General features: G+C 68.3%; 53 protein-coding genes, 1 tRNA gene and 1 riboswitch (2 of these 55 running past the window's edge). Of the genes, 22 read left to right on the forward strand and 32 right to left on the reverse strand.

What is annotated here, in order from left to right; translation table 11 throughout:
- Positions 1-44: the beginning of a guanine deaminase gene (guaD, locus tag MU449_RS03795; RefSeq protein ID WP_244736678.1), read on the reverse strand. The gene continues 1,243 nt to the left of window position 1, outside the view; the window shows 44 of its 1,287 coding nt (coding positions 1-44); it begins with the start codon at positions 42-44; its stop codon lies off the left edge, out of view.
- A gap of 73 nt (positions 45-117) precedes the next feature.
- Here guaD and mgtE point away from each other — a divergent pair, with 73 nt between their 5' ends.
- The 3 genes from mgtE (at position 118) to MU449_RS03810 (ending at position 2,134) form a co-directional block, all read left to right on the forward strand.
- Positions 118-1,491 carry a magnesium transporter gene (mgtE, locus tag MU449_RS03800; protein ID WP_244736679.1) on the forward strand — a complete coding sequence of 458 codons (1,374 nt, stop codon included), beginning with the start codon at positions 118-120 and terminating at the stop codon, positions 1,489-1,491.
- Positions 1,488-2,018 (forward strand): 5-formyltetrahydrofolate cyclo-ligase, encoded by a 531-nt coding sequence (locus MU449_RS03805; protein ID WP_244736680.1) that lies wholly within the window; start codon positions 1,488-1,490, stop codon positions 2,016-2,018. Before mgtE ends, MU449_RS03805 begins: the two co-directional genes overlap by 4 nt.
- Positions 2,019-2,052: 34 nt before the next feature.
- Positions 2,053-2,134, forward strand: a tRNA-Leu gene (locus MU449_RS03810).
- 307 nt (positions 2,135-2,441) lie between these two features.
- Here the strand turns inward: MU449_RS03810 and MU449_RS03815 are convergent.
- The 4 genes from MU449_RS03815 to putA form a co-directional block, all read right to left on the reverse strand.
- Complete coding sequence (locus MU449_RS03815; RefSeq protein ID WP_244736681.1) at positions 2,442-3,809, reverse strand: FAD-binding oxidoreductase; 1,368 nt, start codon at positions 3,807-3,809, stop codon at positions 2,442-2,444.
- The gene (sseA, locus tag MU449_RS03820; protein ID WP_244736682.1) at positions 3,806-4,669 is read right to left on the reverse strand and encodes a 3-mercaptopyruvate sulfurtransferase; all 864 of its coding nucleotides are present in this window, start codon (positions 4,667-4,669) and stop codon (positions 3,806-3,808) included. The genes MU449_RS03815 and sseA overlap by 4 nt, the downstream gene beginning before the upstream one ends.
- Positions 4,670-4,694: 25 nt before the next feature.
- Complete coding sequence (locus MU449_RS03825) at positions 4,695-5,660, reverse strand: ketopantoate reductase family protein (protein WP_244736683.1); 966 nt, start codon at positions 5,658-5,660, stop codon at positions 4,695-4,697.
- Between the two features lie 76 nt (positions 5,661-5,736).
- On the reverse strand, positions 5,737-9,102 hold the full coding sequence (gene putA / locus MU449_RS03830) for a bifunctional proline dehydrogenase/L-glutamate gamma-semialdehyde dehydrogenase PutA (protein WP_244736684.1): 3,366 nt from the start codon (positions 9,100-9,102) through the stop codon (positions 5,737-5,739).
- Positions 9,103-9,212: 110 nt separating this feature from the next.
- On the opposite strand from putA, the gene MU449_RS03835 reads away from it, so the two are divergent.
- Positions 9,213-9,674, forward strand: a complete 462-nt coding sequence (locus tag MU449_RS03835) for an Lrp/AsnC family transcriptional regulator (protein ID WP_244736685.1) — start codon at positions 9,213-9,215, stop codon at positions 9,672-9,674.
- A gap of 9 nt (positions 9,675-9,683) precedes the next feature.
- Here the strand turns inward: MU449_RS03835 and MU449_RS03840 are convergent, their stop codons facing one another.
- Positions 9,684-10,310 (reverse strand): sulfotransferase family 2 domain-containing protein, encoded by a 627-nt coding sequence (locus MU449_RS03840; protein ID WP_244736686.1) that lies wholly within the window; start codon positions 10,308-10,310, stop codon positions 9,684-9,686.
- Between the two features lie 101 nt (positions 10,311-10,411).
- On the opposite strand from MU449_RS03840, the gene MU449_RS03845 reads away from it, so the two are divergent.
- The 11 genes from MU449_RS03845 to MU449_RS03895 all read left to right on the forward strand — a co-directional run bounded on the left by MU449_RS03845 (position 10,412) and on the right by MU449_RS03895 (position 22,322).
- Positions 10,412-11,503 carry a glycosyltransferase family 61 protein gene (locus MU449_RS03845; RefSeq protein ID WP_244736687.1) on the forward strand — a complete coding sequence of 364 codons (1,092 nt, stop codon included), beginning with the start codon at positions 10,412-10,414 and terminating at the stop codon, positions 11,501-11,503.
- A 120-nt stretch (positions 11,504-11,623) separates the two neighbouring features.
- Entirely contained in the window at positions 11,624-12,433 is an 810-nt protein-coding gene (locus MU449_RS03850) for a hypothetical protein (protein WP_244736688.1), read from the forward strand.
- Positions 12,434-12,563: 130 nt separating this feature from the next.
- Positions 12,564-13,646: a hypothetical protein gene (locus tag MU449_RS03855; RefSeq protein ID WP_244736689.1), complete on the forward strand. Its 1,083-nt coding sequence runs from the start codon at positions 12,564-12,566 to the stop codon at positions 13,644-13,646.
- Between the two features lie 43 nt (positions 13,647-13,689).
- Positions 13,690-15,720, forward strand: a complete 2,031-nt coding sequence (locus MU449_RS03860; protein ID WP_244736690.1) for a glycosyltransferase family 2 protein — start codon at positions 13,690-13,692, stop codon at positions 15,718-15,720.
- A gap of 8 nt (positions 15,721-15,728) precedes the next feature.
- Complete coding sequence (locus MU449_RS03865) at positions 15,729-16,880, forward strand: glycosyltransferase family 61 protein (RefSeq protein WP_244736691.1); 1,152 nt, start codon at positions 15,729-15,731, stop codon at positions 16,878-16,880.
- A gap of 38 nt (positions 16,881-16,918) precedes the next feature.
- Complete coding sequence (gene rfbC / locus MU449_RS03870; RefSeq protein WP_244738962.1) at positions 16,919-17,485, forward strand: dTDP-4-dehydrorhamnose 3,5-epimerase; 567 nt, start codon at positions 16,919-16,921, stop codon at positions 17,483-17,485.
- On the forward strand, positions 17,482-18,516 hold the full coding sequence (rfbB, locus tag MU449_RS03875) for a dTDP-glucose 4,6-dehydratase (RefSeq protein ID WP_244736692.1): 1,035 nt from the start codon (positions 17,482-17,484) through the stop codon (positions 18,514-18,516). Before rfbC ends, rfbB begins: the two co-directional genes overlap by 4 nt.
- Complete coding sequence (rfbD, locus tag MU449_RS03880) at positions 18,513-19,352, forward strand: dTDP-4-dehydrorhamnose reductase (protein WP_244736693.1); 840 nt, start codon at positions 18,513-18,515, stop codon at positions 19,350-19,352. The genes rfbB and rfbD overlap by 4 nt, the downstream gene beginning before the upstream one ends.
- Complete coding sequence (gene rfbA, locus MU449_RS03885) at positions 19,349-20,221, forward strand: glucose-1-phosphate thymidylyltransferase RfbA (protein ID WP_244736694.1); 873 nt, start codon at positions 19,349-19,351, stop codon at positions 20,219-20,221. Before rfbD ends, rfbA begins: the two co-directional genes overlap by 4 nt.
- Before the next feature lie 96 nt (positions 20,222-20,317).
- On the forward strand, positions 20,318-20,794 hold the full coding sequence (locus tag MU449_RS03890) for an NUDIX hydrolase (protein ID WP_244736695.1): 477 nt from the start codon (positions 20,318-20,320) through the stop codon (positions 20,792-20,794).
- A gap of 28 nt (positions 20,795-20,822) precedes the next feature.
- Positions 20,823-22,322 (forward strand): inorganic phosphate transporter, encoded by a 1,500-nt coding sequence (locus tag MU449_RS03895; protein WP_244736696.1) that lies wholly within the window; start codon positions 20,823-20,825, stop codon positions 22,320-22,322.
- 47 nt (positions 22,323-22,369) lie between these two features.
- On the opposite strand, the gene MU449_RS03900 is transcribed toward MU449_RS03895, so the two are convergent.
- Positions 22,370-23,623: an Nramp family divalent metal transporter gene (locus MU449_RS03900; RefSeq protein WP_244736697.1), complete on the reverse strand. Its 1,254-nt coding sequence runs from the start codon at positions 23,621-23,623 to the stop codon at positions 22,370-22,372.
- Between the two features lie 279 nt (positions 23,624-23,902).
- On the opposite strand from MU449_RS03900, the gene MU449_RS03905 reads away from it, so the two are divergent.
- Genes MU449_RS03905 through MU449_RS03915 form a run of 3 tightly spaced genes read left to right on the forward strand, consistent with a single transcriptional unit; the run spans position 23,903 to position 27,741 of the window.
- Positions 23,903-24,604, forward strand: a complete 702-nt coding sequence (locus MU449_RS03905; protein WP_244736698.1) for a gluconate 2-dehydrogenase subunit 3 family protein — start codon at positions 23,903-23,905, stop codon at positions 24,602-24,604.
- Positions 24,605-24,607: 3 nt separating this feature from the next.
- Positions 24,608-26,377, forward strand: coding sequence for a GMC family oxidoreductase (locus MU449_RS03910; protein ID WP_244736699.1), 1,770 nt, complete (start codon positions 24,608-24,610; stop codon positions 26,375-26,377).
- A 14-nt stretch (positions 26,378-26,391) separates the two neighbouring features.
- On the forward strand, positions 26,392-27,741 hold the full coding sequence (locus tag MU449_RS03915) for a cytochrome c (protein ID WP_244736700.1): 1,350 nt from the start codon (positions 26,392-26,394) through the stop codon (positions 27,739-27,741).
- 30 nt (positions 27,742-27,771) lie between these two features.
- Here MU449_RS03915 and MU449_RS03920 read toward each other — a convergent pair whose 3' ends face one another.
- Genes MU449_RS03920 through thiD form a run of 9 tightly spaced genes read right to left on the reverse strand, consistent with a single transcriptional unit; the run spans position 27,772 to position 34,215 of the window.
- Positions 27,772-28,485, reverse strand: a complete 714-nt coding sequence (locus MU449_RS03920) for an ABC transporter permease (RefSeq protein ID WP_244736701.1) — start codon at positions 28,483-28,485, stop codon at positions 27,772-27,774.
- Positions 28,482-29,144 (reverse strand): TenA family protein, encoded by a 663-nt coding sequence (locus tag MU449_RS03925; RefSeq protein ID WP_244736702.1) that lies wholly within the window; start codon positions 29,142-29,144, stop codon positions 28,482-28,484. Before MU449_RS03925 ends, MU449_RS03920 begins: the two co-directional genes overlap by 4 nt.
- Positions 29,141-30,064 (reverse strand): ABC transporter substrate-binding protein, encoded by a 924-nt coding sequence (locus MU449_RS03930; RefSeq protein WP_244736703.1) that lies wholly within the window; start codon positions 30,062-30,064, stop codon positions 29,141-29,143. Before MU449_RS03930 ends, MU449_RS03925 begins: the two co-directional genes overlap by 4 nt.
- Positions 30,061-30,948 (reverse strand): HesA/MoeB/ThiF family protein, encoded by an 888-nt coding sequence (locus MU449_RS03935; protein ID WP_244736704.1) that lies wholly within the window; start codon positions 30,946-30,948, stop codon positions 30,061-30,063. The genes MU449_RS03930 and MU449_RS03935 overlap by 4 nt, the downstream gene beginning before the upstream one ends.
- Positions 30,945-31,529, reverse strand: a complete 585-nt coding sequence (locus tag MU449_RS03940; RefSeq protein WP_244736705.1) for a thiamine phosphate synthase — start codon at positions 31,527-31,529, stop codon at positions 30,945-30,947. The genes MU449_RS03935 and MU449_RS03940 overlap by 4 nt, the downstream gene beginning before the upstream one ends.
- Positions 31,526-32,287: a thiazole synthase gene (locus MU449_RS03945; protein WP_244736706.1), complete on the reverse strand. Its 762-nt coding sequence runs from the start codon at positions 32,285-32,287 to the stop codon at positions 31,526-31,528. The genes MU449_RS03940 and MU449_RS03945 overlap by 4 nt, the downstream gene beginning before the upstream one ends.
- A 2-nt stretch (positions 32,288-32,289) precedes the next feature.
- A complete protein-coding gene (thiS, locus tag MU449_RS03950) occupies positions 32,290-32,484 on the reverse strand; it encodes a sulfur carrier protein ThiS (protein WP_244736707.1) in 195 nt (64 codons plus the stop codon).
- Entirely contained in the window at positions 32,468-33,427 is a 960-nt protein-coding gene (locus MU449_RS03955; RefSeq protein ID WP_244736708.1) for an FAD-dependent oxidoreductase, read from the reverse strand. The genes thiS and MU449_RS03955 overlap by 17 nt, the downstream gene beginning before the upstream one ends.
- Positions 33,424-34,215 carry a bifunctional hydroxymethylpyrimidine kinase/phosphomethylpyrimidine kinase gene (thiD, locus tag MU449_RS03960; protein ID WP_244736709.1) on the reverse strand — a complete coding sequence of 264 codons (792 nt, stop codon included), beginning with the start codon at positions 34,213-34,215 and terminating at the stop codon, positions 33,424-33,426. The genes MU449_RS03955 and thiD overlap by 4 nt, the downstream gene beginning before the upstream one ends.
- Before the next feature lie 76 nt (positions 34,216-34,291).
- A riboswitch (TPP riboswitch) is annotated at positions 34,292-34,396 on the reverse strand.
- Between the two features lie 248 nt (positions 34,397-34,644).
- On the opposite strand from thiD, the gene MU449_RS03965 reads away from it, so the two are divergent.
- From MU449_RS03965 to MU449_RS03975, 3 genes are read left to right on the forward strand one after another with little or no spacing between them, the layout of a single operon-like run.
- Positions 34,645-35,565, forward strand: a complete 921-nt coding sequence (locus MU449_RS03965) for a sulfurtransferase (RefSeq protein ID WP_244736710.1) — start codon at positions 34,645-34,647, stop codon at positions 35,563-35,565.
- Positions 35,562-36,683 carry a YeeE/YedE family protein gene (locus MU449_RS03970; RefSeq protein WP_244736711.1) on the forward strand — a complete coding sequence of 374 codons (1,122 nt, stop codon included), beginning with the start codon at positions 35,562-35,564 and terminating at the stop codon, positions 36,681-36,683. The genes MU449_RS03965 and MU449_RS03970 overlap by 4 nt, the downstream gene beginning before the upstream one ends.
- The gene (locus MU449_RS03975) at positions 36,680-36,844 is read left to right on the forward strand and encodes a hypothetical protein (RefSeq protein WP_244736712.1); all 165 of its coding nucleotides are present in this window, start codon (positions 36,680-36,682) and stop codon (positions 36,842-36,844) included. Before MU449_RS03970 ends, MU449_RS03975 begins: the two co-directional genes overlap by 4 nt.
- Here MU449_RS03975 and MU449_RS03980 read toward each other — a convergent pair.
- The 10 genes from MU449_RS03980 to cbiE form a co-directional block, all read right to left on the reverse strand.
- Positions 36,841-38,184 (reverse strand): efflux transporter outer membrane subunit, encoded by a 1,344-nt coding sequence (locus MU449_RS03980; protein WP_244736713.1) that lies wholly within the window; start codon positions 38,182-38,184, stop codon positions 36,841-36,843. The two genes, MU449_RS03975 and MU449_RS03980, sit on opposite strands and share 4 nt — an antisense overlap.
- A complete protein-coding gene (locus tag MU449_RS03985; protein WP_244736714.1) occupies positions 38,181-41,279 on the reverse strand; it encodes a multidrug efflux RND transporter permease subunit in 3,099 nt (1,032 codons plus the stop codon). The genes MU449_RS03980 and MU449_RS03985 overlap by 4 nt, the downstream gene beginning before the upstream one ends.
- A gap of 4 nt (positions 41,280-41,283) precedes the next feature.
- On the reverse strand, positions 41,284-42,450 hold the full coding sequence (locus tag MU449_RS03990; protein WP_244736715.1) for an efflux RND transporter periplasmic adaptor subunit: 1,167 nt from the start codon (positions 42,448-42,450) through the stop codon (positions 41,284-41,286).
- An 80-nt stretch (positions 42,451-42,530) separates the two neighbouring features.
- Positions 42,531-42,995, reverse strand: a complete 465-nt coding sequence (locus tag MU449_RS03995) for a MarR family winged helix-turn-helix transcriptional regulator (protein WP_244736716.1) — start codon at positions 42,993-42,995, stop codon at positions 42,531-42,533.
- Positions 42,988-43,743: a precorrin-6A synthase (deacetylating) gene (cobF, locus tag MU449_RS04000; protein ID WP_244736717.1), complete on the reverse strand. Its 756-nt coding sequence runs from the start codon at positions 43,741-43,743 to the stop codon at positions 42,988-42,990. The genes MU449_RS03995 and cobF overlap by 8 nt, the downstream gene beginning before the upstream one ends.
- 2 nt (positions 43,744-43,745) lie before the next feature.
- Positions 43,746-44,465 carry a uroporphyrinogen-III C-methyltransferase gene (gene cobA / locus MU449_RS04005; protein WP_244736718.1) on the reverse strand — a complete coding sequence of 240 codons (720 nt, stop codon included), beginning with the start codon at positions 44,463-44,465 and terminating at the stop codon, positions 43,746-43,748.
- On the reverse strand, positions 44,462-45,751 hold the full coding sequence (locus tag MU449_RS04010) for a cobyrinic acid a,c-diamide synthase CobB (RefSeq protein WP_244736719.1): 1,290 nt from the start codon (positions 45,749-45,751) through the stop codon (positions 44,462-44,464). Before MU449_RS04010 ends, cobA begins: the two co-directional genes overlap by 4 nt.
- The gene (cobM, locus tag MU449_RS04015) at positions 45,748-46,494 is read right to left on the reverse strand and encodes a precorrin-4 C(11)-methyltransferase (RefSeq protein WP_244736720.1); all 747 of its coding nucleotides are present in this window, start codon (positions 46,492-46,494) and stop codon (positions 45,748-45,750) included. The genes MU449_RS04010 and cobM overlap by 4 nt, the downstream gene beginning before the upstream one ends.
- Positions 46,491-46,826, reverse strand: coding sequence for a cobalamin biosynthesis protein (locus tag MU449_RS04020; RefSeq protein ID WP_244736721.1), 336 nt, complete (start codon positions 46,824-46,826; stop codon positions 46,491-46,493). Before MU449_RS04020 ends, cobM begins: the two co-directional genes overlap by 4 nt.
- Positions 46,823-47,974, reverse strand: coding sequence for a precorrin-6y C5,15-methyltransferase (decarboxylating) subunit CbiE (gene cbiE / locus MU449_RS04025; RefSeq protein WP_244736722.1), 1,152 nt, complete (start codon positions 47,972-47,974; stop codon positions 46,823-46,825). The genes MU449_RS04020 and cbiE overlap by 4 nt, the downstream gene beginning before the upstream one ends.
- On the opposite strand from cbiE, the gene MU449_RS04030 reads away from it, so the two are divergent.
- Positions 47,973-48,692 carry a cobalt-precorrin-6A reductase gene (locus MU449_RS04030; protein ID WP_244736723.1) on the forward strand — a complete coding sequence of 240 codons (720 nt, stop codon included), beginning with the start codon at positions 47,973-47,975 and terminating at the stop codon, positions 48,690-48,692. The two genes, cbiE and MU449_RS04030, sit on opposite strands and share 2 nt — an antisense overlap.
- Here MU449_RS04030 and cobJ read toward each other — a convergent pair.
- The 6 genes in view from cobJ to cobW are tightly spaced (at most 1 nt apart) and all read right to left on the reverse strand, a layout consistent with a single transcriptional unit that may run on beyond the window.
- Entirely contained in the window at positions 48,668-49,402 is a 735-nt protein-coding gene (gene cobJ, locus MU449_RS04035) for a precorrin-3B C(17)-methyltransferase (protein WP_244736724.1), read from the reverse strand. The genes MU449_RS04030 and cobJ overlap by 25 nt on opposite strands.
- Complete coding sequence (locus tag MU449_RS04040) at positions 49,399-50,124, reverse strand: precorrin-2 C(20)-methyltransferase (RefSeq protein WP_244736725.1); 726 nt, start codon at positions 50,122-50,124, stop codon at positions 49,399-49,401. Before MU449_RS04040 ends, cobJ begins: the two co-directional genes overlap by 4 nt.
- Positions 50,121-50,750: a precorrin-8X methylmutase gene (locus MU449_RS04045; RefSeq protein WP_244736726.1), complete on the reverse strand. Its 630-nt coding sequence runs from the start codon at positions 50,748-50,750 to the stop codon at positions 50,121-50,123. Before MU449_RS04045 ends, MU449_RS04040 begins: the two co-directional genes overlap by 4 nt.
- Positions 50,734-51,768 carry a hypothetical protein gene (locus MU449_RS04050; protein ID WP_244736727.1) on the reverse strand — a complete coding sequence of 345 codons (1,035 nt, stop codon included), beginning with the start codon at positions 51,766-51,768 and terminating at the stop codon, positions 50,734-50,736. Before MU449_RS04050 ends, MU449_RS04045 begins: the two co-directional genes overlap by 17 nt.
- Positions 51,765-54,905 carry a cobaltochelatase subunit CobN gene (cobN, locus tag MU449_RS04055; protein WP_244736728.1) on the reverse strand — a complete coding sequence of 1,047 codons (3,141 nt, stop codon included), beginning with the start codon at positions 54,903-54,905 and terminating at the stop codon, positions 51,765-51,767. Before cobN ends, MU449_RS04050 begins: the two co-directional genes overlap by 4 nt.
- Position 54,906: 1 nt before the next feature.
- Positions 54,907-54,920, reverse strand: partial view of a cobalamin biosynthesis protein CobW gene (gene cobW, locus MU449_RS04060; RefSeq protein ID WP_244736729.1) — the final stretch only. It continues 1,018 nt past the right edge of the window; only the last 14 of its 1,032 coding nucleotides appear in the window; its start codon lies off the right edge, out of view; its stop codon occupies positions 54,907-54,909.

The following is a 54,920-nucleotide window of genomic DNA, read 5'->3' on the forward strand; positions in this document are numbered from 1 at the left end:
GGGCTGTCTGTGAAATGCACCACTTGGCCCAGCAGGATATCCATCTCGCCCCTCGCTTTATTTTGCGGTTACACTAAACCCTCCAACTGGCGATGAATACCGGAACGGAGTGGCAGCATGACGGAAACAGACCTTCGGGCACATGAGGACGAGGGTCTGACGGAGCGCCGTGTCGATACGATCCTGGACGCGGTGGAGGCGGGCGACGTGCCACGGCTGACTGCGGAACTGGATGGGCTGCATCCGGCCGACGCGGCCGACCTTCTGGAGCAGATCAGCCCCGAGGAACGGCGCGACCTGTTGAAGTTGTGGCAGAATCTGGATGGGGAGGTCCTGTCGGAGATCAGCGATTCGATCCGGGAGGAGGTGATCGAGACGCTGGCGCCGGAAGTTCTGGCCGAGGCGGTGCGCGAGTTGGACACCGACGACGTGGTGGACATTCTTGAAGACCTTGATCCGCCGCAGCACGCCGTCATTCTGGATGCCCTGGACCGTGTGGACCGCGTCGCGGTGGAGCGGGCACTGACCTATCCCGAATATTCCGCCGGTCGTCTGATGCAGCGGGAGACGGTGATCGCCCCTGAACATTGGTCGGTGGGGGAGACGATCGACTTCCTGCGCGAGGCCGAATGGCTGCCCGAGCAATTCTATCACGTCATCCTTGTCGATCCGCGGATGAAACCGGTGGCCTATGTCACGCTGGGGCGCATTCTGTCGTCGCGCCGGGATGTGGGGCTGCGGACCCTGTCGGAAGAAAGCTTTCGGACATTTCATCCCGAGGATCCAGAGGCCGAGGTCGCTTATCAGTTCAACCAGTATCACCTGATCTCGGCCCCGGTGGTCGACGGGGACGGGCGGTTGGTCGGGGTGATCACCATTGATGACGCGATGAACGTGTTGGATGAGGAGCATCAGGAGGACATCCTGCGCCTCGCCGGTGTGAGCGACGAAAGCGCCATTTCCGACAGTGTGCGAGAAACGCTGCGCGCGCGGACGCCTTGGCTGCTGGTGAACCTATTAACCGCCAACATTTCGGCGTGGGTCATTTCGCAGTTCGAGGCGACGATTTCGGTGATCGTGGTTCTGGCGGCGTTGATGCCGATCATCGCGTCGATGGGCGGGAATGCGGGGACGCAGTCGCTGACCGTGGCGGTTCGGGCGCTGGCCACGCGGGATCTGACCTCTTCGAACGCGCCGCGCGTGGTGCGGCGGGAGGTGATCGTCGGGGTGCTGAACGGCCTGCTGTTTGCGTTGATCATGGGATTGGCGGGGGTGTTTCTTTATGGCGGCAGCGCGCTCTTGGGGGCGGTGATCGCCATGGCGATGATCATCAATCTGGCTGTGGCGGCCTTTGCCGGGGTTCTGGTGCCGATCGGGTTGAACAAGCTGAAGCTGGATCCGGCCTTGGCCTCTGGGACTTTCGTGATGACGTTGACGGATGTCGTGGGGTTCTTCGCCTTTCTGGGGCTGGCGACGGTGATCCTGCTGTGAAGGACGCCGCGCGGCAGGCGGCCCGGGCGACGCGGGCGGCGGCGGCCGGGCGCGAGGCGGCATCCCTGGCGCTGGTTCGGGCGTTGGAGGGGTTTCGCGGGCAGCGGTTGGCCGGATATCTGCCGATCGGACATGAGGCCGACCCCGTGCCGGCGATGACGGCGCATGACGGGCCGGTGGCGGTGCCGGTGATCGATGGACCGGCCCGCCCGCTGCGGTTTCGGGCGTGGCATCCAAACGCGGATCTGGTGAAGGGGCCGCTGGGGACGGTGGCCCCTGCCTCGGGCGACTGGCTTGTGCCGCAGGTGGTGATCGTGCCGCTTCTGGCTTTTGATAGGCGGGGATACCGCCTGGGGTATGGCGGCGGGTTTTACGACCGGACGATTCAGGCCTTGCGGGCGGCGGGGCCGGTGACCGCCTTGGGCTTTGCGTTGGCGGCGCAGGAGGTCGCGGAGGTTCCCACCGACATCCATGATCAGCGTCTGGATATGATCGTAACTGAAGGCGGAGTGCGGTTCTTTCATTGACCGGCGGGGCTGCCCACCCTAGGACTGGCGCGATGCGGGCGTGGTGAAATGGTAGACACTAGGGTCTTAAACACCCTTGCTTCGGCGTACCGGTTCGAGTCCGGTCGCCCGCACCACGGCTTTCCGGCTTTTTCGACAGGGTGGGAATGTAGTTTTTCTGGGTGGGGTTGAACGTTCCGGTCGATATGGGCATCAGGTTCCGCACATGGCTTGCCCGTGTTTTCCGCAGCGTGATCGCGTGGGGTGGGTGATCGCCGGAACATAAAAGCCCCCACTGTGGATAGCCCGAATGGCGAGGCGAACGCGGTGTGCCACATATGTTGCGCCGGGGGTTGGGGGCACGTGTCGTGCGGGGGGGCGCGGTCTGACTGGAAAGAGTGCCGGGTGGGGTGAAACTGGCGTGTCCGGCCGGTTACAGCGTTTTCACGCCAGGATCTTGCCGGGATTCATGATGCCCTTCGGGTCCACCGCGTGCTTCAGCGCTGCCATCAGACGTAAGGCGGCGGGGTCGTATTCCTGGGCGAGATAGCCGATTTTGCCGGTGCCGACCCCATGCTCGCCCGTGCAGGTCCCCCCTACGGCCAAAGCGTGAGCGACCAGAGCGGTGTTGACGGCCTTGACGGCGGCGATCTCGGTGGGGTCGGTCACGTCGAGGGCGAAGACGATGTGAAAGTTGCCATCCCCCACATGACCGAGGATGGCGGCGGGAACGGGGCAGGTGGCCAGAAGATCCCGCGCCTTCCGAACGGCGCCTGCCAGTTCGGACACCGGCACGCATACATCCGAGGACCAGCCTTTCGCGCCCGGACGTGTTCCGACCACGGCATACCAAGCGTTATGCCGCGCTTTCCACAGGCGCGCGCGGGACGGGGCGTCGGTCGCCGCCTCGAACCCCTGTCCGCCGCAATCGGCCACGATGTCCCCCACCTGTTCGGCCTGTTCGGCCACGCCGGCGTCCGAGCCGTGGAACTCGAACGCCAGCGTGTCGGCGATGGGCAGCGACAGGCCCGACGCCTCGTTCACCATGCGGATCAGGTCGCGATCCATCAATTCCATGCGGGCGACGGGAATGCCGAATTGGGTGACCATCGTCGCCGCAGCCACCGCCGCGTCGATGTCGTCGAAATGACAAAGGGCGGCCGAGATGGCCTGCGGAATGCCGAACAGGCGCAGCGTCACTTCGGTGATGATGCCAAGGGTGCCTTCGGACCCGACGAACAGGCGTGTCAGATCATATCCGGCCGCGGATTTGCGCGCGCGGGATGCGGTGGTGATCACCTCGCCATCGGGCAGGACGACCTTCAGTGACAGCACCACCTCGCGCATGGTGCCATAGCGGACGGCGCTGGTGCCCGAGGCGCGGGTGGCCGCCATGCCCCCCAGTGTGGCATTCGCGCCGGGGTCGATGGGAAAGAACAGGCCCTGATCGCGCAGATGGGTGTTCAGCCCCTCCCGCGTGACGCCCGCCTGAACGGTGCAGTCCAGATCCTCGGCGCTGACGCGCAGAACGCGGTCCATCTGCGTCAGATCGACCGAGATGCCGCCCCGCACCGCCGTCAACTGTCCCTCAAGCGAGGTGCCTGCGCCGAAGGGGACGACCGGCACCCCCGCCGCGTGGCACTGGCGCAGGATCGAGGCGACCTCCTCCGTGCTTTGGGCGTGGATCACGGCGTCGGGCGGGGCCACGCTGTGCCAGGCCTCGCCGCCGCCATGCTGATCGCGCAGCGCGGGCGAGGTGGAGAATCGCGGCCCGAAGTCGGCGGCGAGGGCGGTGAACAGCGCGTCCGTCATACGGCGTCCGCCGGGCCGGTGGCCACGGGCGTGTCGGTGCCTTGGCCCCATTCGGACCACGATCCGTCATAGACGGCCACGTCGTCCCGGCCCAGCAGAGCCAGCGCGAAGGCCAGCGCCGCCGCCGTCACCCCCGACCCGCAAGAGGTGATGATGGGCCGGTCCAGATCGACGCCCGCCTGCACGAACCGGTCGCGCAGCGCCTCGGGCGGCAGAACCTTGCCCGTGGCCGGATCGGACAGGGCGTTGAACGGCAGGTTGCGGCTGTGGGGGATGTGCCCCGACCGAAGACCCGCGCGGGGTTCGGGCACGCGCCCTTCGAACCGTTCGGCGCTGCGGGCGTCAACGACCTGCGCCGTGGGATGGTCAAGATTGGCCAGCACCGCCGCGCGGTCGGCGATCAGGTTCGGGTTCAGGTTGGGGGTGAATGTGGCCTCGGCGGGGATGGGCGGTTCGGTCGTGATGGGCCGCCCCTCGGCCCGCCATGCCTTCAGGCCACCATCCAGCACCGCCACATTGGTGTGCCCGAACAGCCGCAATGTCCACCACGCCCGCCCCGCCGACATTAGGCCCGCAGCGTCATAGACGACGACCGGAGCCCCATCCGCGATGCCGAGCCGCCCCGCGACGCGTGTGAAGTCGGCAGGGGCGGGGATCATGTGGGGCAGGGCGGAGGCGGGGTCCGCGATGCCGTCGATGTCGAAGAACCGCGCCCCCGGAATGTGCCCGGCGGCATAGAGCGCCGCTGCGTCGGGGTCCGCCCCCGGCAGGGTGAAGGTCGCGTCCAAGAGGACGACATCGTCCAGATGGCGGGCCAGCCAATCGGTCGACACAAGCGGTCCGGGAAGAACATGGGTCATGGGGGGCACCTTTGGCGTGATGGGATCAGGCGGCGCGCGCGGCGTGCGTCAGTTCGTTCAAATCGAGATCGCCCGGCGCCCCGCCCGAGGCGGCCAACCGCGCCGCCAGCCGTTGCACCGCCCGGTTCCACGGCGTCGGCACGCCGTGCATCATCCCCAGGCGGGCGATTTCGCCGTTCAGGTAATCGACCTCGCTCCGCGCGCCGCGGGTGAAGCTTTGCCAGGTCGATTGGCCGGTGGGTTCGTCATCCGCACCGCGCATTACCTTCCAGCCCGAAATGTCGACCTTTCGCTCGTCCCGCTCTGCCGGGGCCAGGCCTGCGGCTTCCAGGACGGTCCGCGCCTCGTCGGTGATGTGGCGGGCGGCGTCGGTGGGGTCGCCGGAGAAGAGTTCCAGCGCGTTTCGGACATTGTGCAGCAGCTTGGCTGCTTTCCAGCGGGTGATGTCGGGGCGCGCCTCGGCCAGGGAATTGGCGGCGGTCAGGTCCGCCACGATACGGTCGACCGTGGCGTCCGTGCCTTCGGGATACCGCCCCACCACCACCGAGGCCAGTTGCGGACCGGACCGGACCGTGACCTTGCCCGTATCCACGAACACCGCCGGAACGAGGATGCTGGCTGCATAGACCTTCGAGAAGCGCCGCGCGGCGATGCGTTCGGCCTCCAGCCCGTTCTGAAGCGTGACCAGCGGCAGATCGGCGGCAACGCCACCGCCCGCGACCGGCAGGTCGGCCCAATGGGCGGTCGTGCCCTCCACATCCTGCGTCTTGACCGTCAGGATAAGGATGTCGTCCCGGGTCAGGTCGGTGTCGGCGGCCACCTTCAGCGGCACCGTCCGCGTGCCCGAGGGGCGCACATAGGTCAGGCCGTGCGCCCGCAGGTGGTCAAGCTGCGCGCCGCGTCCGATCAGGAGATAGTCGATCCCCGCCAGGTCGTATTCCGCCGCCAGCGCCTGCCCGACAGCCCCCGCCCCGATGATCACATACCGCATTCGCCCGCCCCTCAACCTGCTTTGCGCGACCATAGGCCGAAGGCAATCGGGGTGGCAACACCCCAGCCCAGCGGCGTCAGCTGGCCAGAAGGGCCGCGTTGCCGCCCGCGGCGGTGGTGTCGACGCACAGATGCCGTTCATGCGCGATGTGCCCAAGGTCGGGCAGGGCGGTCAGAAGGGGCAGGATCGCCCCGGCGCGCGCCGCCAGCGCGGTGGCATAGGCGCGCCCCTGGCCGTCATCGCCCCACCACATCGCGGCGGAAAACCCGTCCAGCCGTGTCAGCGCGTCCGGGGCCAGACGCCCCGCCACGCGGATGGCCTGGCCGCCCAAGGCTTCCACCTCGGTCGCCTGCGCCTCGACCGCGGGGCCGAGGCAGAGGATCGGCGGGCGGGTCACACGCGTCAGGCGGTTCAGCTCTCCGGTCGGGCCGGGCAGGATCCGCTCCTCCAACCGGGCCGGGGTGAAGGTGGCCAGTTGGGACCGGATTGCCCCCTCATTCGCCGGTCCGCTGTCCGGGGCAGGGTGCGCGCCGTCGGGGCGGGCCGCCTTCGTGAAGCGGGGGACGTAATCCGGGCCGCCTGCCTTGGGCCCGGTGCCCGACAGCCCCTCGCCGCCGAAGGGCTGGCTGCCGACCACCGCCCCGATCTGGTTGCGGTTGACATAGATATTCCCGACATGGACCGCGTCCGTCACCGACTGAACCCGATCGTCGATGCGGGTGTGCAGGCCGAAGGTCAGGCCATATCCGGCGGCGTTGATCTCGGCCACGACGCGGTCGATCGCGCCGCCCTTAAAGGTGGCGACATGCAGGACCGGGCCGAACACCTCCTGTTCCAGATCCGCGATGCCCGACACGCGCAGGAGGGTGGGGGCGATGAAGGTGCCCTGCTGCGGGGCGGTGCCCTTGTGGATCACGCGCCCGGCGTTGGCGGCAAGATAGGCGGCAATCCCGTCGCGCGCCCGCGCGTCGATGACGGGCCCCACATCGGTGTCCAGCCGCCACGGATCGCCCACGCGCAATTCGTCCATCGCGCCCTTGATCATGTCGACCAGATGCGGGGCGATGTCGTCCTGGACATACAGACAGCGCAGGGCCGAACAGCGTTGCCCGGCCGAACGGAAGGCCCCGTTGACGATGTCGCGCACCGCCTGTTCCGCCAGGGCGGTGGAATCGACGATCATCGCGTTCAGCCCTCCGGTCTCGGCGATCAGGGGGGTGCCGGGGGCCAGATGCGCGGCCATGGTGCGGGCGATGGTCTGCGCCGTGGCGGTCGATCCGGTGAAGACGATCCCGCCGATGCGCGGATCGCTTGCCAGCGCCGTGCCGACGACGGGGCCATGACCGGGCAGCAATTGCAGCGCCGTCTGCGGCACGCCCGCGCGGTGCAGCAGGTCCACGGCGAAGGCGGCGACAAGGGGCGTCGCCTCGGCCGGTTTGGCGATGACGGCGTTGCCCGCCATCAGGGCGGCGGCGATCTGTCCGGTGAAGATGGCCAGCGGAAAGTTCCACGGGCTGATCGCGCCGATGATGCCGCGCGCCGGACCCGTCACCGGCTGATCGGCGTAATAGCGCAGGAAGTCCACCGCTTCGCGCAGTTCGGCCACGGCGTCGGGCAGGGTCTTTCCCGCCTCGCGCGCAAGAAGGCCGAAGATGGGGCCGAAGGCATCCTCGTAAAGATTTGCGGCGCGGCGCAGGACGGCCGCGCGGTCCGGGGCGGGAATGTCCCACGGGCGGGCATCGTCGATGGCGCGGGTGGCGGTGGCGGCATCGGCCATGATCACCTGACCGACGGGCTGGCCCGTGGCGGGGTTGAGGATGTCCTGCGCCGGGCCCGTGCCGGGGCGCACGGTTCGGGGATGGGCGGGGGCGGGATCGGCGTTGCGCGCGGCCATGATGCGGTCCAGCGTCGCCCCTTCGCTCAGATCGAACCCCATGGAATTGCGGCGGGTGCCGAACAGGTCCATCGGGGCGACCAGCGCGGCGGGGGGCTGGCGTGGCGTGGCGAAGGGGTCGCGGGCCACCTCCTCCGGCGGGACGCCTTCATCCACGATCTGGTTGACGAAGCTGCTGTTCGCGCCGTTTTCCAGCAGGCGCCGCACCAGATAGGCCAGAAGGTCGCGGTGCGCGCCGACGGGGGCATAGATGCGGCAGCGGCCCCCGGTGTCGCGCAGGGTGATGTCGTGCAGGCGTTCGCCCATGCCGTGCAGGCGCTGGAATTCGAACCGCCGACCGTTCGCCATGTCCAGAATGGCCGCGACCGTATGGGCGTTGTGCGTGGCAAATTGCGGATAGATGCGGTCGGCATGGTCGAACAGCTTGCGCGCGTTGGCGATGAAGCTGATGTCGGTCGCGGGTTTCGAGGTGAAGAGCGGAAAGTCGGGATGCCCGTCCACCTGCGCGCGCTTGATCTCCGTATCCCAATAGGCGCCCTTGACCAGACGCACCATGATCCGCCGGTCGTGCCGCACCGCCATGGCGTGCAGCGCGTCGATGGTCGCCCCCGCCCGCTTGCCATAGGCCTGCACGACGACGCCGAACCCGTCCCACCCCGCCAGGGACGGGTCGGCTAGCACCGCCTCGATCACCTTCAGCGACAGGACCAGCCGGTCCTGCTCCTCGGCGTCGATGTTCAGGCCCATGTTCGCGGCCCGCGCCTGACGCGCCAGACGCAGGACGACGGGCACGAGTTCGCGCATCACGCGGCCTTCCTGCGCCACCTCATACCGGGGATGCAGGGCCGAAAGCTTGATCGAGATGCCGGGATTGGCCTCCACCGATCCCTTGTCGCAGGCGTGGGCGATGGCGGTGATCGCATCCTGATAGGCGCGGTCGTAGCGGGCGGCATCGGCGCCGGTCATCGCCGCCTCGCCCAGCATGTCGTAGCTGTAGGTGAAGCCCTGCGCTTCGCGCGATCTGGCGCGGGACAGGGCGGCGTCGATGGTCTGGCCCAGAACGAACTGGCGCCCCATTTCCTTCATCGCGCGGCCGACGGCGGTGCGGATCACCGGTTCGCCCAGACGGCGCACCATGCGGCGCAGGGTGCCGCCCTGATCGTCGTCCAGCACCTTGCCCGTCAGCATCAGCGCCCAGGTGGAGGCGTTGACCAGCGGCGAGGTCGCCTCGCCCAGATGCCGCCCCCAGTCGGAGGGGGTGATCTTGTCTTCGATCAGCGCGTCGATGGTGACGCGATCGGGCACGCGCAGCATGGCTTCGGCCAGACACATCAGGGCCACGCCTTCGCGGGTGGACAGCCCGTATTCGGACAGGAAATGCTCCATCAGCGACGGCTTCGCCTCGGCCCGGATGCGGCGGACCAGATCCGCGCCGCGCCGGGCGATGCGCTGCCGCGCCGCCTCATCCAGATCCGCCTGCATCGCAAGGTCGGCCAGAAGGGCGGTTTCGTCCCGGAATTTCGCATCGGTGGTAAAGGCGTGGTCCATCCCGAACTCCTTGTTGTCCGGCAAGTATAGGGGATGGACCGCAGGTGATGTCGCCAATATCCTGCGATATCCTAGGCGATCGGAATATTCTGGCAGGGGGCTTTGGTGCGATGGCGGATCTGGACAAGGTGGATCGACGGATACTTGAGGAACTGGTTCGCAACGCGCGAATCCCCGTGTCGTATCTGGCGCGCGCCGTGGGGCTGTCGAAGACGCCGGTCGCCCTGCGCATCCGGCGGATGGAGGAGATGGGGCTGATCGCGGGATACCGGGCCATGATCTCGCCCATGAAGCTGGGTCTGACGCATGTCACCTATCTGGAGGTCAGCCTGTCGGACACGCGGGAAAAGGCGTTGCAGCAGTTCAACGCCGCCATCCGCGCCATCCCCGAGGTGGAGGAATGCTATATGATCGCCGGCGGGTGCGATTATCTGGTCAAGGTCCGGTCGCGCGACATGGCCGATTTCCGGCGGATCATGGCGGAGGACATCTCGGTCCTGCCGTTCATCAACAACACCTCCAGCCTCGTGTCGATGGAGGCGGTGGTGGAGCAGAGCCCGCTGGCGTTCTGAGCCGGCCCGTCAGGTCGTGGCGGACGGGCGATACCGGTCGAACCGGGCGTAATCGTCGGCGTAATGTTCGCGGATCATCGCCGCAAGGTCGGGATCGACGGGGGCGCTGTCATAGGTGCCGACCAGCGCCCGCCCGATGGGGGCCACCGTCGTCGGGCCCGCCCAATCGTCCAGCCAGGCCGACAGGCCGTCCAGCCCGTCCTCCAGATGAAAAATCGTGCACCATTCGGGAACGAACGCGCCCTGTGTGCGGAAATGATCGTCATAGCGGGCGTGTTCGCCGTCGTTGAACCCCCGCACCCGGGTCAGCCAGGTTTCCAACGTCTCCTCGGCCGGGATCTTGCCGCGTTTGGTCTGATGGTAATGAAAGGCGCTGCGCACCCGCGCCACCGGATCACGCACCACGGCAAAGCCCGCATCGAAGAACCCATCGGGGAACAGCAGCGCCAGTTGCCTGGCAGGCAGGTGCTGGGGCGAGGTGCGTGTCCAGTTGTGCTTGTTGCCCGGCGCATGGCGGCGGTTCAGGAAGGCCGCGGGCCCGAAGCGTCGGACCAGATGATCTTCGATGCTGGTTCCGGCGCATTTCGGCACATGGGCGAAAAACAGCAATTGGCCCGCGTGTTTGAATATCGGCATCGGTCGTCCCTGTCGCATGTCGCCGGGGAAAGATTGACCTAGGCGGGCGTCCTTGGCAAGATCACCCGACCGCAAGAGCGCAGCCGGAGACCGACGAAGACATGGACAGGCCCCAGGTTCCGGATGTCCGGTTGCCCGCCCCGAACCCGGCGGATGGATGGGCGCGCAGCGTTCTGCGGGTGCAGGGCGGGGTGATCGATCCGGCGGATGGCGGGCTGTGGCATCAGGGCGCGCTGTGCCCCGAGGCCGCGCTTTATCGTTGGCGGCGGGCGCAGCGCGGCGGGCGCGGCACCTGCCCAAGCGCGGCGCAGCCCCTGGCCGGGCGGCATCTGTGGGGCGGCACGCTGTTCTTCCATTTCGGACATTTTCTGGCCGAATCCCTGCAACGCCTGTGGGGCGCGGCCGACAGCGGCGCCCAGTCGATCCTGTTCACGCCCGAACGCCTGCGCGGCAAGCGGCCCGATCAGTTGGCCGGGTATCAAAAGCAGATCCTGGAACGGCTGGGCATCACCTTGCCGGTGCGCATCGTCTATGACCCCCTTCAGGTGGAGGATCTGATCATTCCGGGGCCGGGCTTCGGTCTGGGCGTCATGGCGACCGGTACGCCCGAGTTTCGCGATTTCGCGCGGCGGCTGGATCCCGGGCCTGCGGCGGGCGGGGCGAAGAAGCTCTATATCTCGCGCACGGCATTGCACAAGAAGACGGGCAGCGTTCTGGCCGAACAGGCGCTGGAACGGATGCTGGCGGCCGAGGGGTTCGCGATCTATCACCCCCAGCGGCATTCCATCGCCGATCAATTGGCCACCTTCCGCAACGCGACCCATCTTCTGGGGCCGGACGGGTCGGCCTTTCATCTGGCGGGGTTCATCACGCAGCCGCATCAGACCTTCACCCTGATCAAACGCCGCAGCGCCAAGGAATACATCACCTTCTTCGACCAACTGGTGGGGGCGGGCGCGGATGTGGCGGTGATCGACGCCGTGGCGGCGGACTGGATCCGGCCCGGCAAGACCAAAGCCGACGACATGAGCTGGGGCGAGCTGGATTTCGCGGCCCTGTCAGTCGCACTTCTGGAGCGGGGATTGATCGACCGCCCCTTGCCCGAAACGGCCCCCCCTTTCGATGCCGAGATGGACGAGATTGCCGCGATCCACAACGGGGCGATGACGCGCATCCCCGTGGCCGCCGCCTGATGGCGCGCCGCACGGTGGTCTAGGACCCCGTTCAGAAACGCCGCCCTATCTTTCCCCGCGTCAAGTGAAGGGATGGGCGATGATCGGGAACGACTGGGCAGCAGGCGGCGGGGTGGGATCATGACCGGCGTGGGGATCGGGCTGACCGTGGCCCAACCGATGTCCGGGGTGTCGGGCGCCGGTGCGCGGCCCTGGACGCCGCAGGATCTGCCGGCCCTTCGGGCGTGGTGGGATGCGTCGGATCGGGGAACGATGACCCTGGACGGGGCGGCCCTTGGCCAGTGGCGCGACAAGGTCGGCGGCATTGTGTGGACACAGGACACGGCGGCAAGCCGCCCCCAGTGGAACGCCACGGCCCGCAACGGCACGCCGGGGGTCATCCTGTCGGGCGGGCGGACGATGGCGGGCGGGATCGGTGGCCTGCCCTTGGCGGCGGCGGCGCGGTCCATGCTCGTCTCGGCCTGGTCGGACGAACCGGCGGTCGGGCGGGTGGTGTTCGGCTGGGGCCGGTTCGCGCGCGGGCAGATGATGTGCCTGCGGGTCGGGACGCGGTCGGATGCGATGCGGATCGACAAGCATTCGAACCCGGAAAATGCCACGGTCACCTGGGATGGGAAGGACCGTTGCGTCATCCACACCCGCGATGCGGGCACGACGGGGACGTTCGCATTCTGGGTGGACGGCACGGCCGGCGGGTCGGGCACCGGGGCGGGCATGGCCACCGCCACCGGCGGGTCGCAGCTTGGCAGCTATCCCGACGGCAGCAATGTGCCGGAGGCGACGGTCGTGCAGCAGATCCTAGTGTTCGACGACGTGCTGACGACCGAGGCGCGTCACAGGCTGGAAGGGTGGGAATCGCACAAGACGGGCAAGGGGGGCTGGAACCTGCCCGAAGGTCATCCGTTCCGCGCCGCCCCGCCCATGGTCTGACACGCCAATCCCGAACAGGGGCGGGCCCCCGGGGCCGGGGCCGCCCCATCGGACAATCGTTCATTGACTAGTTCACATGCATCGGGAATGAATAGCGTTATTCCCGAACGGCAAAATGTTGGACCAGGATATGACCGCGACCCCGCACCTTCATGACCTCTCCATTATCTTCGTTCTGGACCCGCCGGGATTGACCCGCGACAGCATCGTGCTGCTGTCCTCCATCCGTCACGTTCTGGGCGATGTGAAGGTCATCGCCTATTGCCCGTCGAACAAGCGCGAATTCCTGTTCCCCTATGTCACCGAATTCTATGACCGCATGGGGGCGGAGATCCGGTTCATGGAGCCGACGGACGCCTTCGCCTCGTTCTACAAGCAGGGCAACAAGATCCTGGCCTGTCTGGAGCCGCGCGACACCGAATACACCCTGTTTCTGGACACCGACACGGCCATCGTGGCCCCCTTCGACCGCGCCGATCTGGTGGGCGCGGGCGAGGTGGGCGTCGTGCCCGAAGGGGTGCAGGGCTGGGGCGGCAACCCCGGATCGTGGGAATACGTTTATGACAAGTTCGGCCTGCCTTTCCCCGAGGAGCGCGTCCGTCTGATCCGCAGCCACAAGCTGAGCCTGCCGTATTGGAATGCGGGGATGATCGCCTTTCCCACCGGCTCGGGCTTTGCCGAAAGCTGGTTCCGCGTGGCGACCGAACTGGATGCCGACCCGAATGTCGTGAACAAGCGCCCGTGGCTCGATCAGATCGCCCTGCCGCTGGCGATCGCGGCCAGCGGGCTTGGCGCGCGCGAATTGGGCAAAGAATGGAACCTGTCCATCTCGCATCCCGGGCATGAGCGGCATCATGAGAAGTTCTTTCGCAACATCAACGCGGTGGAGGCGAAGATCGTGCATTTCCACCAGGCCAAGTTCTTCCGCGGCACGCGGTTCGCCGAGGTGGCGGATCAGGCCATCGCGGCCAACACCAAGTTCGCCGATCTGGCCGAACTGACCGCGCCCGGCGATGCGATCGCCGCGCGTCGCGCCGAGGTGTGGGGGCGGTTTGGCGAGTTGAAGAAGATCAAGGTGCGCTCGCCCGAAGAGAAGGCCGAGATGCATTTGCTGAGCCAGGAAAAGAACCAGATCAAGGCCCGCCGCACCAGCTTGGATCTTCAACTGCAATCCGCCCCCGACAGCATCGTGAAGCCGAAGGTGTCGGGTTGACGCGCCCGACCGGAACCGCCTTGCGACAGAAGGGTCCGAAGGCATGACACCCAAATCGCCCGACCTTGCCCCCATCGGTTCCCTGTGGATCGACGGCGCGATCTCATGGTTGGAGATCGCATCGCTGCAGAGCTTTGTCGATCTGGGGCATGACGTCGTGCTCTATACCTATGGCGATGTGCCCAACGCGCCGAAGGGCGTGACGGTGCGCGATGCGCGCGAGGTGTGGGAGAACGAGGATATCCTCGTTTACAAAAGTGCAAACAGCCCCGCCCTTCACGCCGACATCTTTCGCGTGAAGATGGTTTTGGTGACGGGCCGGGTGTGGGTTGATACGGACGTCATCGCCCTCAAGCCATTCCTCAAAAGCGCCGAGTGGTTCATCGGCCATGAGCGGGAAGACAAGCTTGAGCTTGGGAACGCCGTTTTCGGAATGCCGCAGACATCGAAGCTGCTTGGCAAACTGGATGACCTGTTTTCCGCGCCGCAGCCCGTCCCGCCATGGATGAACCGCAAGCAGCGGGACGAGATCACCCGTCGTTGGCAGGAAGAGCCGGGGTTCGGCATCGGTGATCTGCCATGGGGCACATTCGGCCCGAAGGCCGTGACCCAATTCGCCATCGCGACCGAGGAAATCGGGCACGCGGCCCCGCAATCGGCGTTCTTCCCCGTGGCGTTCAACGACCGCAAGGTTCTGGTCGATCCAAGCCAGGCCGAGGATCTGGACGCGCGGATGGCGGAAGCGGGCAGCTACTCCGTCCACCTTTATTCCCGCTGGTTGCGCAAGGTGGCGTCGCGCTCCGATATCGGTCTGCCTGATCGGAACAGCTGGATCGGGCGCTGGGCCGCCGGGCGGGGGATCGTGGACTATCCGTCCCCCGTGCGCGCGCCGGCGGCGACCGAAGCGACGCCGGACGATGCCCCGCCGCAGGATCCCGCCGCCGTCAAGGCCGCCCGAGAGGAAGCGCGCCGGATCGAGGCCGAGGTCGCCGCCGCCAGCGCCGCCGCCCTGTCCGATCTGGAGGCGCGCAAGGCCCGCATTCCCGGCGGGCCGAACCTGTCCCGCCACGGCAATGTCCGCATCGTGACCATGGCGAAGGACGAAGGGCCCTATGTCCTGGAATGGGTGGCGCATCATCATGTGCTGGGGTTCACCGACATCCTCGCCTATACCAACGATTGCACCGACGGCACGGACGAGATGTTCGACGCGCTGGCGGCCTGCGGATTGTGCACCCGGCTGGACAACCCGCAGTGGCGGGACAAGCCGCCGCAGTCGCGAGCGCTGCACTGGGCCGAGCAGAACCCGCTGGTCATTGGCGCGGACTGGCTGCTGGTCATGGATCTGGACGAATTCGTGACGGTGAAGGGGGGCGATCACCGGATCGACGGCCTGATCGACGAGGTTCTTGGGCGCGACGCGACCGGCCTGTGCCTGACCTGGCGGTTCTTCGGCAGTGCGGGTGCGCGGGACTTCGAGGCGGGGCCCGTCACCGAACGGCTGACGCAGGCCGCGCCCGACGATTTCGTCAAGGGGTCGGGCATCAAGACCCTGTTCAAGACCGACCCGCATCTGGCGCTGGCCATCCACCGCCCGTATCTGAACATGCGCTTCGCCCGGAGCGAGGAGGGCAAGGCCTATCCCGTGGCGTGGGTGAACGGCGACGGCGAGGCGATTGACGGCAAGAACCTTAAATGGCGGCTGAACATCCGCGAGATCGGCTATGGCCTGGCGCAGATGAACCATTACGGTGTGAAATCGCGCGAGGAATACATGCTGCGCCGCCTGCGCGGGGATGTTCTGGACAATCATTCCAAATACGACGAAGGCTATTTCGGCCTGTTCGACCGCAACGAGATCGAGGACCGGTCGGCCCTGCTACTGAAGGCCCGCCGCGATGCGCTGATTGCGGACTTGCTGACCGTCCCGGCCGTGCGCGCCGCCGCCGACCTTGTGGAAAAGCGGCGGCAGGCGAAACTGGCGCGGCTGCGCGCCTCGGACGGGTTCGAGGCGGCGATGGACCGGCTGGAACCGCTGCCGATCGACGTCGCGATGAAGGTGAAACGGAAATGAAGACGGGCATGGCGCAACGCAAAGGGGACGGGGTGAATATGGATACAAGTCAGATGCCCATGCCCGATGCCGGATGGTCGCGCGAGATTCCGGTGCTGAACGACGCGATCGTCTGGCCCGCCGGGGAAATGCGCCGTGTGCAGATGTGCGGGCTGACCCACTCCGATGGGCGGGATGTGCCGGAAGGGGCCTTGTTTCGCGGGGATACCCGCCTGATGACCCCGGTCGTGGACCGCGAGCCGCCGACGGCGCGCCTGTCCGGGCGTCACATCTGGGGCGGTCAGGTCTTCGCCCATTTCGGCCACTTCCTGACCGAAAGCATCTCGCGCCTCTGGGCCGTCAAGAACAGCGATGCCGAAAGCCTGATCCTGATCGGCAAGCATGAAAATCTGGTCGATCTGTCGAAATGGCAGAAGCGGTTTCTTGAGATCATGGAGATCGACAAGCCGATCACCTTCATCCGCGAACCGACCCGGATCGAGACGCTGGAGGTGCCGGGGCAGGGCTTCGGTCTTGGTCCCATCGCGCTTGGCACGCCCGAATTCCGCGCCTCGTTGAACGTGCTGGAGCGGACGGTGGCGCCGCAGGGGGCGGAGAAGATCTATATCTCGCGCACCAAGACCGGCAAGAAGGGCCGCATCCTGAACGAGGTCGCGCTGGAGGCCAACCTGATCGCGCAGGGCTATACCGCCTATCATCCGCAGGAACACAGCCTTGAGGATCAGCTGGCCCAATACCGCGCGGCCACCCATGTCATCGGTCTGGACAGTTCCGCCTTCCACCTGCTGGGGCTGGTGGCGCGGCCCGATCAGAAGATCGCGGTGATCCTGCGGCGCAACATGATGGCCTATATCAACATCGAACGGCAGTTGACGGGGATGCTGGGCCGCCGCCCCGACATCATCAACACGTTGTTGGGCGATTGGATGCCGCCGGGGCAGAAGGCCGCGAACCGTCTCAGCTGGGGGCAGGTGGACCACGCGCTGCTGGGCCAGCGTCTGACCGAGCTTGGGTATATCGACATGCCGGACCGTTGGGCCGTGCCGACCGAGGCCGAGTTCAACGTGGCGTTCGCCAAGTTCAAGAAGCGGTTCGGCGGCGAGGTCGTCTTCCGCCCGGTTGACGAACCCATCGAAAAGATGATTGAGCACACGTTCTGACCAGGCCCAAACAGACAGTGATGGCGGAGACTGCCGGAATGAAGATCGAGACGACCGCCCTCGACGGGGTGATGCTTCTGACCCCCCGACGCTTCGGGGACACGCGCGGGTTCTTTGCCGAAAGCTGGAACCGCAAGACCCTGTCGGCGGCGGGTCTGGACCTGCCGGACTTCGTGCAGGACAACCATTCGCTGTCGGCCAAGGCCGGAACGGTGCGCGGATTGCACTTCCAGTCCCCGCCCCATGCGCAGGGCAAGCTGGTCCGCTGCGGACGCGGGGCGCTGTTCGACGTCGCGGTGGATGTGCGGGTGGGCAGCCCCACCTATGGCCATTGGTTCGGGGCCGAGTTGTCCTTTGACAACGGCGTGCAGCTTTGGATTCCGGCGGGATTCCTGCACGGATTCCTGACCTTGGTCGATGATACCGAGATTTGTTACAAATGCACCGATCACTACGCGCCCGAATGCGACGGTGCGGTGCGGTGGGACAGCGCGGGCATCGACTGGCCCATGCCGGACGGGGTGACGCCGCTTCTGTCCGACAAGGACGCCGCCGCCGGAACGCTGGCCGATTTCAAATCCCCCTTCACGATGGACAAGGCATGAAACTCCTGATCACCGGCGGGGCCGGCTTCATCGGGTCGGCCGTGGTGCGGCAGGCGATCCGCGACGGCCATGCGGTCGTGAACGTCGACGCGCTGACCTATGCCGCCTGTCTGGACAACGTGGCCGACGCGGCCACCAGCCCGGATTACACGTTCGAGCATGTGGACATCCGCGACCGCGCGGCCCTGGACCGCGTCTTTGCCGCCCACCGCCCCGATGCGGTGATGCATCTGGCCGCCGAAAGCCATGTGGACCGGTCCATCGACGGGCCGGGGGATTTCGTGCAGACGAACGTGATCGGCACCTTCAACATGCTGGAAGCCGCCCGCGCCTATTGGACCGCGCAGGGCCGCCCCGAGGGGTTCCGCTTCCACCACATCTCCACCGACGAGGTGTTCGGCACGCTGGGAGAGACGGGGCAGTTCACCGAAGACACCCCCTACGCGCCCAACAGCCCCTATTCCGCGTCGAAGGCGGGGTCGGATCATCTGGTGCGGGCGTGGCATGAAACCTATGGTCTGCCGGTGGTGATGACCAACTGCTCGAACAATTACGGGCCCTATCACTTCCCCGAAAAGCTGATCCCGGTGGTGATCCTGAAGGCCCTGGCCGGGGAACCGATCCCCGTTTACGGCAAGGGGGAGAACGTCCGCGACTGGCTTTATGTCGAGGATCATGCCGACGCCCTGCTGACCGTGGTGCAAAACGGCGCGGTCGGCCGCAGCTACAACATCGGGGGCGAGAATGAGGCGCGCAACATCGACATCGTGCAGACCATCTGCGCGATCCTCGACCGCAAGCGGCCGAAGGATGCCGCCTATGCCGACCAGATCACCTTCGTGACGGACCGTCCGGGCCACGACCTGCGCTATGCCATCGACCCCGAACGCATCCGCACCGAACTGGGTTGGCGCCCGTCGGTCACGCTGGAGCAGGGTCTGGAAAAGACCGTCGACTGGTATCTGGGGCATGAGGAGTGGTGGCGCCCCTTGCAGGCCCGCGCCGGCGGGCGGCTGGGGACCAAGGCATGATCCTCGTCTTCGGAAGCACGGGGCAGGTTGCGCAGGAATTGCGCCGCCGCCTGCCGGACGCGACGTTCCTGTCGCGCGATCAGGCCGATCTGTCCGATCCCGCCGCCTGCGCCGCCGCGATCATGGCGCATGACGCAACTGCCGTGATCAACGCCGCCGCCTGGACCGCCGTGGACAAGGCCGAGACCGAGGAGCCCGCCGCCACCGTCGTGAACGGCGACGCCCCCGCCGCCATGGCGCGCGCCTGTGCGGATAAGGGCATTCCCTTCGTCCATATCTCCACCGACTATGTCTTCGACGGCACGGGCACACGGCCCTGGCGGCCCGAGGATCCCACGAACCCGATCGGCGCCTATGGCCGGTCGAAGCTGCGGGGCGAGGAAGGGGTCGCGGCGGCGGGCGGCGTGCACGCGATCCTGCGGACAAGCTGGGTGTTTTCCGCCCACGGCGCGAATTTCGTCAAGACCATGCTGCGGCTGGCCGATCGCGGGGCGCTGAACGTGGTGGCCGATCAGGTGGGCGGCCCCACCGCCGCCGCCGACATCGCCGAGACCTGCATCGCCATGGCTCGCGGTCTGACGCGGGACACCTCCGGCATCTATCACCTGTCGGGCGGGCCGGATGTGAGCTGGGCCGATTTCGCGCGGGAAATCTTCGCGCAGGCGGGATGCCACGTGACGGTCACGGACATTCCCTCCTCCGCCTATCCCACCCCGGCCAAGCGCCCGGCGAACAGCCGGATGGACTGCTCCGCCCTCGCCACATTCGGCCTGACGCGCCCCGACTGGCGCACGGGGCTGACCGATGTATTGAAAGACCTGGAGGTCGCACGATGACGCAGCGCAAGGGGATCATTCTGGCCGGCGGTTCGGGCACGCGCCTTTATCCCATCACGATGGGCGTGTCGAAACAGCTTCTCCCGCTGTATGACAAGCCGATGATCTATTACCCGCTGTCGGTTCTGATGCTGGCGGGAATACGGGACATCGCGATCATCACCACCCCGCAGGATCAGGACCAGTTCCAGCGTCTGATGGGCGATGGCAGCCAGTGGGGCATTCGGATCACCTGGCTGGTGCAACCGTCGCCCGACGGGCTGGCGCAGGCCTATCTGATCGCGCAGGCGTTTCTGGACGGCGCACCTTCGGCGATGGTTCTGGGCGACAACATCTTCTTCGGCCACGGTCTGCCGGACCTAATGAAGGCGGCGGATGCGCAGCCGCAGGGCGGGACGGTCTTCGGCTATCACGTGGCCGACCCCGAACGCTATGGCGTGGTCGCCTTCGATGCCGAGGGGCGGGTGGAGACGATCATCGAAAAGCCCGAGGTTCCTCCCTCGAACTATGCCGTCACCGGCCTTTATTTCCTTGACGGCACCGCGCCGGAACGGGCGGCGTCCATCGCGCCTTCGCCGCGGGGGGAGTTGGAGATCACCTCCCTCTTGGGGACCTATCTTCAGGATGGCCAGCTGACGGTGCAACAGATGGGACGCGGCTATGCCTGGCTCGACACCGGAACCCATGCCAGCCTGCTTGATGCCGGGAACTTCGTCCGCACGCTGGAGGAACGTCAGGGCCTGCAGACCGGCAGCCCGGACGAGATCGCGTTCACCCAAGGCTGGATCGACGCGGCGGGCCTGCAAAGCCGGATCGACATCTTCCGCAAGACGAATTACGGCAAGGCGCTGATGCAACTGTTGGACTAGGGTCGCACCCCGCAACTTGTAACAGTTTTATGACGTTTATGCTCGATTGTTCCCGTATCCGCTGATAGGGCGGAGGCAACTTCGGGGGCGTGACGCATGCTGAAAACAATCTGGAACGAGTTCATCGCGCCGATCCTGCGGCGTCCGTCGCGGTATCAGGTGGCGGCGCTGTGCTGGCACGAGGCGGGCGCGGGGATCGAAATCCTCCTCATCTCCTCGCGCACGACGAAGCGGTGGATCCTGCCGAAGGGCTGGCCGAAATCGGGCCATGACGGTGCGGGCACCGCGCTGGAAGAGGCGTGGGAGGAGGCGGGCATCCGCGCCGACCGCGCCGAACCCGCCCTTGTCGGCCGCTATTCCTATCGCAAACGGCTGAGCGGCGATGTGCCGGTGCACACGCTGGTCGATGTCTATGCCATCCACGTCACGCAGCTGGCGGACCGCTTCCCCGAGGCGGGCCAGCGCGACCGCCGCTGGTTCGCGCCCGAACAGGCGGCCGGGCTGGTGGATGAACCCGAACTTGCGGCCCTGCTGCGGCGCAGCCCGGATCTGCTGCGCGCGCCCGCCCCCTGACATAACCCAGAATTCCCGGACCCTTACGATGACTGATGGACAAGACCAGCGGCTGCGCGATCAGCCCGAGCCGGGCTGGCGGGTGCTCGACCGCGACCTGAACCGGATCTCCCGCGTCGAATACGCCACCACCTATGTCGCGCAGCCCTTGGTGGCGGTGGGGCTGGCGATGGTGTTCGTGGCCCTGGCCGCGATCTGGGCCGCGCTGATCGCGGGCGGGGGGGCGGGCAGCCTGATCATCGTCGTGGCCTCGGCCTTTGCCGCCTATCTCGCGTTGAACATCGGCGCCAACGATGTGGCCAACAACATGGGCCCGGCGGTGGGGGCCAACGCCCTGACGATGACGGGCGCGCTGATCATGGCGGCGATCTGCGAAACGGCGGGCGCGCTGATTGCCGGGGGCGACGTGGTGGATACCATCGCCAGCGGGATCGTGGCCCCGGCCAGTCTGGCGGACGAGCGGATCTTCGTGATCGCGATGATGGCGGCGCTGCTGTCCTCGGCCCTATGGCTGAACCTTGCGACATGGCTGGGCGCGCCCGTGTCCACCACCCATGCCATCGTCGGCGGGGTGGCGGGCGCGGGGATCGCCGCGGCGGGGTTCGGGGCGGTGGATTGGGGCGGGATGTCGCGCATCGCCCTGAGCTGGGTCGTCTCGCCCGTTCTGGGGGGAGGGCTGGCGGCGGCCGCGCTTTGGGTGGTGCACCGGCTGGTGATCGACCGGCCCGACAAGATCGTCGCCGCCCGCACCTGGGTGCCGGTCCTGATCGCGGTGATGGCCTGGGCGTTCGGCACCTATCTTGCGCTGAAGGGGCTGCGGCATGTGTTCGCCATCACGCTGGGGCAGGCGCTGCTGATCGGGATGGCCTGTGCGGTTCTGTCCTGGGCGCTGGCCAAACCCTATATCCGGCGGCGGTCGAAAGGGTTGGAGAACCGCAACAAGTCGTTGAAGGTGCTGTTCCAGCTTCCCCTCGTCCTGTCCGCCGCGTTGATGAGCTTTGCCCACGGCGCGAACGATGTGTCGAACGCGATCGGCCCCTTGGCCGCGATCGTGGCGACGCTGGGCCATTCGGGCGGCGCCGGAGGCTTTGCCGTGCCGCTATGGGTGATGGTCATCGGCGCGCTGGGGATCTCGGTCGGGCTGATGCTGTTCGGGCCGCGCCTGATCCGCATGGTGGGCGACCAGATCACCAAGCTGAACGCGATGCGCGCCTATTGCGTGGCGCTGTCGGCGGCGATCACCGTGATCGCGGCCAGTTGGCTGGGCCTGCCGGTCAGTTCCACCCATATCGCCATCGGCGGGGTGTTCGGCGTCGGCTTCTTCCGCGAACGTGTGGAGGCGCGCCGTATGCGGCAGATGGCCGGCACCGTGGACATCCCCAGCATGGCGACCGAGGAGCGGCAGCGCCGCAAGCTGGTGCGCCGGTCGCATTTCATGACGATCATCGCGGCCTGGGTGATCACCGTGCCGGCGACGGCCACCGTGTCGGGTCTGGTCTTCGTGGTGCTGCGGATGCTTCAGACCTGACCGCGCAAGGGACCGGCCCGCCGTTGGGCGGACCGGTCATCGGCATTTTAGAAGAAGTTGCCGATGCGGGTGTAAAGCTCGTTCAGGGCCAGCGCCACGAAGGCGGCGGCGCACAGCACCAGCAGAACGTTCGTCAGCCACTTGTTGCGCCATTCCGCCGGAATGCGGTCGGTGTTCAGGATCCACAGCAGGGTGATCGCCATGAACGGCATGAACAGCGATCCCAGAACGCCGTAGGCCAGGATCAGATAGACCGGCTGGCCCAGGAACATCATGATCATCGGCGGGAAGGTCAGCCACAGGATATAGAATTTGTAAAAGCGCCCCCCGGACATGCGGTCGGGATGGTTGTGGGCCTTGCCCTGCACATGGCCGAGGAAGTCCGCGAACATCAGGCTGACCCCGTTCCACACGCCCACCAGCGACGACATGGACGCGGCCCAGAAGCCGATCAGGAACAGCTTGCTGACCCAGACGCCATAGCGTTCGCCCAGCACACCGGCCAGATCGACCATCCCCTGATCGCCGCGCCCGATGGCGATGCCTGCGGAATAGAGAAGCTCCACCCCCACGATCAGGGTGGAGATCACGAACAGCCCCGTCACGACATAGGCGATCGAGTTGTCGATCCGCATCACGCGCATGAAACGCGGGGTGGTCCAGCCCTTTTCCCGCAGCCAGTAGCCATAGGCGGCCAGCGTGATCGTGCCCCCGACGCCGCCCGCGACGCTCAGGACGTTGATCATCGCCCCTTCGGGGATCAGCGGCACAAGGCCCGTCAGAACCTCGCCCAGATTGGGCAGGGTCAGGGCGGCGGCGATGACCATGGTGATGAACATCAGCGCGACCAGCCAGGTCAGGACCTTTTCGAACCGGGCATAGCGGCCCGACCAGACAAGGGCGGCGCCGATCAGCCCCGACAGGATGCCCCAGGCTGGAACACCCATGAACGGGAACAGCGAATACAGCGCAAGGCCCGTTCCCGCCATGGCCGCCGCGCCATAGACGAAGCCCCAGATGGTGATGTAGGGGCCGAAATACCAATGCGTCCAGCGGCCAAGGCTGCTCCAGCCCTCGAAGATCGTGTTGCCGGTGGCCAGACAGTAACGGCCCGCCCCCTCGACCAGAACCACCTTCATGATGCAGCCCGCGATCACCGACCACAGCAGGGCATAGCCGTAAAGGCTGCCCGCCACCGTCGTCGCGATCAGATCCGCCGCGCCGACACCTGTGGCCGCCACGACCAGACCCGGCCCGACAAGGCTCCACCGGGGCACGCGGCCGTTCTCAGGATTGCTCATCCCTGTCCTCCCATATTTTATTTTTCACGGCGGGCGCCTCCGCCCCCGGACCGTGATCGTGTTCAAGACCTAAAGGCAATCCGCCGTTCAGGTAAAGCGTTCGTGATGGGCGGGGGCGAGCATTTGCACGGCGGTCAGAATTTTCGCGGTTTCGTGAAGAAGCGGGTTGTGGCGGGGAGATACGGGTTTTATCACGAAGCCATGATGTCTGCGGCCTGTCGTCGCGCATGTCCTTTTCAAAGCCACCAAGTCCGGCCTTCCGCCGGTAGGGAGCAATCCATGACCGACCTTCCCGGCCTTCCCAGCCGCCGCAGCTTTCTGAAAGCGTCGGCTGCCGGTGCGGCGCTTTCGGGGTTTGCGCTGTCCGCAAAAGCCCAAGCCCCTCAACCCCCCGTCCCGCTGGACCAGTATGAGCGCGAGTATCTGAACGGCGTCGAATGGGCCTTCGTGCTTGCCGCCGTCTCCCGCCTCATCCCGTCGGAGGGCGATGGCCCCGGCGCGATCGAGGCGCGGGTGCCCGTGTTCATCGACCGCCAATTGGCGGGGGATTACGGCGCGGCGTCGGATTGGTACATGGAAGGTCCGTTCCAGCCGGATGCCGACCCGCTGCGCGGTTGGCAGACGCCGCTGAACCCCGCCCAGATCTACCGCGAGGCGATTCCGCTGGTCGATCAGTGGTGCACCGACCAGCACGGCGCGATCTTCGCCGATCTGGACGATGATGTGCAGGACGCGGTTCTGACCGCGCTGCAAAAGAACGAGGCCGGCCTTGCGCCCGAACTGAAGGATTTCTTCACGATCCTTCTGGCGAACACCAAGGAAGGTTACCTGTCGGACCCGATGTATGGCGGCAATCACGACATGCAGGCCTGGGTCTATGTCGGGTTCCCCGGCGCACGGGCCAATTACAAGGAATGGGTTGACCGTTTCAACGTCGAATACCCGCTCGGACCGGTTTCGATCAAAGGCGAGAGGGCATAAAGCATGGCACGTCAGGAAAAAAAACGCGACGTGGTGATCGTCGGTCTGGGCTGGACCGGCGCGATCATCGGCAAGGAACTGGCCGACGAAGGGCTTGACGTTCTCGCGCTGGAGCGTGGGCACGATCAGGATACCGTGCCCAATTTCCAATACCCCGACATGATCGACGAGCTGAAATACGGCATCCGTCTGAAAATGATGCAGAAGCCCAGCCAGCAGACGGTCACGATCCGCCGCACGGAAAGCGAGACGGCGCTGCCTTATCGCAGCCTGGGATCGTTCCTGCCCGGCAACGGCGTGGGCGGGGCCGGCACGCACTGGAACGGCCTGAACTGGCGTCCGCAGGCCGAGGAGCTGCGCCTGCGTTCCTATATCTCGGAGCGTTGGGGCGAGGGGATCATCCCCGAGGACATGACGATTGGCGATTACCCCGTCTCCTATGACGAGATGGAGCCTTTCTTCACCCGTTTCGAAAAGGTCGCGGGGATTTCCGGCACGGCGGGCAACCTGAACGGTCAGCGCCGCGAGGGCGGCAACCCGTTCGAGGCGTGGCGTTCGGAAGAGTATCCGATGCCCGCCATGCCCACGACCTATGACGGGCACAAGTTCGCCGAAGCGGCGCGCGCCATGGGCTATCACCCGTTCCCGGCGCCGGGTGGCATCGCCTCCACCTCGTATGTGAACGAATACGGGATGCAGATGGGGCCGTGCAACCACTGCGGCTTCTGCGAACGCTACGGCTGCTACCAATATTCCAAATCCTCGCCGCAGACGACCATTCTGGACGCGCTGCGCCGGATGCCGAACTTCGAATACCGCACGGAATCCGAAGTTCTGCGGGTGGAGATGGCCGCCGACGGGCGCACCGCGACAGGCGTCACCTATTTCGACGAAAAGGCGGGGGAGGAAGTCTTCCAACCGGCCGACATCGTCGTCCTGGCGTCGTATCAGCTGAACAACGTGCACCTGATGCTGCTGTCGGGCATCGGCCAGCCGTATAACGCGGTGACGGGCGAAGGCGTGACGGGCAAGAACTACGCCTATCAGATGAACGGCGGCGTGACGATGTTCTTCAAGGATGAACATTTCAACCCGTTCGTCGGCACCGGCGCCAACGGCATGTGCATCGACGATTTCGGGATCAACAACATCGACTTCGGGGCCGAAGGGTTCATCGGTGGCGCCTACTGGCGGTCGGGTCAGACGAACGGCCAGCCGATCCGGTCGATGCCGCTGCCGTCGGGCACCCCGGCATGGGGTGCGGACTGGAAGGCCGCCGTGGGCGAATGGTATGGTCATGCCATGAGCATCGGAACCCACGGTTCGTGCATGTCCTATGCCACGAACCATCTGGATCTCGACCCGACCTATACCGACCGGCACGGGCGTCCGCTGATGCGCATGACGTTCAACTGGAACCCCAACGACATCCGCATGACCCAGTTCATGAAGGGCAAGGCCGAGGAGGTCGCGCGGACCATGAACCCCGACCTGATGCAATCGAGCTTCAAGTCGGAAGGCGCGCAATACGACGTGCGCCCCTATCAGACGACGCACAATACCGGCGGGCACATCATGTCGGAATCGCCCACCACCGGGGCGGTCAACAAGTTCAGCCAGGCCTGGGACAAGCATAACGTCTTTATCACCGGGGCGGGCAACTTCGTGCAGAACATCCAGTACAACCCGACCGGTCTGGTCGGCGGGCTGGCCTATCACACGGCCCACGCGATCCGCACGCAATACCTGTCCAACCCGCGCAACCTGGTCTGAGGGGAGAGATCGTCATGAAAACCTTCCTTCGCATCATCGGCGTGCTGGTCGTTCTGGGCCTGATCGCGCTTCTGGCCTTCATCTTCGTGCCGGTGCAGCGCACGGGCCCGGTCGCGGCGTTGCCCGACGACTGGCAGCCCGAGCCGGGGCAGGGGGCCTATGCCGCCACCGCGTCGGACTGCGTGGCCTGCCACACCTCTGACGACGGCGCGGATTATGCCGGTGGCCGCGCGATTCAAAGCCCGATGGGCACGATCTGGTCCACGAACATCACGCCGGACCCGGAAACGGGCATCGGCAACTGGTCGCTCGATGATTTTCGCGCGGCACTTTATGACGGTGTGACGCCGAACGGCACGCATCTCTATCCCGCGATGCCCTATGAGAACTATCGCAAGCTGACCGAAGAAGACGTGCGGGCGATGTACGACTACTTCATGAACGAGGTGGAGCCGGTCCGGAACGAGGTGGAGGCGACGTCGCTGTCCTTCCCGTTCAACATGCGCTTCGGCATCCGGGCGTGGAACTGGCTGGCCCTGCGCCACGACGCGGGCTTCACCGCGGCGGAGGTGAACGAGGTCCAGGATCGTGGCCAGTATCTGGTCGAAGGCCCGGGTCACTGCGCCGCCTGCCACAGCCCGCGCAACACGTTCATGGCGCAGGACGGCATTTCGGTCGGGGATGAGAACTTCCTTGCCGGCGGCGAGATCGACGGCTGGCTGGCCCCGTCGCTGCGCGGCGAAGGTTCGGCCCCGCACGCCTGGTCGATTGAGGAAATGGCCCTCTATCTGTCCACCGGCCGCAATGCCGTCTCCACCGCCAACGGAGAGATGGGGCTGGTCGTGCAACACTCGCTCCAATATCTGACCGATGAGGACAACATCGCCATCGCCGCCTTCCTGAAAGGAATGGACGGGGCCGAGGTCGAGGTGCCGGAAACCTTCGCCACCGACTATCCCCTGTCGCTTGAGGAGGATACGGACGCGCCGGTAACGGAAACGCAAACGATGCTGACCGAGGCGACGGACCTGTCCGAAGGCGCGCGGCTCTATCTCGACAACTGTTCCGCCTGTCACTTCGTCACGGGTCGCGGCGCACCGGAGATCTTCCCCGCGCTGGCGAACAACAGCCTTGTGACGGCGGATCAGACCATGCCGCTCGTGTCGATCATCCTGCACGGGGCCGAGGTCGAGGGCACGGAAAAACGCCCGATGCGCTTGGTCATGCAAGGCTATGAGGACCGTCTGAACGATGAGGAAGTGGCCGAGCTTGCCACCTTCCTGCGGCAGGCCTGGGGCAACGACGCCCCGCCCGTATCGGCGGCGGACGTTGCCAAGGTGCGGGAAGAGGGCGCGGCCCACTGAACAGGAAAGGCGGCCCCCGGGCCGCCTTTTTCATATGCGCGCGATCCGGTCGGCCAGCGCCCCGATCGCCGCGCGGAATGTCAGCGACAGCGCAACCGTCACGGCCAGGGCCGCGAACAGAAGGTCGGTCTTCATCCGGGCGTTGGAGGCGATCATCATGGCCCCCAGCCCCTGCGACCCGCCCACCCATTCGCCGATGATCGCGCCCACGGGCGCATAGACCGCCGCCATCCGCAGCCCCGTCGCCAGCGCGGGCCGGGCCGAGGGCAGGCGCACCGCCACGAAGGTCTGACGGTGGGACGCCCCGAAACTCTCCATCACCTTCAGATGCAGGGGGTCGGGCCGCATCAGCCCGTCGAACCAGCTTGCCGCGACGGGAAACAGCACGGTCAGCGCCACGACCGCGATCTTGGGGGCCATGCCGAAGCCCAGCCACAGGGTCAGGAGGGGGGCGAGCGCGAAGATCGGGATCGTCTGGCTGAAGGTCAGGACCGGCAGCAATGTCCGCCGCAGACCCACCGACAGGGCCATGCCGATGGCCAGCGTCATTCCGATCGCGGCGCCAAGGGCAAAGCCTGCGACCACCTCGCTCAGCGTATGAAGCCCGGCTTCGGCCAACGCCCCCCGTGCGGTCCAAAGCGCGCGGCCCACACGGTCGGGGGCGGGCAGAAGATAGGGGGGAATTTCCCCCAGCCGGATCGCCAGATACCAGACCGCCCCCGCGCCGAGCACCAGCCGGATCACCCCAGACGCGGCCAGAACCCCGCCTCCAACGTGGTGGCGGTGGCGAAGGTCCGGCCCAGATCGCGCCAGACCGGCACCGCCGCGGGCGTATCGCCCAGCCGGTCGGTCACCGCGCGATCCAGCAGCGCCGCCATGCTGCGGCACAGGTCCTGATACTCTGCCCCGCCATAGGCTTCGATCCACGGGGCATAGGCGGGCGCATATCGCCCGGCCATCAGGCGCGCGCCGACTTCGCCATAGCCGAAGATGCAGGGGGCAAGCGCCGCCAGCAGATCCAGAAACCCGCCGGAATATCCCGCATCCATGACAAAGCGGGTATAGGCCAGTGTCCCCGCGCATTCTTCCGTTGCGATCAGCGCGGCCTCGGGGATGCCCGCCTTGCCGCACAGATCGACATGAAGCGACAGTTCGGTGTCCATCAGCGCGTGCACCATCCGCGCGCAGGCCCGCATTTCGGCGGGCGACCCGGCCTTCGCCACCCCCAGCCCCCACGCGCGGGAGAAATGGATCAGAAAGCGGTAATCCTGCGCCAGATAGTCGTGGAACGTCGCGTGCGGCAGCGATCCATCGGCCAGGGCGGCCAGAAAGGGCGCGCGGGTATAGGCGTCCCAATCCGCCGCCATGTCCCGCCACAGGGGAAAGGTGCGACCATAGCTCATTGCCAGACATCCATCGCCAGATCGGCCACGGGGCGGGAGCTGTCCACCAGACCCGCCTCGACCATGAACGTCTCGAACCGGGCATAGCGGCCGTGGTCCAGACCGGCGGGGCTTTGCGACAGGCGGGGCAGGGTCAGATCCCATGCCGTCCGGTTCAACGGGTCATCCAGATCGGGATGGGCGGCGACGAAGCTGTCCCACGCCTCATCCGGGTGGTTGATCGTCCATTGCGCGCCACGTTCCACCGCCGCCATGAACCGTTGCAGCAGGTCGCGGTCGGCGTCGGGACGGGCGAGGTAGATCAGTTCGTCATAGGGCGGAATCCCCTCCTCCTCCACGAACAGGCAGCGGCCCTCGGCCCCTTCCTGCGCCATCTGGGTCAGTTCGAAGTTCCGGTATCCGCCGATGGTCGCATCGACCTGTCCCGACAGAAGCGATCCGGTCAGCGCCCAGCTGACATTCACCATCTCCACCGCGCCCGGATCGGCCCCGGCATGGCGCATCATCGCCGTCATCAACGCCGTCTCCATGCCGGGAACGGAGTAGCCGACCTTCCTTCCCTCCAGATCGGCCACCGACTGGACCGGCCCATCCGCCAGCACCGTCACGCAATTCAGGGGTGTGGCGACCAGCGTGCCGATGCGCGTGATCGGCAGACCTTCCTGTGTCGCAAGGTGAAGCTGGGGTTGATAGCCGATGCCGATCTGCGCCTGACCGGAGGCGACCATGCGCGGCGGATCGGAGGGGTCGGCCGGGGCCACGATCTCCACCTCCAGCCCCTGATCGCTGAAGAAGCCCTTTTCGGCGGCGATGACGATGGGCGCATGATCCGGGTTGACGAACCAGTCGAGGATCAGGGTCACAGGCTCCGCCATCACGGGCGAGGGAAGAAGCAGCAGGGCGGTCAGAACGTGTTTCATCCGGGGTCTCCATCGGCAAGAAGGGCAATGTCGCCGTCCCAGCGGGCGCGCAGATCGTCCGCCGCCCGCCAGGCCCTGAGGCCGGAGCGGCAGACGAAGACGGTGCGCTGCCCGGTCCGGGGCGCGGTGGGGGGAAGGTCGGGTTGGCGGACATCCACCACCAGATCGTCGGGGGCCAGATCGGCCAGCGCCACGAACGGGTGCCAGCCCGCAGGCTCCGGCGCGGTATCGAAGCGGAAGGACGATGGCCGAAGCCCGTCAAAGCGCAGCAGATGCCCCAGCGGCGACGGTGTCTGGCCCAGCAGAACCGCCAGCGCCATCTGCGCCTGTGCCGCGCCCAGCATCGCCACCATCGGCCCCATCACCCCCGCCGTTGCGCAGGTGGCGGCGGTGTCCGGCAGATCGGGGAACACCGCCCGCAGCGAAGGCGCCCCGCCGCAGAACCCGCCGACATAACCCGACATGCCAAGGACCGAGGCCGAGATCAGCGGCACCGCCCCGCAGCGGTCCGACAGGGTGTAGCTGGCGGCGAAACTGTCGGCGCAATCCAGGACCAGATCGAACCCATCCAAAGGCGTGGCGGGGGTCAGGCGGTCCACGATCGGGTCCACCCGCACCTCGGGGTTCAGCAGGGCCATCTCCGCCGCCGCAGCCTTGGCCTTGGGATGTCCGATATGGCGGGCATAGATGGGCTGGCGGTGCAGGTTGCTCTCCTCCACCACATCGGGGTCGATGACGGTGATCCGGCCCACCCCCGCGCCGGTCAGGTATTGCAGGACCGGCACGCCCAGCCCGCCGGCCCCCACCACCAGCACATGCGCGGCGGCCAGCCGGGCCTGCCCCGCATCCCCAATCACCTGTTTCTGACGGGCATGGCGGCTCATCCGCACACCCGCAGCCAGTCGCGCATCCGCGCCTCGGGGTCGGGGTTCAGCGTGATGTCGGTCACGGCAGAGGCGACATCCGCGCCCGCCCCGAACGCCTCCACCGCGCGGTCGGGGGTCAGGCCTCCAATGGCGATCAGGGGGATGGCGCCGATCTTCGCCTTCCATTCGGTCAGTTTCCCGACGCCCTGCCGTTCCCATTTCATCTTCTTCAGAATGGTGGGCCAGACGGGGCCAAGCGCGATGTAATCGGGACGGCAGGCCAGGGCGCGGTCCAGTTCGGCCTGATCATGGGTGGAAATGCCAAGGCGCAGCCGGTGGCGCAGGGCGGGCAGGTCGGCGGTGTCCAGATCCTCCTGTCCCAGATGGACCCAGTCGCAGTTCAGGTCCAAAGCCAGTTCCCAATGGTCGTTCACCACAAGGATCGCGCCTGCATCGCGGCACAGGTCGCGGGCGCGGAGGATATCCTCGCGCGGGTCGCGGTCCTTCACGCGCAGTTGGACCATCCGCACACCAAGGGGCAGGGCGCGGGCGATCCAGTCGGCATTGTCGAAGATGGGATAGAAGCGGGGCAGGATCACAGGAAGGCCCTTCCGATCAGGGGGGTGGAGGGGGCGGCCATGTCGCGCGCCTCCATCGGGTCGGCCAGATGGGCGGCGCGGCCCGCCTCGATCGCCAGGGACATCGCCCGCGCCATGGCCGCCGGATCGCCCGATTTGGCCACGGCGGTGTTCAGAAGGATGGCGTCATACCCCATCTCCATCGCCGCGGCTGCATGGCTGGGCAGGCCGATCCCCGCATCCACCACCAACGGCACGTCGGGGAAATGGGCGCGCAGGGCCCGCAGGCCGTAAGGGTTGTTCAACCCCCGGCCCGAACCGATGGGTGCCCCCCAGGGCATCAGAACCTCGCACCCCGCCTCCACCAGCCGTTCGCACAGGATCAGATCCTCGGTGCAATAGGGGAAGACCTGAAAGCCCTCCGCCGTCAGGATCTGCGCCGCTTCCACCAGGGCGAAGGGGTCGGGTTGCAGGCTGTCGGCATGGCCGATCACCTCCAGCTTGATCCACGGGGTGTCGAACACCTCGCGCGCCATGTGGGCGGTGGTCACGACCTCGCGCACCGAATGGCATCCGGCGGTGTTGGGCAGGACACGGATGCCAAGGTCGCGGATCAGGTTCCAGAAATCCTGCCCGCCCCCTGCCTCGCGCCGCAGGGACACGGTGGCAATGCCCGCCTTTGATGCGCGAAACGCATCGGCGAGGATCTTGGGCGAGGGGTATCCGGCCGTGCCCAGCATCAGCGGGCTGTTCACCTTCGTTCCGTAAAAGACGGGCATGATCAGCCCCCCTGCATCGGGGCGAGAACCTCCAGCGCCGCCCCTTCGGTCAGGGGGGTGGTGGCGCGCAGGCCTTTGGGCACGAAGGCCCCGTTCAGGGCGGTCGCGACCTTGCCGGTGAACCCGGCCTCGCTCAGCGCGCCTTCGACGTTGGTGGCGATCAGGTCGTGCGGGGTGCCGTTAATCGTGATGTTCATCCATGAACTCCGGTATCGTTCCTTGGGTCAGGTGGTCGGCGGCCATCCGCGCCATGGCGGGGGCCAGAAGAAAGCCGTGCCGGTGCAGGCCGTTGGCAAACAGCGTGCCGCCGATCCGGCGCAGGCGGGGCAGGTTGTCGGGAAAGGCGGGGCGGGCGTTCGCCCCCGTCTCGATCACCTCGCCCTCGGCCAGGGCGGGGTGGAGGGCATAGGCGGCGGACAGCATTTCCAGCAGCGCGCGGGCCGTGATGGGGCCGGTGGCCCCCGATTCCACCATCGTCGCCCCCAGCATGTAGATCCCGTCGCCGCGCGGCACGAGATAGAGCGGGATGCGCGAATGCAGCAGGCGAAGGGGCCGCGTCAGCGTCACCTCGGGGCAGCGCAGAACCACCATCTCCCCCCGCACGCCGCGCAGGTCGGGCAGGCGGTCGCGGGCGCTGCGGCCCCGGGTGTCCACGATCCGGCCGTCCAGCGGCGCGTCGAACCGGACCCCCCCTTCGGTCAGCCGCGCCACCAGATGGGAAAGGGCCGTGCGGGGCGACAGATGCGCCTCCCCCTCGAAGAACAGCCCCTCGCGGAAACGTCCGGCCAGCGCGGGTTCCAGCGCGGCGATGTCCTCGCCCGTCACGCGGCGATGGTGGGTCGTGCGGCGGGCGAACCGTTCCAGATCGGCCCGGTCCCGCGCGGGGCTGATCACCAATGTGCCGCGCCGTGTGACGGGCACGCCCGCCGCCGCCCACCAGTCGACAGCCTCCTGGCCCAGACGAAGGACGGGCTCCTCCGCCGTCTCCCCTTCGCAGAACGGGGCGAGCATTCCGCCCGCATACCATGAACACGCCTCCGGCCCCGGCGGGCGGGCGGCGATCTGCACGGGCACCCCGCGCGCGCGAAGTTCGGTGGCGATGCACAGGCCCAAGACGCCCGCGCCTTGAACGGTGATCATTGCGGCCCCCCCGAATGAAAGTGGTGAACCGGACCGTGGCCGTGGCCCAGACCCAGCCCATCGGCGGCGGCGATCGCCCCTTGCAGCCAGCGATGCGCGCGGGTGACCGCCTCCTCCATCGGCTGCCCGCGGGCCAGCCCGGCGGCGATGGCTGCCGAAAGCGTGCAGCCGGTCCCGTGGGTGTTGCGCGTGGCCTGCCGGGGGGCGGCCAGTCGGTGCACCCCGTCGCCCACCAGAAGATCGACACAGACCGGCCCCTCGGCATGGCCGCCCTTCATCAGGACGAAGGCCGCGCCCATGGCCCGCAGGGCGCGGGCCTGCTCCAGCATCGCGGCCTCGGTCCCGGCCAGCGGCAGGCGGGTCAGGCGGGCCGCTTCGGGCAGGTTGGGGGTCAGCACCGTGGCGCGGGGCAGAAGATGGGCAACCATCGCGTCCACCGCATCCTCGGGCAACAGAAGATCGCCCGATTTCGCCACCATCACGGGGTCCAGCACCACGGGCCGGTCGGGCAGGGCGGAGGCGACGGCGGCGATCGCCGCGGCATCCCCCACCATCCCGATCTTGACCGCGTCGATGCGGATATCCGCCAGCACCGTGCGCATCTGCGCCGCGATCGTCGCGGGGGCGACCGGATCGACCCGGGTGACCGCGCGCGTGTTCTGCGCGGTGATCGCCGTTATCGCGCTGGTGCCGAAGACCCCGAACGCGGCAAAGGTCTTCAGATCCGCCTGAATGCCCGCGCCCCCGCCGCTGTCGGAGCCTGCTATCGTCATCGCCGTGGGGGTCATGCCCGCCATCCTTCGTGCCAATGGGCCATGACGAACGGGGGTCTGCAACATATGCGGGCGGGATGTCCCCCGCGCGGGTCGCTGCACACTCGTTCCCTCCGCCGGCATGACCCGGATCAGGTTCGATGGGTCGGTGCATCGCACCTCTCAGCCCCCAGACGGGACGCCCCAACGAGTAGTCCCTTGACGCTAGCCGCCTGTCGCCGCCGATGCAAGCGGGGGTGGGCGAAATAAGAAGGTTGGTTCACATGCATGTCAGGATTGGGACATTCGTCCATTCAGACGGTATTCGGGCGGGATTGTCCGGGGTGCCTGTCGCCAGCGTGGAATATCGTTCCCGAACGCGGCGGGGCAGGACCGGCGTCACATCTTGCCACCTGACCCGAAATGCCCAACATGACGCCAAACCCGAACCGTCAGGGGACCGACATGAAAACCACCCTTCTTGCCACGCTGGCCCTGTTGGGCACCACCGGACTGGCGGTTGCCGATATCGGCCCGCTTGTGACCCCCGCCGATCTGGCGGCCGAAGGGTCCGCGCCCCTGATCCTCGATATCCGCGAGACGGGGTATGAGGCGGGGCACGTTCCGGGCGCGATCCCCGCGCCTTACGGCCTGTTCCGCGGTCCGGCGGAAAACCCCGGCGCGCTGGTCCCGGAGGAGGAGCTGGAATCCCGCCTGCGCGCCCTTGGCGTGACGCTGGACAGGCCCGTGGTCGTCGTGCACCAGGGCAAGGATGACAGCGATTTCGGGGCGGCGGCGCGGGTGTATTGGACCCTCAAATCCTCCGGTGTCAGCCAACTGGCGATTTTGAACGGTGGCATGAATGCGTGGCGCGATGCGGGCCAGCCGGTCCAGACCGAGGGCGTTGCGCCGACGCCGTCCACGGTGGATGTCACCTTTTCCGACCAGTGGCTGGCCACGCGCGACGAGGTGGACGCCATCGTCGCGGGCGACCGCACGGCCCACCTGATCGACGCGCGCCCGACGCCGTTCTTCGACGGGGCGCAGGCCCATCCGGCGGCGGCGAAACCGGGAACGCTGCCCCTGGCGCAAAGCGTGCCGCATTCGGGCTTCTTCGACGGCACCCCGCGTCTGGCGGGGGCCGACACGGCGCGTGACGTGGCCGCAGAGGCCGGGATCGGGCAGGGGGATGAGGTCGTGTCCTTCTGCAACACCGGCCATTGGGCGGCGACCGAATGGTTCGCCCTGTCCGAGGTGGCGGGCCTGCCCAACGTCAAACTCTATCCCGAATCCATGGTCGGCTATTCCCAGACGGGCGGCGCCATGCAGAACGAACCCAGCCTGTGGGACAATCTTGTGCGGCAGGTGCGGGGCTCGAACGGATGACGGCGGTTCCGATGACGGATGCGGGGCGGATCGCGCCCCGTCTTGGGCTGATCGCGGGGGCGGTGGCGGTGATCGCCGCCGTGTCCGTTTTCGCAGGCGCGCGCTATGGCCTTCTGCTGACCATTGGCCTTGGCATCGGCATGACGCTTGAGGGGTTGCGCTTCGGCTTCGCCGGGCCGTGGCGGGCGATGATCCTGCGGCGCGACCCGTCGGGGATCCTTGCGCAGCTTCTGGCGATCGGGCTCGTGTCGGTCGTGGCGTTTCCCCTGCTGGCCGCCCATGCGGGAGAGTTGGTAGGCGCGCAGGCCCCCATTGGCTGGGCCATGGCGGGGGGGGCCTTCGTCTTCGGCGCGGCGATGCAGGTGGTTCTGGGCTGCGGGTCGGGCACGCTGGTCAATGCGGGCAGCGGCAATCCGGTGGGGCTTCTGGCGCTGCCGTTCTTTGCCATCGGCAGCTTTGCGGGGTCGTATCACCTGCTGTGGTGGACCGATCTGGGCGCGTTGCCCATTCTGGTGCTGCAGGGCACAAGCGGGCTTGTGGTGACGCTGATCCTTCTGGCGGTGGTCGCGGCGGTGCTTTTGGCGGTGGCGGCCCCCGGCACGCGGCGCATTCCCGGTCGCCTTTTGTGGGCGGCGGGGATCGTGGCGGCGCTGGCGGTGGGGAACCTGATCGTGGCGGGCCAACCCTGGGGGGTGGTCTATGGCCTTGGCCTGTGGGTGGCCAAGGGGGCGCAGGCGGTGGGGATGGACCTGTCCGCCTCGGGCTTCTGGGCGGCGCCCGGCAATGCCGCACGGCTTGGGGCCAGCGTTCTGACCGATGTCACCTCGCTGACCAATATCGGGTTGATCGGCGGCGCGTTCCTGATCGCCGCATGGCGGACGGGCGGGTTGTCGCAGCCGGTGCCGAAACTGCCCGCCCGCGCCTGGGTGGCGACGGTGGTGGCGGGGCTGCTCCTGGGATACTCCTCGCGTCTGGCGTTCGGGTGCAATGTGGGGGCGTTCTTCTCCGGCATCTCCACCGGCAGCCTGCATGGCTGGGTCTGGTTCGCCGCCGGGTTCGCGGGGTCGATGATCGGCGTCCGCTTGCGCCCGTGGCTGGGAATGGAGGGGCGCGCATGACCCGCCGCGTCACCGCCCCGCTGGCGCTGGCCCTTGTGGCCGCCGTCGTCCTGCTGGACCTGCGGGCCGCCCCGCCCAACCCCTGGGTCGCCCCGCCGATGCTGGCCCTGGGGTCCGGGGTCACCGCCTCGGGCGGGTTCTGCGGCGCGCTGCCGAATTAACGCGCGAACGCCCCGGCCCCAAGGGCGACCTGCAGCGTCGCCCAGTTCACCGCCACGTCGCGGATCGCCGCCGCCTCGGCCAGCCGCGCCTGCGCCAGGGCGCGGTCGGTGTCCAGCAGGTCCAGAAGCGACAGCGCCCCCGCCGAGAAATTCTCCTGCGACAGGGTCAGCGCGCGGTCATAGGATCCGACCGACCGGCCCAGAAGCGCCGCGCGCTGCTGGTCGCGCCGCCAGGTGCTGTTGGTGGTCTGCACATCCTCCACCGCGTCCAGAACGGCGGCGCGCCAGGCGATCTCGGCCTCGCGCGCCTGCGCTTCGGCCTGTTGGCGGGCGGCGCGCTGACGCGGCAGGCCAAGGATCGCCTGGGTGATCGAGGGCCCGAAGCTCCACGCGCTGTTGCCGCCTTCGGTCACCGAACCGGACAGGGACAGCGAGGGATACATCTGCGCCGCCGCCACCCCCACATCCGCGACCGCCGCCGCGAACTGGCGTTCGGCCTGCCGCACATCGGGGCGGTTGCGCACCAGATCGGCGGGGATGCCGGTGGCGGCGGTGCCGCGCGGGCGGGGTTGGGGCGCGCCGCGCTGCATTCGGGTCACCAGCGGGGCGGCGGGTTCCGCCAGCAAGGTCGCCAGGGCGTAGACATTGGAGAGGAAGGTCGCCTCAAGCCGCGGAATGTCGGCGCGGGCGGTGTCCAGAAGGGCCAGCACCTGGGCCTCATCCAGTTCCGTCGCGGCACCGGAGGCCCGCTGGTTGCGCGTGATCTCCAGCGTGCGTTCGCGGGTGGTGATGGTCTGCCGCGTCAGCGCAAGGGCATTCTGGGCATAGCGCGCCTCGATATAGGCGCCCACGATCCCCGACAGATAGGCCAGCCGCGTGACGCCCGCCCCCGCCTCGGCCGCGCCCAGATCCGCCGCCGCCGATTGCCGCGCGCGGGCCACCCGACCGAACAGGTCGATGGCGATATCGGCGGTCAGCGTCGTGCTGCTGCGGGTGCCCGCCGCCTGCACATCGCTGCCCCCGCGCGTGGACCCGGCCGACAGCCCGCCATCCACGGCCGCCCGCACCCCCGTCTGGGCCAACGCCGCCCGCGCCGCCGCGATGCGCTCCTCGGCGGCCGCAAGGCTCAGGTTCTGGGCCAGACCGCGCGTCACCAGATCGTTCAGAAGGGGATCGTTCAGGTCCGTCCACCACCGGCGCGCCCCCACCTGTCCGATCGGGCCCGCATCCCCTTCGGCGAAGGTGGAGGTCAGGCCGATTTCGGGGGCGGTGTAGTCGGGCCCCGCGGCGCAGGCCGTAAGGGCAAGGCAGGCAAGGACGGGCAGGGGGCGGAACATCATGCGGATTTTCTCTGGAACAGGCGGCGGACGAAGACGAACAGGACGGGAATGAAGAAGATGCCAAGGATCGTGGCCGAAATCATCCCCCCCAGAACGCCGATGCCGATGGCGTTCTGGGCCCCCGCACCCGCGCCCGTGGCGGTGGCCAGCGGCACGACCCCCAGAATGAACGCGAACGAGGTCATGAGGATCGGGCGCAGCCGCTGGCGCGCGGCCTCCACCGTGGCGTCCAGCAGGGTCATCCCCTGCTTTTGCAGATCGACCGCGAATTCCACGATCAGGATGGCGTTCTTTGCCGCCAGCCCGATGGTGGTGAGCAACCCCACCTTGAAATAGACGTCGTTCGACTGCCCCGTCAGCAAGGCCGCCGTCAGCGCGCCGATCACCCCCACGGGCACGGCCAGCATCACCGCCAGCGGGATCGTCCAGCTTTCATAAAGGGCGGCCAGGCACAGGAACACCACCAGCACCGAAATGGCGTAAAGGAACGGCGCCTGATTGCCCGACAGACGCTCCTGATAGGAAAGGCCGGTCCACGCCGCGCCATAACCGCCGGGCAGTTCGGCCACCAGTTCCTCCATCCGCGCCATCGCCTGACCCGACGAGACGCCCTCCGCCGGCGCGCCCGAAATCTCCAGCGCCGAGGACCCGCCGTAACGGGCCAACGAGGCGGGAACCGTGTCCCAGTCCAGCGTCGCGAAGGACGGGAAGGGCACCATCTGCCCTTCGGAATTGCGCGCGGACCAGCGGAACACATCGTCGGGCTGCATACGGAACGGGGCGTCGGCCTGCACGATGACGGGGCGCAGTTCGGACCCCATTTCGAAATCGTTGACGTTGCGGCCAGAGAAGATGGTGCCGAGCATCCCGTTCACATCGTTCAGCGTCAGGCCGAAGCTTTGGACCTTCTGCGCGTCGATGTCGATGCGCAGGGCGGTGCGGGCCGAATCCTCGGCCCCGCGCATGTTGGTGACCTGCCCATCCTCGGTCGCGTTGGCCACCAGATCGCGGGCCGCCTGCCGCAGGGCGGTCTGGCCGTTGGCCCCCTGATCCAGCAGATACATCGAAAAGCCGGACGAATTGCCCATGCCCGGAATGGCGGGCGGTTGCAGCACGAAGACGCGGCCCAGCCGGTTGTCGGCCGCCAACGCGCCGTTGGCCCGCGCCACGATCGCCGCCGCCGCCAGATCGGGATCGTCCGCCCGTTCGGCGAAATCCTTCAGCTGCACGAAGATCATGGCGCTGTTCTGCGAATTGCCGCCAAAGCCGAACCCCAGGGCCGCGAAGGTGCTTTTCACCCCCGGCTCCTGCGTCAGGAAATAATCCTCCACCTTGCGCAGGACGGCGTCGGTCTGCACGCTGGTCGAGCCCTCGGGCAGGCGGATCTGCGCCATGAGCGAGCCCTGATCCTCTTGCGGCAGGAAGGACGAGGGGAGCGACATGAACAGATAGGCGATCACCCCCACGACCCCGGCCAGCGCGGCCATCGCGGCGGGCGGGCGGCGCAGGATGCGGCGGTTGGTGTTCAGATAGCCTCTGGTGAACCGGTCGAAATTGCGATTGAACCAGCGGGCGGGGGCGGGGCCGCCGCCGTGGTTGCGCGGGCGCAGAAGGGTCGCGCACAAGGCGGGCGTCAGGATCAGCGCGACCAGCAGCGACAACCCCATCGCCGTGATGATCGTGACCGAGAACTGGCGATAGATCACCCCGGTCGATCCGCCGAAGAATGCCATCGGCAGGAACACCACCCCCAGAACGGTGGTGATCCCGATCAGCGCGCCGGTGATCTGACCCATGCTTTTCTCGGTCGCCTCCACCGGGCCGAGGCCGTCCTCCTCCATCACCCGTTCGACGTTTTCCACCACGACGATGGCGTCATCGACCAGAAGGCCGATCGCCAGAACCATCGCGAACATCGTCAGCGTGTTGATGGAATATCCCAAGGCCGACAGGACCCCGAACGTGCCCAGAAGCACGACGGGCACCGCCAGCGTCGGGATCAGCGTGGCGCGCCAGTTCTGCAGGAAGACGAACATCACCACAAAGACCAGCGCGATCGCTTCCAGCAGCGTATGCTGGACCTTGGTGATCGACCGTTCCACGAAGGGCGACGTGTCATAGGCATAGGCGATGCTGACGCCTTCGGGAAAGGCGGGGGCGAGGGAGGCCAGCGTCTCGCGCACACGGGCGGCGGTATCCACCGCGTTCGCCCCCGTTTGCAGGTTCACCCCGAACCCGGCCGCGTTCTTGCCGCTGAACCGGGAATCGCGGCCATAGCCTTCCTGCCCGATCTCCACCCGCGCGACATCGCCCAGACGGACGGCGGCGCCCTCGGCCCCCGTTTTCAGCAGGATGTCGCGGAATTCGTCCACCGTGGTCAATTGGCTTTGCGCAGTGATCTGGGCTGTGAACTGCTGCCCTTCCACATTGGGCTGATCGCCAAGGAAGCCGGCGGTGACCGTGCTGTTCTGGGCCGAAACCGCGTTGGTCACGTCCTGCGGGGTCAGCTGATATTGCACCAACCGGTCGGGATCGAGCCAGATGCGCATGGCATAGCCCGATCCGAAGACGTTGATCCCGCCCACGCCTTGGGTCCGTTCCACCGGGCCGGTGACGGTTTCCTCCAGCATGTCGGCCAGTTGCAGCGCGGAAAAGCTGTTGTCGTCGCTGACCAGTGCGCCCACCATCAGGATGGAGCTTGTGGACTGCCGCACCCGCACCCCGTCATCCTGAACCTGATCGGGCAGTTGGGCCAACACGCGCTGAAGCTGGTTCTGCACCTCCACCTGCGCATCGTCGCCGTCGGTGCTGTCATCGAAGACCAACGTGATGGACGAACTGCCCGCGCCGGAACTGCCGGTCATGTAAAGAAGTCCGTCCAGCCCCGTCAGCGAATCCTCGATCACCGTGGTGACCGAATTCTCCACCGCCTGGGCCGAGGCCCCGGGATAGCTGGCCGAGATGCGCACCGTGGGGGGCGACACCTCGGGATATTGCGAGATGGGCAGCGTGGTCAGGCCAAAAAGGCCGAACAGCATGGTGACGATGGCCAGAACCCACGCAAAGACGGGGCGGTGGATGAAGAAATGGGCCATCCGCTCAGCTGTCCGTTTCGGTGATGACGCCCGAGGCGTCGATGCGCACCGGCACCGGGTCGATCTGGGTGCCCTCGCGCATGGTGTCGATGTTGTCGACCATCAGGCGGGTGCCATCCTCCAGCCCCTGCGGGACGATCCAGGCGTTGTCGGTGCTGCCGATGCTGGTCAGGCGCACTTCGCGTGCGATATCGTCGTCGTCCAGCGTCCAGACGGAAATGGTGCCGTCCGCCTCCAGCCCCGCGGCAAGCTGGGGGATCAGGAAGGCGTTGGCCGTCCCCAGCGTCACCCGCGCGCGCACGAACATACCGGGCAGGATCAGGTGGTCGGGATTGGCGAATTCCACCCGGATCCGCACCGTCCCCGTGGTGGTGGAGACATTGGACGAAATCGCCCGCACAATCCCCGTCCCGTCATAGCCTTCGTCGTTTTCCAGCCGCAGCGCGATGTGCAGCTGGTCGCCCGCCTCCATGTCGCCGCTGGCAATGCGGGCGCGCACCTGAAGCATCCGCGCCGAGGATTGCGCCAGATCGACATAGATCGGGTCGAGCGTGGTCACCGTGGTCAGCGCATCCGCCTGACCCGAGGTGACCAGATCGCCGACCGAGGTTTCGGAGATGCCGGCCACCCCGTCGATGGGGCTGAGGATCGTCGCTCGGTCCAGATCGATGCGGGCGGTCTCCACCGCCGCCTCGGCCTGCCGGATCGCGGCCTGCGCCTGCAGCAGGTTCACGCGCGCGGTATCCACGTCGGCCTGCGTGACGCCGGTTCCCGCCAGCCTGTCGAACCGGTCCACCGTGGCCTGGGCAGCGGGCAGGGCCGCCTTGGCGCTGGCCAATTGCGCCTCGGCCGAGGCGAGGTTGGCGTCATAGGTGCGCGGGTCGATGCGGAACAGCGGGTCGCCCGCGCGCACCTCTGTTCCCGCGTCATAAAGGATGTCGGTCACCAGCCCCGCGACCAGGGGCCGGATCTGCGCCTCGCGGAAGGCCGCCGCTTGGCCGGTCAGGGGCACGGTCACCGGAACTTGCCCGCGTTCCAGCGTGACGATGCCGGCGCGGACGGGCCCTTGCGGTGCCTGCGGCCCGCGGCCCTGTGCCCATGCGCATGTCGCCATCAGCGCGCCAAGCGCCAGCGCCAGAACGCCAGCCGGCGCGCGTGCAAATGCGTTCATAAGTCCCTCATGGCCGGAGTGCAGTTTTCCTTATACGCGGTTTTGCGTCCGTTCCGTCGTATCACCTTGCCCCGGGGCGATCACGGATGCGTGACCTTGGTCGGCGCGGTCACTTTGTCCTCCAGCGACAGGGCGATGCGGCGGATCAGGGCGACGGCGCGATGGGCCTCCTCGGCCGAGAAGGTCGCGAGCATTCGCGTCTCAAGATCGGTCATGATGCGGGTGATCGCGAGGACCGCCGCCTCGCCCTTGTTGGTCAGATACAGGCGGCGGGCCCGCCGGTCGTTCATGTCCGGGCGGCGTTCGATCAGCCCCGCGTCAATCAGCTGCGTCACCGCCCGCACCAGTGTCGATCCGTCCACCCCGGCGCGCGCCGCCAGCGCGGTCTGCGTGATCCCGCCGCCCGACAGGCCCAGATGCAGAAGCGGCGGCCACACCGCCTCGGTGAAGCCCAGCGTCCGGGCGTCCTGATCCACAAGCCGCCGCCAGCGACGGCCCAGCATGATGATGTTCGTGCCGAAGTCGGAGCGCGTGATTTCAGGCATGGGGCCCCCGCTGCAGGCGGTAGGTATCCATGATCCAGCCATGATCGGCACGCGCCGCCGCGCGGGCGGCCAGAATGCGCGGCCCCACCTCGGCCAGCGGGCCCGCGATCGACACTTCCTGCGCCATGCCCGCAAAGGCGGTCCAGGCGATGTGCACCCCCGCCGGGTCCAGCGTGGTGAAGGCGCAATCGCCGTCCAGCATCACGACCAGCGTGTCGGGGCCCGCGCCCCAGCCCCGCTCACGCAACTGGCGGCCGGTGGTGATGGTGACCGGCGCGCCCACGGTGTTCAGGGGCATCGCATGTGCGGCGCACAGCGCCTGGACCGCGGTGATGCCCGGCACCACCCGCACGGTCAGCGGCAGATGGTCCGCCACCCGCGCTGCGATGCGCAGGCTGCTGTCATAAAGCGAGGGATCGCCCCAGACCATGACGGCGACCCGCCCCGTGCCCCCCGGACGCGCGTCCCGCAGGGCCGTGGCCCAGCATCGGGCGATGGCGTCGTGCCAGCGGTCCACCCGGGTGGCGTAATCCGCGATCGCGGGGTCGCGCTCCGGCAGGTCGACCTCCACCACCGGGGGCTTGCGGGGCAGGGCGTTCAGGATGGCATGGCGCAGATCGGCCAGATCCGCCTTGTCCGCGCCCTTGCGGGGGATCAGGACCAGATCGGCCTCGGTCAGGGCGCGGACGGCCTGCAAGGTCAGATGGTCGGGATTTCCCGATCCGATCCCGATCAACGACAGATCCATTCTCACTCCCCTTCCGCCAACGCCCCATAAAGGACAAGCGTCGGAAGATTGCCCGCCGGGGCATCGGCAAGCAAGGCCGCAAGCCCGGAAATCGAATGGCGGGACAGGGATTGTTCAGGGTGACCAACGCTTTCGGCCAACAGGGCCGGGGTTTCGGGGGGCATTCCTGCGGCCATAAGACGCGCGGCAAAGGCGGGGAAGGTCCGGCGCCCCATGAACAGCACCGTCACGGCGGCGGGATCGGCCAGCGCGGGCCAGTTCAGCCCCGGCGGCAGATCGCCGTCAAGGCCCGCCCCGGTCACGAACTGCACCCGCCGCGCGGTGGTGCGGCGGGTCAGCGGGATGCCCGCGGCGGCGGCGGCGGCCAGTGCCGAGGGGACGCCGGGCACGATCTCGTATCCGATTCCGGCGGCGGTCAGAGCGGCGATCTCCTCCTCCAGCCGCCCGAACAGGCCTGCATCGCCGGATTTCAGCCGCACGACCCGCGCCCCGGTGCGGGCGTGATCGACCAGCAGGCGGCTGATGTGATCCTGCTTCATCGACACGCGGCCCGCGCGCTTGCCGACCGCAATCAGGTCCGCCCCCGCCCGCGCATGGCCCAGCACCGGACCGGAGGCGAGGTCGTCGAACAGCACCACATCCGCCGCCTGCAAGCGCGCCACGGCCTTGAGCGTCAGCAGCTCGGGATCGCCCGGCCCGGCCGAAACGAAGGACACCGTCATGCGTCTTCCCCGATCAGGTGAAAGAAGGTGCCGGTGGCCTGGCCCCGCCGCGATCCGGTTTCCGGCACGCCCGCGCCGGTCGCGTCCCACACCTGCGCCAGCGGTGCGTCGGGCTGCGACAGGATCGTGGCATAGTGGAACTCGTGGCCCCGCGCGCGGGGCGGCAGGTGGGGCGCATCCAGTTCCGCCACGCGGTAGCCCAGATGCATGCGACGTTTGGCAAAGCTGGTCTCCAGCCCCAGAAGCCCGGCCATCCGGTGCCGTGTGCCATCCGCCGCGACCAGCCCCGCCCCCATCGCCATGTATCCGCCGCATTCGCCATGCACCGGGCGCGTGGCGGCGAATGCCGCCAACCCGTCGCGGAACGTGGCGCAGTCGGCCAGTCGCGCGGCGTGCAGTTCGGGGTATCCGCCGGGCAGCCAGCAGGCGGTGGCGGTCGGATCGGGTGCCTCGTCCGCCAGGGGCGAGAAGGGCAGGATCGTCGCCCCCATCGCCCGCCATCCCGCGATCAGGTGGGGGTAGATGAAGGAGAACGCCGCATCGCGGGCCAAGGCGATCCGTTCGGCGGGCGGCGGCACCGGCGGGACCGTCGCGGGGGGCAGGGAACAGGGGCGGGCCGCACCCTGCAACGCCGCAAGATCCAGATACGCGCGCGCAAGATCCGCAAGCGCGTCCAGCCGGGCGTCCAGATCGCCGGTCTCCTCGGCTTGCACCAAGCCCAGATGCCGTTCGGGCAATTCGGTGGCGGCGTTGCGGGGCAGGCAGCCGAAGACCGCAAGCCCCGCCTCGGCCATGCCGGCGCGGATCAGCGCCTCATGTCGGGGGCTGGCGACGCGGTTCAGGATCACGCCCGCCACCGTCACCCCGTCGCGAAAGGTGGCCAGCCCCCGCGCCACCGCCGCCGTCGTCTGCGCCTGACCCGAGGCGTCCAGCACCACCACCACCGGCCAGCCGGTCAGCGCCGCCAGATCCGCCGTCGCCCCCGTGCCCGACAGCCCCGCCGTCGCCACACCGTCGAACAGGCCCATCGACCCTTCGGCCAGCGCGATCGCGCCATCGCCGCCATGGATCAGGGACGCGATCCGGTCCCGCCCCATGGCCCATGTGTCAAGGTTCCACGACGCCCGCCCGGTGGCCGCGCGGTGAAAGGCGGGGTCGATATAGTCCGGTCCGCTTTTGAAAGCCTGCACCGCCACACCGGCCCCGCTCAGCGCGCGGGCCAGCCCCAGCATCACCGTCGTCTTCCCCGACCCGGAGGCGGGGGCGGAGATGATCAGCCCCCTCACCGGAAGCGCCGGTCATAATCGGGGGCGTAAAGGCGGCTTTCACCGAACCCTTCGGCGGCCAGCGTCCGCCCGATCAGGATCAGCGCCGTCCGCTCCGGCCCGCCCATCGCCGCCGTCTCCAACGTCGCAAGCGTGGCGCGGACCACCCGTTCCTCGGGCCAGCTTGCCCGCCAGACGATGGCGGCGGGGCAATCGGGGCCGTAATGGGGCAGGCATTCGGCCACCACACGCGGCAGGACGTGGATCGACAGATGCACCGCCAGAACCGCGCCGGTCGCGGCAAAGGCGGCAAGGCTCTCCCCCTCCGGCATGGCGGTGGCGCGGCCCGAGGTGCGGGTCAGCACGACCGACTGCGCCTGACCGGGCAGGGTCAGTTCCGCCCCAAGGGTCGCCGCGGCGGCGGCAAAGGACGGAACCCCCGGCGTGATGTCATAGGGGATGCCAAGATCGCGCAGGCGGCGAAGCTGTTCCCCCATCGCCGACCAGATCGACAGATCGCCCGAATGCAGGCGGGCGACATTGTGGCCTACGGCATGGGCCGCCCCGATCTCGGCCATGATGTCGTCAAGGCTGAGCGGCGCGGTGTTCACGATCCGCGCGCCGGGGGGGCAATGGGCGAGAACCCCTTCGGGCACCAGCGATCCGGCATAAAGGCAGACGGGGCAGGCGGCGATCAGATCCCGTCCGCGCAGGGTCAGAAGATCGGGGGCGCCGGGGCCTGCACCGATGAAATGGACGGTCATGCGGGATCTCCTTCCGCCAAGGCCAGCGTGATGCGCCCGTCGATGATGCGGCGGGGGCCAAGCAGCCGCGCCTCGGGGCCAAGCGCGGCAAGGGCGGCCGCCTCGGCCACCGAGCCTGTGCAGTGCCGCGCGCGCGATGCCGCGCTGTCCGTCGGCGTGACCTGCCGCGCCAGAACCGCGCGGGAAATGGCGATGACCGGCAGGCCGAGGCCATGCAGGGGGGCGATCTTGCTGTCCACCGTCGCCACCGCGTCGGCGTGAACCCCCGCCAGCGCCGCGCGCAGGTCGTCCACCGTCACGTCGCGGCGAAATCCAAGGCCCGCAACGATCATGGGCAGCACCATTGCACCAGCGGCCGGGACGGCGTCCAGCCGCGCCCCTGTCCCAGCGGGGCCGCCGTCTCGATCCCGACGCGCATCAGCCGTCCGCCGCGTTCGCCATGCAGCGCGATCAGCCGCGCCTCCGTCTCCAGCGTGACGGCGTTGATCACCAAACGGGCAGCGGGCAGGGCGGCCAGAAGCGTATCGGAAAAACCTCCGCCGATGAAAATCGCGGCGGGGGCGGTATCCGGCAATGTCTCCGGCGCCGCACCTTCCAGAACCGTCAGGCGGTGATCCACCCCGAAGGCGCGGGCGTTGGCGCGGATGTTCCGGGCCCGGTCCTCCCGCACCTCCACCGCCACCGCCGTGCCGCCCGCCAGACACCATTCCACCGCGACCGAGCCGGACCCCGCGCCGATATCCCACAGATGCTCGCCCGCGCGGGGGGACAGCGCGGCAAGGGTCATCGCGCGGATCGGGGCCTTGGTGATCTGGCCGTCATGGGCGAACAGCGCGTCGTTCAGACCGGCCACGCGGGGCAGGAACCCCGACCCTGCCGCCTCGATCGCCAGAATGCAGGGGGCGCGGGCATCGGTGATGCCGTCGCTGGCGGTCGTCTCGGTGATCCGCTCCCGCGGGCCGCCAAGCGCCTCGCCCAGCCAGATGCGGGAGGGGCCGTGCCCCTGCACCGTCAGCCAATCGGCCAGCTCTGTCGCCGCCGCCCCGTCGCGCAGCGTCACGATCACACGGCCGCCGCGCGTCAAAAGGGGGCGCAGGCGGGCGAACGGCGCGGCGTGCAGGCCCATCACCGCCACTTCCTCCAACCGCCATCCCAACCGCGCCGCCATCAGCGACGGGGTGGAGGGGGCGGGGATCGCCCGCCATTCGTGACGCTCCAGCGCCGCGGCCAGACCCGCGCCCGCCCCGTGCCAGAACGGATCGCCCGAGGCGAGGACCACCACCCGCCGCCCCCGTTCGGCCAGAACGGGGGTCACGCTGAACGGAACCGGCCACGGCCGCCCGCGCGCGCCCGCCAGCGCCAGATGCCGTGGGCCGCCGAAGATGACCTCGGCCCGGTCCAGCGCCGCACGGCTTGCGGGGGGCAGGCCATCCGGTCCATCTTCGCCGATACCGACGATCGTCAGCCAAGGGTCAGACATGACGCGCATCCTTCTTCTGGGCGGCACGACCGAGGCGCGGCGCATGGCCGAGGCTTTGGCGGGGACCGACACGCTCTACAGCTATGCCGGGCGGACGGCGGTGCCATGGGTGCCGCCGGTGGCGGTGCGGACGGGCGGCTTCGGCGGGGCCGAGGGCTTGGGCGCGTTTCTGCGGACGGGCGGGTTCACCCATGTGATCGACGCGACGCACCCCTTTGCCGACCGGATCAGCGCGAACGCCGTCGCCGCCTGCACCGCCATGGGCGTGCCGCTGATCGCGCTGGAACGCCCGGCCTGGGATGTGCCCGCGCAGCGCGTGCCGGATATGGAGGGGGCAGTCGCGGCCCTGCCAGAGGCACCGGCGCGCGTGTTCCTTGCCATCGGGCGTCAGAACCTGCCCGCCTTCGCCCATCTGCGCCATCGCTGGCTGGTGCGGCTGGTCGAAGATCTGCCCCAACCGCTGCCCGATGCCGATGTGGTGATCGACCGTGGCCCGTTCGCGGTGGAACGCGACATCGCCATGCTGCGCGCCCACGGGACCGAGATCGTCGTCGCCAAGAACGCGGGCGGCGAGGGGGCGCGCGCCAAGATCGACGCGAGCGTGGCGCTGGGCCTGCGGCTGATCCTGATCGACCGGCCCGTCCTCCCCCCGCGCCCTGTGATGCGGACGGTGGAGGCGGCGATGCGCTGGCTTCATGACACCCCCCGGGGGGTATAGACCCAACGCCCCGCCCGGCGCGTGGCGCGGTTGCCCAGAAGAACGACGGTCCGCATGTCGGCCATCTGCGGCGTGGCCTCCGCAAGGGTGACGGTTCGCAAGCTCTGGTCGGGGGTGGAGACGGCGCGGGCGAAGGTGATCAGCCGGTCGGAGCCGCACAGATCCCGCAGCAGGTCCAGAACCCGCGCGAACCCCTCGGGGCGCGCCTTGGACCGTGGATTGTAGAAGGCCATGGCGAAGTCCCCCTCGACCCCCGCACGCAGGCGGCGTTCGATCAGGGACCACGGTTTCAGATTGTCCGACAGGTTGATCGCGCAGAAATCGTGCCCGAGGGGGGCCCCCGCCGCCGCTGCGGCCGCCAGCATCGCGGTGATGCCGGGCAGGACGGCAATGTCGAGAGTGTGGAATGCAGGCTCGGTCTCTGCCACCTCGAACACGGCGCTGGCCATGGCGAATACCCCCGGATCGCCGGAGGAGACGACGACCACCCGCCGCCCCGCCGCCGCCATGTCCAGCGCGTGGCGGGCGCGCTCCGCCTCCACCCGGTTGTCGCTGGGATGCAGGGTCAGACCGGCGCGGGGGGCGATGCGCGCGACATAGGGGATGTAGCCCACCACGTCCGTGGCGTCGGCCAGCGCGGCAGTCACCTCGGGCGTGACCATGCCCTCCGCCCCCGGCCCGAGGCCTGCGATCCGCAGCCAGCCGGTCATGCCGACACCGGGCGGCGGCCTTGGCCGTGGACAAGGACGATGGCGAAATAGGGGCAGTCGTCGCCCGCCACCTCGGCCAGCCGGGCCACGCGCTGCGTGGGCATCGTCCCGCGCTCCACCAGCCAGGCCGCATCCAGCCGACCGGCGGCGGCCAGCGCACGCCGGATCTTCGGCAGGTGGCGGCCCGTCTTCATCACCACCAGCGCATCGGTGTCGGCGGCGCGGCGGGCCAGATCCTCCTCGGGCAGGGTGCCGGTCAGGACCGTCAGCACATCGTCGCCCCAAGTGATCGGCACCCCGGTCGCGGTCCAGCAGCCGGACATGCCCGGAATGCCGGGAACGACTTCGACCTCTGCCTGAAGACGCGAATGCAAGTGCATGAAACTGCCATAGAAAAACGGATCCCCCTCGCACAGGACGATCACGTCCTGAGTCTTGGCGATCGCGTCCAGTCGCACGGCCCATGTGTCATAGAAGGCGGCCAGGCAGGCGTTGTAATCGGGGTGGTCGACCGGGATCTCGGTCGTCACCGGATATTCCATCGCGTGTTCGGTGACGCCCTCGGCCAGCATCCCCTCCACGATCCGCCGCGCCTGTCCGGCCCGCCCCGCCTTGCGAAAAAAGGCCACATGCCGCGCGCCCCGGATCAGGCGGTCGGCGCGGACCGACATCAGGTCGGGATCGCCGGGGCCAAGGCCCGTGCAGATGACGCGACCGCTCATTCCTTGCGGCTCGCCAAGGCGTTGACGGCGGCGACGGTGATGGCCGATCCGCCAAGCCGCCCCCGCACGATCACCGCGGGGCATGGGGGGGCGGCCATCAGCGCCTCCTTGGATTCCGCCGCCCCCACGAAGCCCACGGGACAGCCGATGATCGCGGCGGGGCGCGGGCAGGCGGGGTCTTCCAGCATGTTCAGAAGGTGGAACAGCGCGGTCGGCGCGTTGCCGATCGCCACGACCGCGCCCGCGAGATGGGGCCGCCACAGCTCCACCGCCGCGGCGGAGCGGGTGTTGCCCATTTGGCGCGCCATGTCGGGGACCGACGGATCGTGCAGTGTGCAGATGACGGCGTTCTCTGCCGGCAGGCGCGGGCGGGTGATGCCCTCGCTGACCATCCGCGCGTCGCACAGGATCGGCGCGCCGTTCGACAGTGCCGCGCGGGCGGCGACGGCCATGCCGGGGGTGAACCGCACATCCGCCTCAAGCCCCACCAGCCCCGCCGCGTGGATCATGCGGACGACGACCGGCTCCTCCTCGGGGGTGAAGCGGGTCAGATCGGCCTCGGCCCGGATGGTGGCGAAGCTTTGGGCATAGATCGCCGCGCCGTCGGTTTCATAGCTGTGCGGCATTCGTGCCCCCGAGGAGTGTGATGCAGGCGTCGGGCGGAAGACCACGACGCTGCGGTGGGTCCGAGGCGCGACCGAACGGAATCAACCCGAACCCGTCCGGTAAGGCCACAAGGGTCGTTGCCGGATCGCGCGGGCGGGCGCAACCCTTGGCGCAGCCGGAGATGTGGAGCGTGCCTTGCACCCGCGCCGCCAGCGCCCGGGCCAAGGGGCGCGTGGGCGCGTGGCCCTGCGCGCAGGCGGGCGCGCCGGGGCAGGCCACGACCCGGCGCAGGGGATCGGCGTCGGACAGGATCAGATCGGGCCGGTCCGGGGCGGTGCGGCAGGGCAGGAACAAGGCCCGCCACGGGGTCAGAACAACCTCGCCCAAGGCCACCAGCGTGTCGGGGGTCAGTTCGCCGAAGGGCAGGCCGACAAGTGTGCCGTGGGGATGGGCCCCAAGCGCGGGCACCGTCGCAGGCGGCGGCGCGATGTCCCCCGCAAGATGCGGCGGCGGTGTGACATCCCGCATCCGTTTCGCGCCCGTCGTCAGGAACCATTCGGCCAGCGCGCGCACCGTCTCCGCCCCGCCGCGCCGTCCCAACGGCTGGCCATCGGCGCGGACCAGATCGCCCTCCAACCGGATATCGGCGGGGGTGTCGGCCATGACGCGCACCGCCCCGCGATCCAGCACGACGCCGAATTTCGGCGGCAAAGACAGATCCGCCAGGGCCGTGGTCAGCGTCGCCTCCATCGGGTCGGGGGCGAAGGGGGCGGCCAGAACGGGCGAGGCGTCCACCACCAGCCCCGCATCGCGCAGCGCCTCGATCAGAGGGGGGTGGGTGTCCTCGGTCACGCCCCGGATCTGCAGCCCGGCGCGCGAGGACAGGTCCATCCGGCCATTGCCGAAGCGCCGCGCCACATCGGCCACCGCCGCGCCTTGCGCCGCCGTCAGCCGCCCGCCGGGGGGGCGCAACCGCACCAGAAGCCCGTCGCCCGACATCATGGGGCGCAGCGCGGTGGGGCACCAGCCGCGGATCACAGCGTCACCGCGATGGAATTGCGCCGCGTGTGCCACAACCCCGCCTCGGCCAACCTGCGGAACAGATCGCGCAGCGCGGCCAGGGCCTGCGGATTGGCGCTTTCAAGAAACGCGGTCACGTCGGCATCGCCCAGCGTCGCGTCGTGATAGAGGTCGAACAGATGCGACGGCACCGCCCCCGCCAGATGGGCGAAGGCGGCCATGTTTTCCCCCGTGGCCACGATTTCCGCCGCGCCGCGAAAGCCGTGGGCCATCATTCCGCGTGTCCAGACGGGGTTCGCCGCACGGGCGCGGACCACGCGGGAGATCTCTTCGGTCAGAAGGCGGGCGCGGGGGGATGCGGGATCGGTGTTGTCGAGGTGATAGAGCGCGGGCGCGTCGTGGCCCAGCGCGTGCAGGGCGGCGGCGGGCCCCGCCTCATGCGCGGCATAGTCGGTGGCCAGCAGCAGATCGCTTTCCGCCAGATCCTGCGCGTGAACGAAGCTGTCGGTGGTGGCCAGACGCGCTTCCAGCCCCGCGCGGTCGCGGCGGCTTTCCCCATCCGTGCCGATCGCCCATTCCGACGCGCGCAGCCATGCGGCCCCGGCGGCCTCGCGCGCGGCGTCGGTAAACTCGGGGTTCGGGTCCATCCCGAGGCCGTAGCTGGCGGGGCGGGGGCCGAACACCCGCGCCGTCCGGTCGGCATAGGGGCCCGCATCCTCCCGCATCGCCAACGCCTCCGCCCCCGCCTGGAACATCTGCGCCAGACCGGGGAAGATGTCGCGGAACAGGCCCGAGACGCGCAGGGTCACGTCGATGCGCGGGCGGTCCAGCAGCGCGGGGGGGATGATCTCGTATCCCGTCACGCGCCCATCGGTCCATGTGGGGGCGAGGCCGGCCAGATGCAGGGCCATGGCGAAATCCTCGCCCGCCGTGCGCATCGTGGCGCTGCCCCACAGGTCCACCACCAGACCCTGCGGCCAGTCGCCATGGTCCTGAAGGTGGCGGCGCAGCAGCTCTTCGGCCAGACGCACGCCTTGGGCATGGGCGGCGGGGGTGGGCACGGCGCGGGGGTCGGTCGCGAACAGGTTGCGCCCGGTGGGCAGCACGTCCGACCGTCCCCGCGCGGGCGAGCCGGAGGGCCCCGCCGCCACGCGACGGCCCGCCAGCGCGGCCAGCAGCCCGTCGCGTTCCTGCGCGCCGCACGCGCCCCGGCCATAGATATGCAGCCCTTCGCCGAAGCGGCTTTCCTTCAGGTCGCAGACGAAACGGTCGATTTGGGGGATCGCCTCTGCCGCGCTGGCGTGTCGCGGGATGGCAAGGTCTTCCTCCACCCCCGCGGCGCGTGCCTCGGCCCGGATATCCGCGATGAGGCGGGTGCGGCGGGCGGGATCAAGGCCGTCGGCGGTGGAGTATTCGTCGAGCAGCCGTTCCAGATGCGCCAAGGATTCCGGCAGGGCGGCGGTGGTCAGGGGCGGGGGCAGGTGGCCCAGCGTCACGGCGCCGATGCGGCGGCGGGCCTGCGCCGCCTCGCCCGGATCGTTCACGATGAAGGGATAGATGACGGGCATCGCCCCGGTCAGCGCCTCGGGCCAGCAGGCGTCGGACAGGGCGACCGACTTGCCGGGCAGCCATTCCAGCGTGCCATGCGCGCCCACATGCACCAGCGCGTCGGCCTGCCCGCGCAGCCAGAGATAGAACGCCACATAGTCATGGCTCGGCACGCGTGTCAGGTCGTGATACGCATCCGCCCGGGTGTCGGGCGTGCCGCGTTCGGGTTGCAGCGCCACCAGCGCCGCGCCGTGGCGCGTGACGTGGAATATGGGATCGCGCACGGGATCGCCCCACGCCGCCGCCAGATCATCGCGCAGACGTTGCGGCAGGGTGGACAGGGCCGCGCGATACTCCGCCAGCGGCCAAGTGACCGTGCTGCGTTCGGGCGGGCCGATGTCATAGCCCGCCGCCGCCAGATCCGACAGGATCGCCTGCGCCGAGGCCAGCGCGTCCAGCCCAACGGCATGTGCGTCCTGATGCGCGCGTCCGGGATAGGTGGACAGGATCAGCGCCACGCGCCCCCTTTGACGCAGACGCGTCCAGGCCAGGACACGGTCGGCGATCGCGTCGATCCGCTCGGGCTCGGGGCGGTGGGCGAAGCGGGAATATTGCAGATCCGGATCGCGGGGGCTGGGCTGCTTGAAACTGGCGACGCCGGCAAAGATGCGGCCATCCACCTCGGGCAGCACGACATGCATTGCCAGGTCCGAAGGCGACAACCCGCGCTCAGACGCCAGCCAATCCTTGCGCCGCGCGGTGGACAGCGCCACCTGAAACACCGGCGCGTCCGACGCGTCGAAGGGGGTTCGGCCATCGGCGTCGCGCGCGGAAAACGCGGTCGCGTTCAGGATCGCCGCCGGGGCATGTGCGGCCAGGTGGTCGCGCATCCAGTCCGCCACCCCCGCCGTCTTCAACGATGGGGCGAAGACGCCATAGCTGTCCACCCCCCGCGCCCGCAGCGCCCGGATCAGCGCGGCGACCGGTTCGGTGTCGGCGGCGGTCAGGTAACTGCGATAGAACACCACGGGCACACCGTCTTGCGGGCCGATGATCCCGCCCTCGGGGCACCAGAAGCCCATCTGCGGCACGGTCTTTGCCCCGGCCACCGGCCCGGCGTAAAGCCCCGCCGCCAAGGCAAGCTGGGCCAGCGCGGCCTCTGCCGCCACCTCGCCCCCCGCATCGCACAGGGCCTGCAACCGCCGCAGCGTCCCGATGGGCAGGGTGGAGATCGCATCCAGCCGCGCATCCTCCCGCCCGTCGGCAGGCAGGACGGCCAGGGCGATACCCCGTCGCCGCGCCATGTCCTGAAGGGTGGCGAGGCCATAGGGCCAATAGGCCTCCCCCCCGATCAGGCGGACAAGAACCGCCTTCGCCCCGGAGAGCACCGTCTCGGCATATTGATCGACCGAGACGGGATGTTTCAGCGCGATCAGGTTGCACAGGCGCAGGCTGGGAAGGGTGCCGCCGCGATGCCAGCCCGCCGCGAACGCGCCCAGATCGCTGTCGGAAAACGACAGCACCACCAGATCCGCCGCCGTCTGGCCGGGATCGAAGGGGGTCGCGGTCTCGTCCAGACCGTGCTGTTCGCGGAAGACGACGTGCATGTCAGTCCAGAAGAA

It is taken from the genome of Falsirhodobacter halotolerans, assembly GCF_022899245.1.
Lineage (GTDB): Bacteria > Pseudomonadota > Alphaproteobacteria > Rhodobacterales > Rhodobacteraceae > Falsirhodobacter > Falsirhodobacter halotolerans.

What these genes read in the sequence shown, in the direction of transcription:
- MU449_RS03815 (WP_244736681.1), bottom strand. Translation starts at nt 3,809, where the DNA reads ATGACGGACGCGCTGTTCACCGCCCTCGCCGCCGACTTCGGGCCGCGA.
- MU449_RS03985 (WP_244736714.1), bottom strand. Translation starts at nt 41,279, where the DNA reads ATGGCCCATTTCTTCATCCACCGCCCCGTCTTTGCGTGGGTTCTGGCC.
- MU449_RS03935 (WP_244736704.1), bottom strand. Translation starts at nt 30,948, where the DNA reads ATGAGCCGCCATGCCCGTCAGAAACAGGTGATTGGGGATGCGGGGCAG.
- MU449_RS03975 (WP_244736712.1), top strand. Translation starts at nt 36,680, where the DNA reads ATGACCCGCCGCGTCACCGCCCCGCTGGCGCTGGCCCTTGTGGCCGCC.
- MU449_RS04040 (WP_244736725.1), bottom strand. Translation starts at nt 50,124, where the DNA reads ATGAGCGGTCGCGTCATCTGCACGGGCCTTGGCCCCGGCGATCCCGAC.
- sseA (WP_244736682.1), bottom strand. Translation starts at nt 4,669, where the DNA reads ATGACCCATGTTCTTCCCGGACCGCTTGTGTCGACCGATTGGCTGGCC.
- MU449_RS03905 (WP_244736698.1), top strand. Translation starts at nt 23,903, where the DNA reads ATGACCGACCTTCCCGGCCTTCCCAGCCGCCGCAGCTTTCTGAAAGCG.
- MU449_RS03970 (WP_244736711.1), top strand. Translation starts at nt 35,562, where the DNA reads ATGACGGCGGTTCCGATGACGGATGCGGGGCGGATCGCGCCCCGTCTT.
- MU449_RS03850 (WP_244736688.1), top strand. Translation starts at nt 11,624, where the DNA reads ATGACCGGCGTGGGGATCGGGCTGACCGTGGCCCAACCGATGTCCGGG.
- MU449_RS03825 (WP_244736683.1), bottom strand. Translation starts at nt 5,660, where the DNA reads ATGCGGTATGTGATCATCGGGGCGGGGGCTGTCGGGCAGGCGCTGGCG.
- MU449_RS03890 (WP_244736695.1), top strand. Translation starts at nt 20,318, where the DNA reads ATGCTGAAAACAATCTGGAACGAGTTCATCGCGCCGATCCTGCGGCGT.
- cobA (WP_244736718.1), bottom strand. Translation starts at nt 44,465, where the DNA reads ATGACGGTGTCCTTCGTTTCGGCCGGGCCGGGCGATCCCGAGCTGCTG.
- MU449_RS03990 (WP_244736715.1), bottom strand. Translation starts at nt 42,450, where the DNA reads ATGAACGCATTTGCACGCGCGCCGGCTGGCGTTCTGGCGCTGGCGCTT.
- MU449_RS03980 (WP_244736713.1), bottom strand. Translation starts at nt 38,184, where the DNA reads ATGATGTTCCGCCCCCTGCCCGTCCTTGCCTGCCTTGCCCTTACGGCC.
- MU449_RS03900 (WP_244736697.1), bottom strand. Translation starts at nt 23,623, where the DNA reads ATGAGCAATCCTGAGAACGGCCGCGTGCCCCGGTGGAGCCTTGTCGGG.
- thiS (WP_244736707.1), bottom strand. Translation starts at nt 32,484, where the DNA reads ATGAACATCACGATTAACGGCACCCCGCACGACCTGATCGCCACCAAC.
- rfbB (WP_244736692.1), top strand. Translation starts at nt 17,482, where the DNA reads ATGAAACTCCTGATCACCGGCGGGGCCGGCTTCATCGGGTCGGCCGTG.
- rfbA (WP_244736694.1), top strand. Translation starts at nt 19,349, where the DNA reads ATGACGCAGCGCAAGGGGATCATTCTGGCCGGCGGTTCGGGCACGCGC.
- rfbC (WP_244738962.1), top strand. Translation starts at nt 16,919, where the DNA reads ATGAAGATCGAGACGACCGCCCTCGACGGGGTGATGCTTCTGACCCCC.
- MU449_RS03995 (WP_244736716.1), bottom strand. Translation starts at nt 42,995, where the DNA reads ATGCCTGAAATCACGCGCTCCGACTTCGGCACGAACATCATCATGCTG.
- putA (WP_244736684.1), bottom strand. Translation starts at nt 9,102, where the DNA reads ATGGACCACGCCTTTACCACCGATGCGAAATTCCGGGACGAAACCGCC.
- MU449_RS03855 (WP_244736689.1), top strand. Translation starts at nt 12,564, where the DNA reads ATGACCGCGACCCCGCACCTTCATGACCTCTCCATTATCTTCGTTCTG.
- MU449_RS03910 (WP_244736699.1), top strand. Translation starts at nt 24,608, where the DNA reads ATGGCACGTCAGGAAAAAAAACGCGACGTGGTGATCGTCGGTCTGGGC.
- MU449_RS03860 (WP_244736690.1), top strand. Translation starts at nt 13,690, where the DNA reads ATGACACCCAAATCGCCCGACCTTGCCCCCATCGGTTCCCTGTGGATC.
- MU449_RS03955 (WP_244736708.1), bottom strand. Translation starts at nt 33,427, where the DNA reads ATGATCACCGTTCAAGGCGCGGGCGTCTTGGGCCTGTGCATCGCCACC.
- cbiE (WP_244736722.1), bottom strand. Translation starts at nt 47,974, where the DNA reads ATGTCTGACCCTTGGCTGACGATCGTCGGTATCGGCGAAGATGGACCG.
- MU449_RS03930 (WP_244736703.1), bottom strand. Translation starts at nt 30,064, where the DNA reads ATGAAACACGTTCTGACCGCCCTGCTGCTTCTTCCCTCGCCCGTGATG.
- MU449_RS04030 (WP_244736723.1), top strand. Translation starts at nt 47,973, where the DNA reads ATGACGCGCATCCTTCTTCTGGGCGGCACGACCGAGGCGCGGCGCATG.
- cobF (WP_244736717.1), bottom strand. Translation starts at nt 43,743, where the DNA reads ATGGATCTGTCGTTGATCGGGATCGGATCGGGAAATCCCGACCATCTG.
- MU449_RS03895 (WP_244736696.1), top strand. Translation starts at nt 20,823, where the DNA reads ATGACTGATGGACAAGACCAGCGGCTGCGCGATCAGCCCGAGCCGGGC.
- rfbD (WP_244736693.1), top strand. Translation starts at nt 18,513, where the DNA reads ATGATCCTCGTCTTCGGAAGCACGGGGCAGGTTGCGCAGGAATTGCGC.
- MU449_RS03965 (WP_244736710.1), top strand. Translation starts at nt 34,645, where the DNA reads ATGAAAACCACCCTTCTTGCCACGCTGGCCCTGTTGGGCACCACCGGA.
- cobN (WP_244736728.1), bottom strand. Translation starts at nt 54,905, where the DNA reads ATGCACGTCGTCTTCCGCGAACAGCACGGTCTGGACGAGACCGCGACC.
- MU449_RS03925 (WP_244736702.1), bottom strand. Translation starts at nt 29,144, where the DNA reads ATGAGCTATGGTCGCACCTTTCCCCTGTGGCGGGACATGGCGGCGGAT.
- MU449_RS03915 (WP_244736700.1), top strand. Translation starts at nt 26,392, where the DNA reads ATGAAAACCTTCCTTCGCATCATCGGCGTGCTGGTCGTTCTGGGCCTG.
- MU449_RS03840 (WP_244736686.1), bottom strand. Translation starts at nt 10,310, where the DNA reads ATGCCGATATTCAAACACGCGGGCCAATTGCTGTTTTTCGCCCATGTG.
- thiD (WP_244736709.1), bottom strand. Translation starts at nt 34,215, where the DNA reads ATGACCCCCACGGCGATGACGATAGCAGGCTCCGACAGCGGCGGGGGC.
- mgtE (WP_244736679.1), top strand. Translation starts at nt 118, where the DNA reads ATGACGGAAACAGACCTTCGGGCACATGAGGACGAGGGTCTGACGGAG.
- MU449_RS04045 (WP_244736726.1), bottom strand. Translation starts at nt 50,750, where the DNA reads ATGCCGCACAGCTATGAAACCGACGGCGCGGCGATCTATGCCCAAAGC.
- MU449_RS03865 (WP_244736691.1), top strand. Translation starts at nt 15,729, where the DNA reads ATGGCGCAACGCAAAGGGGACGGGGTGAATATGGATACAAGTCAGATG.
- MU449_RS04020 (WP_244736721.1), bottom strand. Translation starts at nt 46,826, where the DNA reads ATGATCGTTGCGGGCCTTGGATTTCGCCGCGACGTGACGGTGGACGAC.
- cobJ (WP_244736724.1), bottom strand. Translation starts at nt 49,402, where the DNA reads ATGACCGGCTGGCTGCGGATCGCAGGCCTCGGGCCGGGGGCGGAGGGC.
- MU449_RS03945 (WP_244736706.1), bottom strand. Translation starts at nt 32,287, where the DNA reads ATGCCCGTCTTTTACGGAACGAAGGTGAACAGCCCGCTGATGCTGGGC.
- cobM (WP_244736720.1), bottom strand. Translation starts at nt 46,494, where the DNA reads ATGACCGTCCATTTCATCGGTGCAGGCCCCGGCGCCCCCGATCTTCTG.
- MU449_RS03845 (WP_244736687.1), top strand. Translation starts at nt 10,412, where the DNA reads ATGGACAGGCCCCAGGTTCCGGATGTCCGGTTGCCCGCCCCGAACCCG.
- MU449_RS03835 (WP_244736685.1), top strand. Translation starts at nt 9,213, where the DNA reads ATGGCGGATCTGGACAAGGTGGATCGACGGATACTTGAGGAACTGGTT.